The sequence below is a fragment of the Bartonella sp. CL70QHWL genome (assembly GCF_042194855.1).
In the GTDB taxonomy this organism is placed as follows: Bacteria; Pseudomonadota; Alphaproteobacteria; order Rhizobiales; family Rhizobiaceae; genus Bartonella.
This window is the reverse complement of record NZ_JBHINJ010000013.1, coordinates 1-57,671: the sequence shown is the minus strand read 5'-3', so window position 1 is coordinate 57,671 and position 57,671 is coordinate 1. Positions and strand designations below refer to the sequence as shown.

The 57,671-nt window shown below is 36.4% G+C and carries 47 protein-coding genes, 1 tRNA gene and 4 pseudogenes (1 of these 52 running past the window's edge); 23 read left to right on the top strand and 29 right to left on the bottom strand.

All coding sequences use genetic code 11. From position 1 onward, the window contains the following. The 4 genes from ACFIJZ_RS07000 to ACFIJZ_RS06985 form a co-directional block, all read left to right on the top strand. Window positions 1-346, top strand: partial view of a hypothetical protein gene (locus ACFIJZ_RS07000; RefSeq protein WP_375631399.1) — the 3' portion only. 197 nt of this gene lie to the left of the window's left edge; 346 of the gene's 543 nt are visible here — the last part of the coding sequence; its start codon lies beyond the left edge, outside the window; it ends in the stop codon at window positions 344-346. Next, the gene (locus ACFIJZ_RS06995; protein WP_375631398.1) at window positions 343-798 is read left to right on the top strand and encodes a hypothetical protein; all 456 of its coding nucleotides are present in this window, start codon (window positions 343-345) and stop codon (window positions 796-798) included. Before ACFIJZ_RS07000 ends, ACFIJZ_RS06995 begins: the two co-directional genes overlap by 4 nt. A 75-nt stretch (window positions 799-873) precedes the next feature. After that, window positions 874-1,122, top strand: a complete 249-nt coding sequence (locus ACFIJZ_RS06990; RefSeq protein WP_375631397.1) for a hypothetical protein — start codon at window positions 874-876, stop codon at window positions 1,120-1,122. Between the two features lie 2 nt (window positions 1,123-1,124). Next, complete coding sequence (locus ACFIJZ_RS06985; RefSeq protein ID WP_375631396.1) at window positions 1,125-2,165, top strand: tyrosine-type recombinase/integrase; 1,041 nt, start codon at window positions 1,125-1,127, stop codon at window positions 2,163-2,165. 82 nt (window positions 2,166-2,247) lie between these two features. Here ACFIJZ_RS06985 and ACFIJZ_RS06980 read toward each other — a convergent pair. Next, a tRNA-Gln gene (locus ACFIJZ_RS06980) sits at window positions 2,248-2,322 on the bottom strand. 872 nt (window positions 2,323-3,194) lie between these two features. Between ACFIJZ_RS06980 and ACFIJZ_RS06975 the strand changes: the two genes are divergently transcribed. Then, on the top strand, window positions 3,195-3,797 hold the full coding sequence (locus tag ACFIJZ_RS06975; RefSeq protein WP_375631395.1) for a superoxide dismutase: 603 nt from the start codon (window positions 3,195-3,197) through the stop codon (window positions 3,795-3,797). A gap of 82 nt (window positions 3,798-3,879) precedes the next feature. On the opposite strand, the gene ACFIJZ_RS06970 is transcribed toward ACFIJZ_RS06975, so the two are convergent. Beyond that, entirely contained in the window at window positions 3,880-5,973 is a 2,094-nt protein-coding gene (locus tag ACFIJZ_RS06970; protein WP_375631394.1) for a S9 family peptidase, read from the bottom strand. Between the two features lie 854 nt (window positions 5,974-6,827). Here ACFIJZ_RS06970 and ACFIJZ_RS06965 point away from each other — a divergent pair. Then, window positions 6,828-7,265 carry a MucR family transcriptional regulator gene (locus ACFIJZ_RS06965; protein WP_012754848.1) on the top strand — a complete coding sequence of 146 codons (438 nt, stop codon included), beginning with the start codon at window positions 6,828-6,830 and terminating at the stop codon, window positions 7,263-7,265. 98 nt (window positions 7,266-7,363) lie between these two features. Here the strand turns inward: ACFIJZ_RS06965 and ACFIJZ_RS06960 are convergent, their stop codons facing one another. Both ACFIJZ_RS06960 and ACFIJZ_RS06955 read right to left on the bottom strand, forming a co-directional pair. Continuing rightward, window positions 7,364-7,774, bottom strand: coding sequence for a SufE family protein (locus ACFIJZ_RS06960; protein WP_273791566.1), 411 nt, complete (start codon window positions 7,772-7,774; stop codon window positions 7,364-7,366). Between the two features lie 108 nt (window positions 7,775-7,882). Continuing rightward, a pseudogene (locus ACFIJZ_RS06955) lies at window positions 7,883-8,258 on the bottom strand (DUF5330 domain-containing protein). Window positions 8,259-9,296: 1,038 nt separating this feature from the next. On the opposite strand from ACFIJZ_RS06955, the gene ACFIJZ_RS06950 reads away from it, so the two are divergent. Beyond that, on the top strand, window positions 9,297-10,130 hold the full coding sequence (locus ACFIJZ_RS06950) for a peptidoglycan-binding domain-containing protein (protein ID WP_375631393.1): 834 nt from the start codon (window positions 9,297-9,299) through the stop codon (window positions 10,128-10,130). 1,740 nt (window positions 10,131-11,870) lie between these two features. Here ACFIJZ_RS06950 and ppdK read toward each other — a convergent pair. The 3 genes from ppdK to ACFIJZ_RS06935 form a co-directional block, all read right to left on the bottom strand. Continuing rightward, the gene (gene ppdK, locus ACFIJZ_RS06945) at window positions 11,871-14,537 is read right to left on the bottom strand and encodes a pyruvate, phosphate dikinase (RefSeq protein ID WP_375631392.1); all 2,667 of its coding nucleotides are present in this window, start codon (window positions 14,535-14,537) and stop codon (window positions 11,871-11,873) included. A gap of 177 nt (window positions 14,538-14,714) precedes the next feature. Continuing rightward, window positions 14,715-15,374 carry a DsbA family protein gene (locus tag ACFIJZ_RS06940; RefSeq protein WP_273791562.1) on the bottom strand — a complete coding sequence of 220 codons (660 nt, stop codon included), beginning with the start codon at window positions 15,372-15,374 and terminating at the stop codon, window positions 14,715-14,717. 82 nt (window positions 15,375-15,456) lie between these two features. Next, window positions 15,457-15,957: a DUF721 domain-containing protein gene (locus tag ACFIJZ_RS06935; RefSeq protein ID WP_273791561.1), complete on the bottom strand. Its 501-nt coding sequence runs from the start codon at window positions 15,955-15,957 to the stop codon at window positions 15,457-15,459. A 203-nt stretch (window positions 15,958-16,160) separates the two neighbouring features. Between ACFIJZ_RS06935 and mutY the strand changes: the two genes are divergently transcribed. Then, entirely contained in the window at window positions 16,161-17,219 is a 1,059-nt protein-coding gene (mutY, locus tag ACFIJZ_RS06930) for an A/G-specific adenine glycosylase (protein ID WP_273791560.1), read from the top strand. Between the two features lie 756 nt (window positions 17,220-17,975). On the opposite strand, the gene ACFIJZ_RS06925 is transcribed toward mutY, so the two are convergent. Beyond that, a complete protein-coding gene (locus ACFIJZ_RS06925; RefSeq protein ID WP_375613050.1) occupies window positions 17,976-19,064 on the bottom strand; it encodes a site-specific DNA-methyltransferase in 1,089 nt (362 codons plus the stop codon). A gap of 372 nt (window positions 19,065-19,436) precedes the next feature. On the opposite strand from ACFIJZ_RS06925, the gene ACFIJZ_RS06920 reads away from it, so the two are divergent. The 8 genes from ACFIJZ_RS06920 (at window position 19,437) to ACFIJZ_RS06885 (ending at window position 30,288) form a co-directional block, all read left to right on the top strand. Further along, window positions 19,437-20,132, top strand: coding sequence for an HAD family hydrolase (locus tag ACFIJZ_RS06920; protein WP_375631391.1), 696 nt, complete (start codon window positions 19,437-19,439; stop codon window positions 20,130-20,132). Window positions 20,133-21,011: 879 nt separating this feature from the next. Next, on the top strand, window positions 21,012-21,245 hold the full coding sequence (locus ACFIJZ_RS06915) for a hypothetical protein (protein WP_273791557.1): 234 nt from the start codon (window positions 21,012-21,014) through the stop codon (window positions 21,243-21,245). Between the two features lie 895 nt (window positions 21,246-22,140). Next, window positions 22,141-22,497: a hypothetical protein gene (locus ACFIJZ_RS06910; RefSeq protein ID WP_273791363.1), complete on the top strand. Its 357-nt coding sequence runs from the start codon at window positions 22,141-22,143 to the stop codon at window positions 22,495-22,497. A 174-nt stretch (window positions 22,498-22,671) separates the two neighbouring features. Then, complete coding sequence (locus ACFIJZ_RS06905) at window positions 22,672-23,034, top strand: hypothetical protein (RefSeq protein WP_375631390.1); 363 nt, start codon at window positions 22,672-22,674, stop codon at window positions 23,032-23,034. Between the two features lie 216 nt (window positions 23,035-23,250). Further along, a complete protein-coding gene (locus ACFIJZ_RS06900; RefSeq protein WP_273791361.1) occupies window positions 23,251-23,613 on the top strand; it encodes a hypothetical protein in 363 nt (120 codons plus the stop codon). A gap of 636 nt (window positions 23,614-24,249) precedes the next feature. Further along, window positions 24,250-25,647 (top strand): threonine synthase, encoded by a 1,398-nt coding sequence (thrC, locus tag ACFIJZ_RS06895; RefSeq protein WP_273791360.1) that lies wholly within the window; start codon window positions 24,250-24,252, stop codon window positions 25,645-25,647. 82 nt (window positions 25,648-25,729) lie between these two features. Further along, window positions 25,730-27,004, top strand: a complete 1,275-nt coding sequence (locus ACFIJZ_RS06890; protein ID WP_375631389.1) for a M16 family metallopeptidase — start codon at window positions 25,730-25,732, stop codon at window positions 27,002-27,004. 398 nt (window positions 27,005-27,402) lie between these two features. Then, window positions 27,403-30,288 (top strand): EAL domain-containing protein, encoded by a 2,886-nt coding sequence (locus tag ACFIJZ_RS06885; RefSeq protein WP_375631388.1) that lies wholly within the window; start codon window positions 27,403-27,405, stop codon window positions 30,286-30,288. A 42-nt stretch (window positions 30,289-30,330) separates the two neighbouring features. Here ACFIJZ_RS06885 and ACFIJZ_RS06880 read toward each other — a convergent pair whose 3' ends face one another. Beyond that, complete coding sequence (locus ACFIJZ_RS06880) at window positions 30,331-30,915, bottom strand: YqgE/AlgH family protein (RefSeq protein WP_375631387.1); 585 nt, start codon at window positions 30,913-30,915, stop codon at window positions 30,331-30,333. Between the two features lie 71 nt (window positions 30,916-30,986). Here ACFIJZ_RS06880 and ACFIJZ_RS06875 point away from each other — a divergent pair, with 71 nt between their 5' ends. Next, window positions 30,987-31,865: a protein-disulfide reductase DsbD domain-containing protein gene (locus tag ACFIJZ_RS06875; RefSeq protein ID WP_375631386.1), complete on the top strand. Its 879-nt coding sequence runs from the start codon at window positions 30,987-30,989 to the stop codon at window positions 31,863-31,865. 26 nt (window positions 31,866-31,891) lie between these two features. Here the strand turns inward: ACFIJZ_RS06875 and rnhA are convergent, their stop codons facing one another. The 4 genes from rnhA to cyoE form a co-directional block, all read right to left on the bottom strand. Continuing rightward, on the bottom strand, window positions 31,892-32,359 hold the full coding sequence (rnhA, locus tag ACFIJZ_RS06870) for a ribonuclease HI (protein WP_273791355.1): 468 nt from the start codon (window positions 32,357-32,359) through the stop codon (window positions 31,892-31,894). Window positions 32,360-32,364: 5 nt separating this feature from the next. After that, window positions 32,365-33,324 (bottom strand): homoserine kinase, encoded by a 960-nt coding sequence (locus ACFIJZ_RS06865; protein ID WP_273791354.1) that lies wholly within the window; start codon window positions 33,322-33,324, stop codon window positions 32,365-32,367. Beyond that, window positions 33,324-34,379: a 4-hydroxy-3-methylbut-2-enyl diphosphate reductase gene (ispH, locus tag ACFIJZ_RS06860; protein ID WP_375631385.1), complete on the bottom strand. Its 1,056-nt coding sequence runs from the start codon at window positions 34,377-34,379 to the stop codon at window positions 33,324-33,326. The genes ACFIJZ_RS06865 and ispH overlap by 1 nt, the downstream gene beginning before the upstream one ends. A 182-nt stretch (window positions 34,380-34,561) precedes the next feature. Continuing rightward, window positions 34,562-35,497 carry a heme o synthase gene (gene cyoE, locus ACFIJZ_RS06855; RefSeq protein ID WP_273791365.1) on the bottom strand — a complete coding sequence of 312 codons (936 nt, stop codon included), beginning with the start codon at window positions 35,495-35,497 and terminating at the stop codon, window positions 34,562-34,564. Window positions 35,498-35,841: 344 nt separating this feature from the next. Here cyoE and ACFIJZ_RS06850 point away from each other — a divergent pair, with 344 nt between their 5' ends. Both ACFIJZ_RS06850 and tldD read left to right on the top strand, forming a co-directional pair. Next, window positions 35,842-36,381 (top strand): invasion associated locus B family protein, encoded by a 540-nt coding sequence (locus ACFIJZ_RS06850; protein ID WP_273791352.1) that lies wholly within the window; start codon window positions 35,842-35,844, stop codon window positions 36,379-36,381. Between the two features lie 110 nt (window positions 36,382-36,491). Continuing rightward, a complete protein-coding gene (gene tldD / locus ACFIJZ_RS06845) occupies window positions 36,492-37,916 on the top strand; it encodes a metalloprotease TldD (protein ID WP_273791351.1) in 1,425 nt (474 codons plus the stop codon). A 518-nt stretch (window positions 37,917-38,434) separates the two neighbouring features. Here tldD and ACFIJZ_RS06840 read toward each other — a convergent pair. From ACFIJZ_RS06840 to ACFIJZ_RS06805, 8 genes are all read right to left on the bottom strand, one after another. Further along, complete coding sequence (locus ACFIJZ_RS06840; protein WP_375631384.1) at window positions 38,435-39,688, bottom strand: class I SAM-dependent RNA methyltransferase; 1,254 nt, start codon at window positions 39,686-39,688, stop codon at window positions 38,435-38,437. After that, a complete protein-coding gene (locus ACFIJZ_RS06835; protein WP_375631383.1) occupies window positions 39,685-40,428 on the bottom strand; it encodes a TlyA family RNA methyltransferase in 744 nt (247 codons plus the stop codon). The genes ACFIJZ_RS06840 and ACFIJZ_RS06835 overlap by 4 nt, the downstream gene beginning before the upstream one ends. A gap of 16 nt (window positions 40,429-40,444) precedes the next feature. Then, on the bottom strand, window positions 40,445-42,352 hold the full coding sequence (gene dxs / locus ACFIJZ_RS06830; RefSeq protein ID WP_273791348.1) for a 1-deoxy-D-xylulose-5-phosphate synthase: 1,908 nt from the start codon (window positions 42,350-42,352) through the stop codon (window positions 40,445-40,447). Between the two features lie 236 nt (window positions 42,353-42,588). Then, on the bottom strand, window positions 42,589-42,843 hold the full coding sequence (locus ACFIJZ_RS06825; RefSeq protein ID WP_273791347.1) for an exodeoxyribonuclease VII small subunit: 255 nt from the start codon (window positions 42,841-42,843) through the stop codon (window positions 42,589-42,591). A 7-nt stretch (window positions 42,844-42,850) separates the two neighbouring features. Beyond that, window positions 42,851-43,954: a 3,4-dihydroxy-2-butanone-4-phosphate synthase gene (gene ribB, locus ACFIJZ_RS06820; protein WP_375631382.1), complete on the bottom strand. Its 1,104-nt coding sequence runs from the start codon at window positions 43,952-43,954 to the stop codon at window positions 42,851-42,853. A 15-nt stretch (window positions 43,955-43,969) separates the two neighbouring features. Continuing rightward, window positions 43,970-45,058: a chorismate synthase gene (gene aroC, locus ACFIJZ_RS06815; protein ID WP_375631381.1), complete on the bottom strand. Its 1,089-nt coding sequence runs from the start codon at window positions 45,056-45,058 to the stop codon at window positions 43,970-43,972. 146 nt (window positions 45,059-45,204) lie between these two features. Then, window positions 45,205-46,023, bottom strand: coding sequence for an enoyl-ACP reductase FabI (fabI, locus tag ACFIJZ_RS06810; protein ID WP_273791344.1), 819 nt, complete (start codon window positions 46,021-46,023; stop codon window positions 45,205-45,207). Between the two features lie 127 nt (window positions 46,024-46,150). Further along, window positions 46,151-47,053 (bottom strand): J domain-containing protein, encoded by a 903-nt coding sequence (locus tag ACFIJZ_RS06805; RefSeq protein WP_273791343.1) that lies wholly within the window; start codon window positions 47,051-47,053, stop codon window positions 46,151-46,153. A 324-nt stretch (window positions 47,054-47,377) separates the two neighbouring features. Between ACFIJZ_RS06805 and pdxH the strand changes: the two genes are divergently transcribed. Next, window positions 47,378-48,001 (top strand): pyridoxamine 5'-phosphate oxidase, encoded by a 624-nt coding sequence (gene pdxH, locus ACFIJZ_RS06800; protein ID WP_375628318.1) that lies wholly within the window; start codon window positions 47,378-47,380, stop codon window positions 47,999-48,001. Window positions 48,002-48,239: 238 nt separating this feature from the next. On the opposite strand, the gene ubiA is transcribed toward pdxH, so the two are convergent. After that, window positions 48,240-49,244, bottom strand: a complete 1,005-nt coding sequence (gene ubiA, locus ACFIJZ_RS06795; RefSeq protein WP_375631380.1) for a 4-hydroxybenzoate octaprenyltransferase — start codon at window positions 49,242-49,244, stop codon at window positions 48,240-48,242. Between the two features lie 90 nt (window positions 49,245-49,334). Between ubiA and purD the strand changes: the two genes are divergently transcribed. After that, the gene (purD, locus tag ACFIJZ_RS06790; protein ID WP_375631379.1) at window positions 49,335-50,618 is read left to right on the top strand and encodes a phosphoribosylamine--glycine ligase; all 1,284 of its coding nucleotides are present in this window, start codon (window positions 49,335-49,337) and stop codon (window positions 50,616-50,618) included. Window positions 50,619-51,693: 1,075 nt separating this feature from the next. Here the strand turns inward: purD and ACFIJZ_RS06785 are convergent. From ACFIJZ_RS06785 to ACFIJZ_RS06775, 3 genes are all read right to left on the bottom strand, one after another. After that, a complete protein-coding gene (locus tag ACFIJZ_RS06785; protein ID WP_012754813.1) occupies window positions 51,694-52,221 on the bottom strand; it encodes a DUF6101 family protein in 528 nt (175 codons plus the stop codon). A gap of 144 nt (window positions 52,222-52,365) precedes the next feature. Then, window positions 52,366-53,775 (bottom strand): FAD-binding oxidoreductase, encoded by a 1,410-nt coding sequence (locus tag ACFIJZ_RS06780; protein WP_375631378.1) that lies wholly within the window; start codon window positions 53,773-53,775, stop codon window positions 52,366-52,368. A 2-nt stretch (window positions 53,776-53,777) separates the two neighbouring features. Continuing rightward, window positions 53,778-54,740, bottom strand: coding sequence for an L-threonylcarbamoyladenylate synthase (locus tag ACFIJZ_RS06775; protein ID WP_375631377.1), 963 nt, complete (start codon window positions 54,738-54,740; stop codon window positions 53,778-53,780). 282 nt (window positions 54,741-55,022) lie between these two features. Between ACFIJZ_RS06775 and ACFIJZ_RS06770 the strand changes: the two genes are divergently transcribed. Beyond that, window positions 55,023-55,307 (top strand): type II toxin-antitoxin system RelB/DinJ family antitoxin, encoded by a 285-nt coding sequence (locus tag ACFIJZ_RS06770; protein WP_375631376.1) that lies wholly within the window; start codon window positions 55,023-55,025, stop codon window positions 55,305-55,307. Window positions 55,308-55,314: 7 nt separating this feature from the next. Continuing rightward, a complete protein-coding gene (locus ACFIJZ_RS06765; protein ID WP_273791336.1) occupies window positions 55,315-55,596 on the top strand; it encodes a type II toxin-antitoxin system YafQ family toxin in 282 nt (93 codons plus the stop codon). A gap of 60 nt (window positions 55,597-55,656) precedes the next feature. Here the strand turns inward: ACFIJZ_RS06765 and ACFIJZ_RS06760 are convergent. The 4 genes and pseudogenes from ACFIJZ_RS06760 to ACFIJZ_RS06745 all read right to left on the bottom strand — a co-directional run. Further along, a pseudogene (locus tag ACFIJZ_RS06760) lies at window positions 55,657-55,874 on the bottom strand (hypothetical protein). A 146-nt stretch (window positions 55,875-56,020) separates the two neighbouring features. Next, a complete protein-coding gene (locus tag ACFIJZ_RS06755; protein WP_375631375.1) occupies window positions 56,021-56,233 on the bottom strand; it encodes a hypothetical protein in 213 nt (70 codons plus the stop codon). Continuing rightward, window positions 56,230-56,589 (bottom strand): annotated as a pseudogene (locus tag ACFIJZ_RS06750) (glycoside hydrolase family protein); the annotation flags it as partial. The pseudogene ACFIJZ_RS06750 and the gene ACFIJZ_RS06755, both read right to left, overlap by 4 nt. After that, window positions 56,584-57,597: pseudogene (locus ACFIJZ_RS06745) on the bottom strand (hypothetical protein); the annotation flags it as partial. The pseudogenes ACFIJZ_RS06750 and ACFIJZ_RS06745, both read right to left, overlap by 6 nt. Window positions 57,598-57,671 lie beyond the last annotated feature (74 nt).

Genomic DNA, 57,671 nt, shown 5'->3' with positions numbered 1-57,671 from the left:
CGAAAATGCACATGTTTACGGTTATGCACATGTTCACGACAATTCTCGTATTTATGGTAAAGCAGAAGTTTTCGATGAACCATGCATTTACGGTCATGCAGAAGTTTACGGTGATGCATATATTTGCGGTGAATCTAGCGTTTTTGATAATGCAGAAGTTTATGGCAATGCACAAGTTTACGAAGAGCCACACATTTACGATAGGGCGCGTGTTTACGGCAATGCGCAAGTTTACGGTGATGCGCATATTTATGGTCATGCAAAAATTTACGGTGAAGCATGTGTATGTTGGGACGACTGGATTGATGACGATAGAAGAATCTCAACTAGAGAAAAAACCAGATGAGAAAATACGAACTTACTGATGAAACAATTGAGTTTGAGGGATACATTACGCTTTACCGCATCCGTGCATTGAAAGACTTTGGAGATGTAAAGGCAGGTGATCTTGGCGGCTTTATAGAGCATGAAGACAATTTAAGTCATGAAAACGATTGTTGGATTTATAATGATGCCAAGGCGTATTTGTTTGCCAATATTTACGATAGCGCTAAGGTTTTTGATAACGCACAAGTTGCTTATAGTGCAGAGATTTTTGGAAATGCAAAAATTTATAATAACGTCAAAATATATAGAGGTCATATTTTTGGAAGCGTAGAAATTTATGGAAATGTGGTTATCGATAGTGATTCAAGAATTTATGGCGATACAAAAATTTATGATAATTCAGAAGCTTGTAAACGAACTATGACCGCCCAGAACGGCGACTCTTCAGCAAAAGACGACATTCCTTTCTAGCAACACAAACAAAATTTTAACACCAGCGTGATTCACGCCACGAGTGAATTACATCTAAAATGAAGGGGAATAAACATGCCACACCGCCCACCTACTATCACGCAACCAGCTATTGCTCGTGCTTTAAGAGAAGCTAAAAAACAAGGATGTGAACTCATAGAAATCAAACCTACAGGGGAATTATTAATTCATATCAATAAAACCATAACACCAACAACGACAGATAATACTTATAGCATTGACGATTTTCCACCACTTGAAAATGAACAAGAAGACTACGAGACCAGCAAAACTTGTCGTTCTGTCGACGGTATAAAGTTTTAGCCATGCCAAAACGCCGTCCGCCGCATCTTGTTCGTGAACGTACACGCCATGGTAAAGTTATATGGTATGTACGTATTGGTCATGGACCACGGTTTCGGATTGAAGGAACCTATGGAACGCAAGAGTTTGTTGACAATTATACGCTGGCTATTAAACAAGCGCAAAATGGCTCCTCCAAGAAAATAAAACAAACCAGACTCACAGAAGGGTCTTTCGATTGGTTGTTGCATCAGTATTTACAAAGCATGCAATGGCATAATCAATCAGAATCTACTAAAAAAGTTAAATATCGAATTCTGAATAATGTTTCTAAACATATCGGTGATCGTGCATATAAAAGCATAAACAAACAACACATTCTTGACGCAGTAGAAAGAAGACGAGAGACTCCCGCAGCGGCAAGACATTTTTTAACGGCTTTAAATGGTCTTTTTAATTGGGCGGTTGATAATGATCTTTTGAATAGAAATCCTGCTTTTAATATAAAGCCGCCAAAATCCTTTAACGCAGAAGGGTTCATACCATGGTTAGAAGAAGATATTGACAAATATTATCACCGTTGGTCACATGGTACACATGAACGCGTCTGGATTGATGTTCTTCTTTATACAGGCTTGCGTCGTGGTGATGCCGTTCGTATCGGCTGGAAAGATATCACAACAGATAATATTATTCATTTAAAAACAGAAAAGAGCCAATTTAAAACAGATGTTTTTCTCCCGATTTTGCCAGAACTCGCAGAAACACTTAAAATTGGACCTATTGGAGATGAAACATTTATTTGCGGTAAAGAAGGTAAAAAACTGACCAAAGAAAGTTTTGGTAATCTGTTTCGTAAAGCTTGTAATGCAGCAGGTATTAAAAAATCAGCGCATGGATTGCGAAAATTAGCAGCAACACGTGCAGCCAATGCTGGTGCGACAGTTTCGCAAATGAAAGCGCTTTTTGGCTGGACAGAAGATAACATGGCATCCCTTTATACCAAAACAGCCGATAGAAAACGACTTGCAATAGAAGCAATCAAAAAACTTCAAAAAAGTTAGGGATAGGTAGAAAATAAGTTAAAAGAATCAACGGAATCAAAATTCCCGAACTTTTATATAACCTATTGATTTAATTAAATATTGGCTGGGGTACCTGGATTCGAACCAGGGAATGCCGGTACCAAAAACCGGTGCCTTACCGCTTGGCTATACCCCAAAAAAAAACGCTTTATAGCGACTCCTGCACCTTATAGCGATTCCTGTGATTGGACGCAATATCTGAAAATAAAAGACTTTACTTTTTTATCATAAAATTTCTGAGTCTTGTATGGCATTGCCATCGATACAAATTCGTAGCAGAAACTGATATACAGTTGTGATTTTAACATAAGAAGGAACCATTTATCCATCAATTATTTTGCTCTTTGTATTGATTTTCTAGGAACAGAAAATGAAAATCTTGCAGTTTACTCATGTATCTAATAAATTTGCATATGATTTACTTTTCTTGATATATTAAAATCCCATCTTGCTCAATTAAAAAAAACTGTCACCACATTGGCAACCGGTAAGTGTATGATAGTGCTGCAGTGCTCTTGCATTAAGCATAAAGATGGTAATGTCCACTAATTTTTACATTATATTATTCATGGGTAGCACCATAAAATAAAATCAAGCACATTGAAAAATATTTCCTAAAAAATAACACTTATTATTCTGTTGAAAACATTATGATACACCCATAAACTGGAAGAGTTTTGCAAAAATTAAAAACATTTTATATGGTATTTGAAAAAATAGAGATACAAAAACAAGGAATAATAGCTATTTCCATTTACTTTTTATTCAAAAGATAATGATATTTATTACCCACTCATAGATGTAAAAAATCTTCAGAAGCAATCTTTATGTAGACCAATACCCTTTTTGATTGATGAATATACATTTCCTAAAAGCTTCTTTTACAAAAAGAGAGACATTAAAACTATTTCATACAAACTAGGTATTCAACATTTGCTTTTAAATGCGGTAAATGGCAAATTAGGCTTATGAAATAAGCTTAACAATTAGAATCGAGGAGATTTTTAAATGGCTTTTGAATTGCCCCCGTTGCCTTATGATTACGATGCCCTTTCGCCTTATATGTCACGCGAAACGCTTGAATATCATCATGATAAGCATCACCTCGCTTATCTTACCAACACCAATAATTTTGTGAAAGAGTTAGGCTTAGAAAATGAAAGCCTTGAAGATATTGTTAAAAAAAGTTTTGGAAAAAATATTGGTTTGTTTAATAATGCAGCGCAGTATTACAATCATAACCACTTTTGGCTTTGGATGAAAAAAAATGGTGGTGGCCAAAAACTTCCTGAAAAGTTAGCAAAAGCTATTGACGCTGATCTAGGTGGTTACGACAAATTCCGCGCTGATTTTATTGCTACTGCTAGTGCCCAATTTGGTTCTGGATGGGCGTGGGTTGCTGTTAAAAATGGCAAGCTTGAAATTATGAAAACGCCTAATGGTGAAAATCCCTTAGTGCACAATGCTCGACCTATTTTGGGTGTCGATGTGTGGGAACATTCCTATTACATTGATTATCGCAATACTCGACCGAAGTACCTCGAAGCCTTTGTAGACCATTTAATTAATTGGGACTATGTTTTGAAACTTTATGAAGAATGTGAATTTTAAACTGTCTCAATAATTTTTTAGTGTATGAAAGTCCCTATAATCCAATAAATTATCGGAGACTTTCATACAGAGGTATTATGGATTAGCAAAAGTCTTTTCCTGCTATCTTTAGAATATATGCATAGATATAGGCAACTTCTTCTAGCTTTGAAAAACGTCCAGCTGCACCAGCGTGCCCTGAATCCATATTAATACGTAATAAAATTGCATTATCGTCTGTTTTTAGGTCTCGTAATTTTGCCACCCATTTTGCAGGCTCCCAGTAAGTTACACGAGGATCTGTTAATCCTGCCATCACAAGTATAGGGGGATAGTTTTGAGCTTTGACATTATCGTAAGGAGAATAGGAAGCAATAAGCTTATAATCTTCTTCTGATTCAAGAGGATTCCCCCATTCGGCCCATTCTGGAGGAGTGAGTGGCAATGAAGCATCTAACATTGTCGCTAAGACATCAACAAAAGGCACATTTGCTACGATCCCAGCAAAATCCTGTGGAGCTATATTGGCAATGGCTCCCATCAACATCCCCCCTGCTGAACCACCATGAGCAATCAGCCGGTCGTGAGAAGTGAATTTATTGTTTACAAGGTAACGCCCACAAGCAATAAAATCTGTAAATGTATTGTACTTAAAGAGATGTTTTCCTTTCTCATACCATTCTACTCCCTTTTCTTTTCCTCCGCGAATATGAGCAATAGCGTAAATAAAACCTCTGTTTACTAGAGAAAGTACATTACTATTGAAACTGGCAGGTATAGAGATCCCATAAGCACCATAACCGTAAAGCAGACAAGGCGCACCACCATCAAGGGGAGTATTTTTGTGATAAAAAAGTGAAATAGGAATCTTCTCACCATCGTCTGCTATTGCTGTAATACGTCGTGTTACATATGCATCTTTATTATGCCCAGAGGGAATTATTTGCGTTTTTAAAAGCATTCGTTTACAATTTTTCATCTCATAATCAAACACTTGATCAGGTGTTGTCATAGACGAATAGGAAAAACGAATAGTTGGACTGTTATATTCTGCAACTCCTTGCAGACCTAAAGAATAAGCCTCTTCAGTAAAAGCAATGGAATTAACTTGTTTAGTGGTACGTTCCATTACTTTTATACGTGGAAGCCCCTCAAAACGTTCGATCCAGACAAGAAAATCTTGATAAGCATCATGGGATAATATTAGGCACCCAAGCTGATGTGGGACAAACTCAGACCAATTTTCTGATTGTGGAGATGTATATGGCGCTACCATAATTTTGAAATCTTTTGCATTATCTAAATTGGTCAGAATATAAAAGACATCACCACCTTCTGTAAGTGAATATTCAATACCTTTTTGTCGTTTCCGTACACATTGGGGAATAGTAAAAGGCGCCTCAGCAGGAATTAACCAGATCTCGGATGTTTCATGATCATGAATATTAATATAAATAACATCATTAAGCTTAGAACCGCTTACATCTAAGAAAAAACCTGGATTGTCTTCACGAAAAATAAGCTTATCTTGTGATTGATCTGTGTTTAATTGGTGATAATAGAGCTCTGAAGGTCGGTGGTTTTTATCAATCTTAGTATAGAAAAAACCTTCAGATCTAGCATCCCATACAATTTGACCAGATGTATCAGTAATTGTGTCCATACAGTCAGACAATGTCTCAAAATTACGAATTTTAGCTGTATAGAATTCTGATCCTTTGTCATCATAGGTCCATACCACATGTGTATGGTCAGGAGATTCTTGAACTGAACCAAATTTGAAATATTCTTTGCCTTCTGCCAAGACATCACCATTAAGGTACACGTTTTTTTCTCCGCCATTCCTTGGTGTCCGAAAATAATGTGGTTGTTGGCCTCCGGTAACATAAGAGAATCCGTAAGCAAAAGGACCATGTTTTATAGGAACAGAACTATCATTCTCTTGGATCCTGTTTTTCATTTCGGTAAAAAGCAAATCTCGTAGTGGTTTTGTATCAGCCATTTGAGCTGATTGATAAGCATTTTCTTTTTCAAGATAATGTCGAATATTGAGATCAAGACAGTTAGGATTTTTAAAAACATCTTGCCAGTTAGACGCACGTAGCCAATGATAGGGATCATCACGAAAAATACCATGATATATTTCCTTATGAGTGATTCTAGATGCTTTGGGAGGAATGGCAAAAGTGCGAGTCATACACAATCCTATATTAAAATATGTTAACAGCTTCATTTATATGTTAGAATCACAATTATTGATGCAAGTGTACAAATCTATAAGTTCTATTCACTTGCAAAAATAGTGCCATGATAATTTTTAAAACTAATACCTTTCTGTTTATTACATATCACAGCTATTGTTTTCTAGGGATATAATACCACTTTTACAATGAAAGTGACTGGTAAAACAATTAAACTATGAGAAAAAGAATTGATTTTTTTTGAAACAGTATAATCGCATAATTTTATAGAAATGAATAAATATATCAGAAATATTATTGTTACTTTATAAAAAATAAAAATATTCTATGTCGTTTTAATGAATAGTTTTATATTATAAACAATGCTATTGTGTCATGTTTGTAATATATATTGTTTTTTATTATTAAATTTAATAAATATAAATAATAAAAATAAATTTGAAATTTATTAAAAATAAACTTACTAAATTATAAGTATTCAAAACAAAAAATAATAATTTATATATTATATTTTTATAATTAGTAATTTTATTTTTACGTTCTCAAAAAAATAAATAAATTTCATCCTATATCTTTTTATATTTGTGATGTATTATATATTATGTATGATATGTTATAGGCTAAAAATATATTTTAGCATGTAATAATTTCGTTTTTCTTATTGTATATTATGACAAAAAATGGGTATTTATTTGATTTTTTTGTGTTTTGGCAATTTTATAGAATAATTGAATTGACAAAAAAGATTTTTGTACAATATGAAACTCATGTGCATGAGATCTTTATATCATGAGTATATGCACTATATCTCGATTTTGAATTACTCAATTTTAAATTAAAGGAAACAAGAATGGAACATCGTGCAGTCTTAGAGACTGAAAGCAATTTAGTTATTACATTGGTTGCTGATATTGTTGCTGCCTACGTGAGTAATAATTCTATTCGACCGACTGAAGTGCCAAGTTTAATTGCTGATGTCCATGCTGCTTTTCGTAAAGCAGGGAATCTAGAGTTAACAGAAGTCGAAGTTGAAAAACAAAGGCCTGCCGTTAATCCAAAACGTTCAGTATTTCCTGATTATCTCATTTGCCTTGAAGATGGAAAGAAGTTTAAATCTCTAAAGCGTCATCTCATGACGCATTATGGAATGTTACCAGAGGAATATCGTGAAAAATGGCAGTTAGATAGTTCTTATCCTATGGTGGCGCCTAATTATGCAAAAACACGATCGGCTTTGGCCAAAGAAATGGGTCTTGGACGCAAAAGCAAACGGAAAAAAACTAAATAATCTTATTTTGCGAAAAAATGGTTTCGTGTATAAAGTTGATTTTAGTATACATGTGTTGTGTGAAGCTTTTGTATATATAGCAATTTCTATCAAGGGGATTACGTATAGCTTTCGTTACGAATCCGTTTAATCATTGATTTCAAACCATTTGATCGTTGTGGTGTAAGATTTTCATTTAAACCAAGTTTTTCAAAGAGCTCTTGAGCATCAGAATTGCGAATTTCAGAAGCTTTTTTGCCTGAATAAAAAGCAAGAAGTATATAAATGAGTCCACGCACAATATGAGCATCGGAATCACCTTGAAACGTCAATATTGGATCTTCTGAGTTATTACGTGAAGATAAAAGCCACACTTGGCTAACACAACCAGGAACTTTGTGAGCATCATTTCGAGCGCTTTCCGGAAAAGGTGGCAATTCATAGCCAAGCTCGATGACATAACGATAACGATCTTCCCAATTATCCAAAAGCGAAAAGTTCTCTATAATAGTACCGATTTTTTCCGCCATTATTTTAGTCCTGTTTCGTTTGAATAATCATTCTTGAATACACTTATAAAAAATAAATATTTATTCTTCCTAACATAAATAACACGAAGAACGTTAAAAATCCTTATTTCAAGATAACATTTCATGGTTTTGTAAGAACTCTTGTATTTCTATTTTGTAAGAAACATTAGGGGAAGTCTCTGATATTATTTTTGTTCCCTAATATGTTCCCTAAATATTCATAAGCAGCTCTTGCACCGTAATATGCGCGTTCGCCAAGTGAACTTAAAAAAGATTTTCCTACTTTACAGGTTTTTATATTACGGTCACAAAATGCGCCTAAATCATTTAAGGCTTCCTTAAAAGCAATAATCACATCGCTCGTTGTTGTCTCATTATTTTTGGGGCTAGAAGAATGATTACTGCTTGGATCTGCTACAAAAAATGAAATAATGACAAAAATAAAAAATAATAATAATAATAATTTGATTAAAAAACGTATCATGGATAATCAATGTAGCGCAGTGGTAAATACAATAAAAGAAGCATTTTATATACTGTTGCTTTATAAACAATTTATAAAATGTGCTTTTTATAAAATTGAGTATTCATGTATTGGGTCTATATCATTGGCTTTTTTATAAATATGGCACAATTCCGCCGTATAAAATAGGATACATTGTCTATTCAGTAAAAAATTAACATCAAAATTATACACTTACAGGCTGATCATGTTAATGAACATACTATGGTAAAAAATGAGAGATATAATTATGTCGTGTACATACTTATTTTAGATAATAGCTCACCATCTTAGCTTAGTTGAAAAAGCTAAAAAGAGTAAAATTCTGTTATTCTGACTCTAGTGTCGATAAAATATTTATATTATCTATAAAATTTTTACTAGCACATCATAAACATGATCAACATGTCGATCAAAATATTAAACAATAGATGCATCTCTTACAACTCCATCTAAAGATCTCAAGACCAGTTTTTCTATAACATTGTAAATCAATTTAATTGATACGAAGTTATTTACACTAAAATATAATTATATTAAGAGATAATTATATTTTACCAAACCGTTTATGGATAAGTAACCATCTATATGTAAATTATAAAGAATAGATAATGATTGTCATCTGTTTAGTGTTATAGGCAAATATTTTCAATTTTATTTTAAATAATAGGCAAACATATGCCCCAAAATGAAGAATAACGTGGCATTATTGTTTAGATAATTATATGTGATAATGCAGTTTGCAAACACCAAAATGATCTTGAATGCTAATCATTTGGTGCTCTCTTTATACACATTAAAGACTTGTCAAAATGAAATGAATAAAAGTTGCCAAGAACTCTTGTTGATTTATCAACTTATAAATTGATATAATGAAGCTGCTCATTTTAGGAGTTTGAAAGGAAAAATCAATAATGTCAATGCACTTCTCTCTGGCTGGAAGTAAGAACTGATTCATATTCGTTTCCTAATTTATATTTGTTTCTTTGTAAAAAATAAACGCAACTGAAAATAAAAGTAATGGCAACAAAACGAAAGACATACCGAAAAAAAACTGTAAAACACCGTAAATACTATAGTAGTATTGTTATAACACTTCTTCTTATAATTTTTCATTTTATTTTTTGGAGTGCAAAAACTCTTTATTTCTATACGCGAAAAAATACTTTATTTTTTGTTGGATCTCTTCTTTTTAGCATTAGTTTTTTATTTATTTCATTTAATGCTTTATTTTCGCAAATGACAACGCATCAAAATATTTTAACTCAAATGAAATTTTCCTCTGTTCAAAGTATAGGTAAGAGCTCTACTTTATCGGAAAAAGAAGAAAAATCACAAGAACTCTCCCGTGTAACTTCTGTACATTCTCAAAATCATAACCACACAAATTTATCTTTATCCTCTCAATCAGCAAGCATGCTGGAAAAGCAAAAAGAACTAGCAAAATTAGGCCTTTATGATGGACCCTTAGATGGATTGGAAGGACCTAAAACACGCCGAGCCATCACTTTATGGAAACAGCAAACTGCTCAGAGAATGCAAAAGAATGTTCTATCTAATCCCGCAACAGATGAAATCGCGATATTAATTAAGCAAAGCGAAATAGAAACAAACAATACAAAAAATATGACACACTTAAAAGAAGCTATTTTAGAGCCTTCTGTTGAAGATATTATACAAGTGCAAAAAGCTTTACATATTTTTGGGAATGAAGAGGTTATTGTCACAGGAATAGAAGATCAAAAGACGATAGAAGCTTTAAAACAGTTTCAAAAAATATTTGATCTTCCTGTAACAGGTAAAATTAATCACACAATTTTAATGAAAATGCGTGAAATTGGTTTATTTAATTGAAGCTAATCATCTACATTATAAAAATAATCTCTTAATTTATAATGATAATTCATCTTTCGTTTGTTTAATGCTCCCCTCAAACATTCCTTCATCTCAAGCCCTCTTATATTCAATCAATCAGAATGGTTTTCTTACACATTACATATTGAGCCGTATAATTTGCTGCAAGAAAACCACAACCGATTGCAGAAAAAAGAAATATTGCAAAATAGAAAACGCGCTTGTTCTAGCATTTTTATTGCTTCTGATGATAAAAGGACACAAAATTTTTGTAGTATCACGTAAACCTTTCATATTATCGAACCACGAATTGTCCATATATTATCGTCAATTTGATCTTTATAAATATGATGCAAAGAATTTATGCAAACACCTGTAAGGATAAGTAGACGTAAAGCTAGTTGTGTTATGGTTGTTGTTTTGCAAAGTATCTGAAAAAAACAGCACTTCTCTCCAATCTATTGCTGGAAAATTATGTGTTTTATGACATTGTTTTCCTAAGATAGCGTGTGTGTTTAATATTGCCTATAAATCAACATCTAAATTTAACGCAGCAGTATATTTGAAACAAATGTTAAGACAGTTTAGTACTTTTCTCAGCTGTTATAGCTTTTGTATGCCAAATGGAGGCAAGAATATTGCGCATCTCTGTTTGTATAATCTCTTAAAACAGGGAGACAGCCTAATTTGGGAAGAATATGAAATTTTAAGGTAAAAACCAGTTTTCATCTTTGCCATTTCCTTTTAATTCAGCTTTACGCCTTTCAAAGACATCTAAAGCAATATCTTTAAAATAATGGAGATTACCTATTGCCTCATGCTTTTATTTATCACATGTCTTTTTGAACTCACTCCCCCCTCACGCAAAACAAAATGTCCCAAACGAAATACACTTGGATTGCCATTCACGGGCTTTCTTAAAAAAACATCTCTTAAAGCACCCAAGACCATTTCACAACAACGCCCGTGAATAATAGCAGCCCCTACTGCGCGCGCGCTATTATTTTTACACTTGTGAAAAAGCAAGCCAGCACCATTACACACTGTACCTACCTTCAATTTGTGACAACTCTTGACACTTGAGACGATTCATAAGAGGCATATCCTTGCTTTATTTTTTTATCCACAGACGCTCATCCCGCCTATAACATGCAAAAAACATGGTTTTGATTGATTCATTATAAAAGAAGTTGAAATGAGAAGATCTTATGATATTTACAGCTTTTGTTCAATATAAGAAATAAAAAAATATCATTATAAATCAACATATTGTATAACTTTGATATTCCTTCATAAAGGTAAAGATGGTAGCGTATAGTGGAGTTTATAAACTTACGGGGAGTTTACATAATCCCCATTCCACGAATGTCAATGTGAAATGGACATCCACTGAGAGATGTCTATCTCAAACAGCATGATGTGCAAAAAAATACATTTGTTTGGAGCATTCTATTTTGCGTGAGGAGCTCATTCCCCCATAAAAAAGCAAACGCGTAAATTGACTGCACAATAACACGTTTCTCTCTATCAAGAGGTTCTTCAATAGAAAGTGTATTAATAATACATCTTTGTCTATCCTGCTTTATATTTTTTCTTATAAACTTCTAAAAAAAGCACTTTCTCGCGTAACATAACTTATCGTGCATTTTAGAAGCATTTTTATTCCCTTTATTAAAGAAAATAAAAGAATATATAAAAATTTATTTCAGTAATAACGATACAACAAAAAATATTAACCCATTACATCCTTTTTGCTATTGCGGCCTGAGCTGCTGCTAAACGAGCAATTGGTACTCGAAAAGGAGAACACGAAACATAATCTAGGTTATTTTCTTCGCATAAAGTAATAGAAGCAGGATCGCCTCCATGTTCACCGCAAATTCCCAATTTTATTTTTGCACGCTTTGAACGTCCACGCTGTGCAGCAATGGTAATAAGTTCCCCTACTCCATCACGGTCAATAGACACGAAAGGATCTTGCTCTAAAAGACCTTTTTGAAAATAGGTTGCTAAAAAAGGAGCAGCATCATCACGGGAAATCCCAAAAGTAGTTTGTGTCAAATCGTTTGTTCCAAATGAAAAAAATTCAGCAGTTTCAGCAATTTCATCTGCTCGAAGCGCCGCCCTTGGAAGTTCAATCATCGTTCCAACCATATATTGAATAGTGCTTCCCTTTTCTTTCATCACTTCTTCAGCAACCTGATCAATACGCGCTTTTACAAAATCGAGTTCAGATTTAAGCGCAACCAGTGGCACCATAATTTCAAGCATAACAGGAGATCCAGATTTTTGGGCAGCTTCTGCTGCTGCTTCAAAAATCGCCCGCGCTTGCATTTCTGCAATTTCAGGATAAGTAATAGCTAAACGGCATCCTCGTAATCCAAGCATAGGATTAAATTCGTGCAACTGCTGAGCGCGTTCAGCAAGAACTTCAGCAGAAACCCCCATAGCTGTTGCAACATCAAGAATTTCTGCTTTCGTTTTAGGCAAAAATTCATGTAATGGTGGATCTAGCAAGCGGATAGTAACAGGTAAACCACACATAATTTCAAATAATTCACTAAAATCTGAACGCTGCATTGGCAAAAGCTTATCTAGTGCTTTACGACGACCACTTTCATCATGACTTAAAATCATTTCACGCATAGCAACGATACGTTCATCAGAAAAAAACATGTGCTCCGTACGGCAAAGACCTATACCTTCAGCCCCAAAAGATCGCCCCATACGGGCATCAGATGGTGTATCAGCATTAGCGCGAACTCTTATACGTCGCATCCCATCAGCCCATTCCATTAATTTTGCAAAGTCTCCGCAAAGCTGAGGCTGCAACATTGCAACTTTCCCTTTGAAAATTTCTCCACTTCCACCATCAATTGTGATAACATCACCTTTTTTTAAGCTTTCTCCTGAGGCAAACAACGTATTTGTGTTATAATCAATCCGCACACTGCCAGCACCAGAAATACATGGTTTTCCCATCCCCCGCGCAACAACAGCAGCGTGACTTGTCATACCGCCACGCGTTGTTAAAATTCCTTCTGCAGCATGCATACCATGAATATCTTCTGGGCTTGTTTCTACACGGACCAAAATAACTTTGCGACCTTCCGCCGACACAGTTTCTGCCTCTTCTGAAGTAAAAACAATTTCACCAGTTGCGGCTCCAGGAGAAGCAGGTAAACCACGTCCTATAACAAAACGTTCTGCTTTAGGATCAAGTGTTGGATGCAAAAGTTGGTCCAGCGACTTTGCATCAATACGCATCACAGCCTCTTCACGGTTTATTAACCCCTCCTCAACCATTTCAATTGCCATCTTGAGAGCCGCACGAGCCGTGCGTTTTCCTGAACGAGTCTGAAGCATCCATAATTTACCTTTTTCAATGGTAAATTCGAGATCTTGCATATCCCGATAATGCTGCTCAAGCTTCTGCGCAATCTGACATAATTTCAAAAAAGCCTCAGGCATAATTTTTTCTAACGACGGTCTATTTGAACCAGCAACAATACGCGCACTTTCTGTAATATTTTGAGGCGTTCGAATGCCCGCCACAACATCTTCCCCTTGCGCATTAACTAAAAATTCACCATAAAGTTCTTTTTTCCCTGTCGATGGATTGCGTGTAAAAGCAACACCTGTTGCCGAATCTTCTCCCATGTTACCAAAAACCATAGCTTGCACATTAACTGCCGTTCCCCAACTTTCAGGAATGCTATGTAAACGGCGATAAGTAACTGCGCGTGCCGTCATCCAACTTGAAAAAACGGCTCCAATTGCCCCCCATAACTGTTGTTCAGGATCTTGTGGAAAAGGGGTTCCTAATTTTTCTTCAACATAGGCTTTATAAGAAATAATAACATTCTTCCAATCATCTGCTGTCATTTCTGTATCAATAGTGTAACCATTGCATGCCTTTGCTTCATCAAGAATCTCTTCAAAATACGAATGGTCTAGCCCCAAAACAACGTTAGAATACATTTGGATAAAACGCCGATAACTATCATAAGCAAAACGTTCATTATTGGCTTGTAAAGCAATGGCTTTTACAGTCTCATCATTCATGCCAAGGTTAAGCACTGTATCCATCATCCCTGGCATAGAAGCCCTAGCCCCTGAACGAACAGACAGCAAAAGTGGCTTTTGCTCACTCCCAAATTCACGTCCTGTTTGTTCACCAACACGTCTTAGTGCTTGCTTAACAGATTCCTGTAGCTCTTCTGGATATGATTTGTCATGGGCGTAATAAAAATTACAAACTTCTGTTGTCAGCGTAAATCCTGGCGGTACGGGCAAACCAAGATTACTCATTTCTGCCAAATTAGCCCCTTTACCTCCGAGAAGGTTACGCTCACTTGCACTTCCTTCTGCCTTTCCATCTCCAAAACTATAAACCCATTTTTTCACTGTACAAATCCTCCCATATCAGCATCAAAACATCATTCAACCGAGGCTCATTTAAAAGCAATGATTTGATTCAAAATTGGCTCAAAAACAATATCGCTTCATAAATGCATAATATTAATCCTTCCAAAGGAGATAATGGCCAAAAGTATCACTATCCATCTTCTGGAAGATTAAGATTCAGTTTTTAAGAAAACTATCAATCACCGAAAAAAATTCTTCTACTTTCATGGCACCTTCATATTTACTACCATTAATAAAGAAAGTAGGTGTTGCTGTGACACCAAGCTCTTTACCGCGTTCAAAAGATGCATTTACTTCATCTAAAATGGACTGATTTTTCAAACAAGCAGTAAAACTTTCATCTGTAAAACCAGCCATTAAGCCAATTTTTTTCAATGGTGTTAGAGCATTTTTTCCGAAAGCCCATTCATTTTGTTTTTGAAATAAAACTTCTATCAAAGGAAAATAGCGATCTTCTGGTGCACACCGTGCCAACATAAAACCTGCTGTTGCCCGAGGATCAAAAGCATATTCTCGGAAAATAAGTTTTACTTTTCCTGTTTTGATATATTTTTTACGAATTTGGGGAAGTATATCATTATAAAAATGCGCACAATGGGTACATGTCAACGAAGCATACTCAACAATGACGACTGGTGCATCCGCCTCTCCCTCAAAGCGATCCTTTACTTTACCCGATTGGAGAAGCTCTGCCATATCAACAGTTGTTGCCACTGGTTTGGGATCACGCGCTAAAGCAACTGTTACACTGTTTTGTACAATCGTTATGAAGAGAAAAATTATCCCGAAAGATAAAAAAGAACGATATTTTACCATAAATAATACTTTTCTGTTGTTATTAACAAATAGGAATCCAATGCTTTCTCATATATTAAAGAAAAATATATAAAATATCTTTCTATTTATTATTTTTTTCCAAGAAAATGCAACAGCCAAGTTTATAAAGTGCTTGGTGCAAGCTTTTATCTTCAATTCCTTCAAGCATTTTTTCCACGCATTTTTTGTCTTGTTCACTCAAAGGCGGTTTTAGAGGCAAGTGATTCATAAAAACCGACATACTCCTTTGCTCAATCTTGATGCGATCAATAGCAATATAGCCAAAAAATCCGTTAATTCTATGAAGTAATTCCTCTGTTTCATGCATCAATTTTAACGCAGCAAATCCTTCACATGCGACAACAAGTGTTGCTGGCTGAAAAACTTCATCTTGATCTGCACGACGTTTCCAAATAATTTTAAGCGGCATTGTATGTTCACTGATATCATAGCCCGCAATCTGTGGCCAATGTTCTATAAGCGCTACATTAAGCCCTGTCCGTTTGCGTAAAACTGGATCAAGTATTTTGTATACCGTCTCAGAAAGAGAATAAAAGATACGTTTTTTAAGTTGTTTTCTCATTTTTAGATCATTGTTCAACCGCTTACTAAATTAAAATCATTTGTTTCATCTAAAAATTGTTGCCTCCTCAATTTATGAAATATCAACAAAATAAAAAGCCTTTTCTCACCAGAGCCTTGACAATAAAAGAGCAAAAAACATGAATTACAAAATAAATAATTTTTTCTTTTGCATTTTATATCTCCCTATGCTTGAAAGCAATCATGTATGAAATTTCTTCGCACCTCCTTGCTTGGTACGATCAAAATCACAGACATCTTCCATGGCGGATTACCCCTGAAAAGCAAAAACAAGGTATCCGTCCTGATCCTTATCAAGTTTGGCTTTCTGAAATCATGCTTCAACAAACAACCGTTGAAACAGTTAAGCCTTATTTTAAAAAATTTCTAAAACTATGGCCTGATCTTTTCTCTTTAGCAAAAGCCTCACAAGATGATATCATGAAAGCATGGGCTGGACTTGGTTATTATTCACGCGCACGTAATCTTAAAAAATGTGCGCGACAGCTTGTTGAAAACTACGCGGGACAATTTCCACAATCTGTAAAAGAATTGCGAACTCTAGCCGGTATTGGAGATTATACTGCCGCAGCCATTGCTGCGATTGCTTTTAACCACCCTGTAGCAGTGGTTGATGGTAATGTCGAACGTGTGGTAGCGCGACTTTTTGCTATCACTTCAATATTGCAAAAAGCAAAAGTTGAAATTAAAGAAAAAACACAAAAAATTACTGCTTTAAATCGTCCTGGTGACTTTGCTCAAGCAATGATGGATTTGGGAGCAACAATTTGTACTCCACGCAAACCATCTTGTTATACCTGCCCTCTTCAATGTTTATGCAAAGCAGAAAAGATGCAACAACCGGAGTCTTTTCCAGTTAAAGCCCCTAAAAAAGAACGCCCTTCAAAAACAGGTATTGCTTTTGTGGTCCTTAATAAAAAGAGACAAATTTATTTGGAAAAACGACAGACGCAAAAGCTCCTTGGTGGAATGACCCAAATTCCTAACAATATTGGCATAAACAACGAAAATGGGCTCCAAAACGCACCCTTTACTGCCAATTGGCAATTCAAGGGACAAATTACGCATGTTTTTACTCACTTTTCTCTAAAACTCGATGTTTACTATACCGAAGATGTTCATGAAATGAATTGTGAAAATGGTTGGTGGTGTAACATTCAACATCTTACCGAAGAAGCATTACCTACTGTTATGAAAAAAGCCATTTCCGTAGCACTTCCCAATTCTTTCAGATTTAAATAACCTTCCCTATTCATAAAAATGTTTTCTAACAGAGACTTTTGTATCTCTAGCAATTATTTATTAATCTGCAAAAGAAAAATTAAAAAAATGAAATAACCAATTTTTTCTACAGATAAGAATTAAGGAGGAATAGAAAAGCTTAGAAATCTTAAATTTAAATTTCAGGTTCTATCCTTTTTTCGCTTATGAAGGAGTAAGTCGGCTCCATCGTTATATTTACCAGCCCCCTCAACATCCCTTGGTACGTGAAACGGTTCATAAGAGGTATTTTTAGTTCTTTCGTTAACAATTTTTATTCACACGCCAACCCCGTTTATGACATGCAAGCAAGTAATTTTCATCGATTCAATATGGAACAAGTTTGAAATGAAAAAACTTGACGATATTCCGAGGGCAATTCAATATGAGTTGCGTTAAATTATCTTTATAAATAAATACATTTTACGCACTTTACAGATGTACGTATTCAAAAAAGCACTTAATTTGGAACTTCTGAATGAACCTTTTAATTCTGATATTTCATTTTTATAAGCTTATATTGAAATTTTACTGTCTTGGAACTAAAACTAGAACATAGAGTGAAAATTTCTCATTTTAATTTCTTCTACAAGAAGCATAAAAATACTCGCTTGCCGCTTACAAGCGAGATTAGTGTGTCAATAAAAAACATCTAAGAAAGGCATAAAACGCCCTCACGTCCATCTTAATCAAGATCAGGTACATTGGTGGTCAATAGAATGAAGCGATCAGCTTAGTTCATAAAACACCCGTTTTTAACATTTGTGAACGTATGATCATTCTTAAATGATCTATGGACTTCAACCGTCCATTTTCCTCATAATACCAAAAGGTCCAACCATTACAACTCTGCGAATCTTGAGCCTTTCTTCCCATTGCGTGAATTGAACCCGCTTCACCACCATGCATAATCGTACCATCAGCTCTTACAATAGCAGATACTTGCTTCTTACGATCATAAAGAACTTCTCCAGGATAGAGTAAACCTGCTTCAAGCAAACTGTTGAATGCTACGCGCGGTTCTGCTTTTTTTCTATCCAAAATCGCTAGTTCTGGTTGCGCTAAAGGTTGAACCGCCGCAATTCTCTCACATGCTGCATCGATGTAATCTTGCTCGCGTTCAATCCCAACAAAATCACGCCCTAAAAGCTTGGCAACAGCACCTGTTGTTCCCGAACCAAAAAACGGATCGAGAATAACATCACCAGGTTTACTAGAAGCCATAATAATACGCGCTAATAACGCTTGCGGTTTTTGTGTTGGATGCAATTTACGCCCTGAATCATCCTTTAAACGTTCAGCTCCAGTGCAGAGAGGGAAAAGCCAATCTGAACGCATTTGTAGATCTTCATTTGCCGCTTTTAAGGCATCATAATTAAATGTGTACTTTTTATCTTTTTGATCTCGCACGGCCCAAATAAGCGTCTCATGAGCATTTTGAAAACGGCGCCCTCGAAAATTAGGCATCGGATTATTCTTGCGCCAAATAATATCATTAAGCATCCAAAAACCTAAATCTTGTAATGCCGTCCCAACCCGAAAAATATTATGGTAAGATCCGATAACCCAAAGTGTTCCGTTGGGTTTTAATACACGACGACAAGCAAGCAACCATGCACGGGTAAAAGCATCATAAGCAGCAAAACTCTCAAACTGATCCCATGCATCATCAACCGCATCAACAAGCGAATGATCTGGACGGTATAAAGCTCCATCCAATTGCAAATTATAGGGTGGATCTGCAAAAATCATATCAACAGAATGTTTTGGAAGTTTTTCTAGAACGGAAACACAATCTCCTTTAAAAATTTTATTGCGCCATGGCATTTGTGAGGGGATACGAAGGAAATCTTTTTGAAGCTGAATAACTGTCATGAAAAACCCAACAAAATTAACTAAATTTGCCCTATAATCAACTAAAATAGTTTATAGGCCCGCATTACCAATCCATATTTACAAAATAGCGTAAACGTATCGTTAAAATTCTACAAAATTGATAATTGTTTTTGTTTTTTTAGTAAAAAAAAACTTTCACATGAATGAAACCTTAATTTTCTTTTTTTCAATGTACTGTTCCCATATCTTTTATTTCGTAAAAGAATTAAGAATCATTTTCAAAACTTATTTTTATGAAATAAGATCCTCTCAATATCGTTTTCATGAAAGTTGTCCATCTCGTAACATGTAAAGGAATATCTTATGCCTCAGATAGATCTTATTATTTTTGATTGTGACGGAGTTCTCGTTGACTCTGAATATCTTGCAGCAAAAATTGGATCACAATTGCTCAAACAAACAGGATATGAAATATCACCCGAAGAATTGAGTGAGCGTTTTGCAGGGCTTATCTTTCGCGATATTCTTAAACACGTTGAACAGGAAACAGAAAAACCAATTTCTGCTCATCTCATAGACCAAATGACTAATATTTTTCGTACACAAATAAAAACTAAATTACGGGCTATTGATGATGTAAGAGAAGCTGTAGAAATTATTCAAACACGCTATCCCTACTGTATCTGCTCTAATGCAAAAAGCGTAGATATAAAAGAGATGCTCACCACGGTTGATCTCTATGACCTTTTTGAAGGTAAAATATTTTCAGCACCTGAAGTTGGAACAAAAAGAACGAAACCGGCCCCTGATGTTTTCCTTTTTGCCGCACAACAATTACAGGCAGAGCCCCAAAACACTATCGTTATAGAAGATTCACTTCATGGTGTACACGCAGCCATAGCAGCAGGCATGCGTGTCATCGGCTTTACGGGAGGATCACATAGCTATCATGGCCACTCTAATGCACTTGCAGAAGCTGGTGCAGAAACAGTTATCGCAAAACATGCTCATTTAGGAGAAGTTTTAGAAGCAATGGCAATATGGCGCGATCTATTATAAAAAAAATCTCTTGAATATATTAGTTTGTAAACTCTTGTAAGAAGAATTTTTACTCAAATGTCCTTCTCTTCTCGTTGCTCCTTTTATAATAACTTCAATAAATGCGTAATTCACGACACGGGTGAATTGCATCTCAATGTGAAGGAAAAATATAGCGCCTCATTGAAATCATAAGTCTGTTAACCATTGCACGTGCTTTTAAAAAAGCAAAAAACAGGGGTGCCAACTCATAAAAATTAAACCCTGCTTATCTATCTCAACTCCGATATCCCACTCCCAACCTCAGCAGCTCATCCTGATAAATTATTATATTTGTCAAAAAAGGAATATTACGATGCCTTGCTCGATAAGATGTGAGAATTGCTAGCCTCTTTCATCTGATCAAAAAAATCACATACTATGGTAAAATTGTAAGGGATGTGCCTATTGATCATGAAAAAAAATATTAAAATTCGCGGAATCTATGGAACACAAGAGTTTATTGAAAATGACAAAAGCGTCCTTGTTGAGTTACACGGGCTTATATTTACTCAATCCAAATCTCGTAAACTTGTTGAAGGCTTATTTACTTTGCTGCTCAAACAGTATTTTAACAGCATCAATTAGTACAACCTCCCTAAGATTACAAAAAACAAAAAGAATACATTTTTATGAAAAATGTGCCTTTTATAAAAAACATTTCATACCAAGTAATTTACAGACAACATGTTGATTTATAATCAATAATTAATCATTATTCAAATTAAGCCAAAAAACCGAATATTGTAAGATCCTCTCATTTAAAATCTGGATATGCTGAATTAAAGAAATAAAAATGCCTTTTAATGAATTATCTCAAAAGGCAAAAATTAGTAGCAACATTAGGAGCGAGCAAAGTGTATGGCACTACCATCTTTCTTCTTTATAAACGTCAAAAATTCTGATGTCCTAAGAATTTTATATTATGGGACTTTATCATCATATATAGCGTTGCAAAATAGGCTTGAGTACCTTGAGAACGGTTTCTTTAAAAAAGCACTTAAATATGAAACATACAATCATGTTAAACAACGTACAGAGATACCAGTAGTTGCTCAAAATTTTCCAAAAGCACTTAATAGACTTTTTAAATAAGCAATGAAATCAGATCTTTTCAAAAGTAATCCAACTTTAGGAAAAACACCCTTTCTAAAAATAAAAGCGGCTTTTCAGTTTGGAAAGAAGAACATGTCGAAAAATATTATCCAATGCTGATCTTTCGGCACTCATAAATATGTCTGAATTGACATTCTTCTATACACTTTACATCATAGTAATACGCCGCTCACATTGGCGAGAAAAAGATAATATCATTTATCTCTATCCAATTCGAGCTCTACTTTCCACTATGAGAGAGCTGTATATTTTTTAGTATCTATAACATATTATTATCTATAAGATAAATGTATATAATTAATAGTTAAGTAAGCAGTAGTATTATGCTATCATGATGCAATTAATAATCATTGAATAATAACTTAATAATATCTATATAACACATATTATTACAATAATGACTATCTATAATAACTCATATAAATAATAATATTTTAGCATGTCCATTAATATTTTAATTTTTAAGAATATTTTTATAAATACATCATAATTTTTATGTTTTTATTATAATATATATAATAAATAAATTTATATATATTTATTATGTAAAAAATTTGATCAACTTTATTATTTATAATTGTATTAAAAAAATAATATTAATATCATTTTATAAAAATCATACGATAACCACGTGTTGTTTTATATATAACACATAATAAGATATTTCATAAATTTTTTTAAAAAATATTTTTGTAATTATTACTGTTACTTTTTTACAATAATGTTTATAAAAAAATACAGTTATATTTTTATATGTATTTTTATTATTGACTAAAAATACATATTGAAATATATAAATTATATATAGTGTGAGATACATAAACATTATGTATATTTCTTACATATATAACTTAAAAATATTTGAGGTAAAGTTATGATAAAAATATTTAAAAATTATATCTTAAGCATTTTTATAGCGAGCACTTTTTTTATTTCACAAACTGTAAATGTTAATGCAAACTATTTGAAAAATGATACTCCAAAAGAGGAACTTTCTGTGTTCCCAATGGAACAAGTAAAATATGCGACATCCGATGTAGTTTCTACGACTGCTTTCTATGTTCCATCTGTAAATTATCAAACAGAAAATGGAACAACTGGTGAAGGAAAATTAGAAAAGGTCGTTGAGCCTATAACTATAGGAATGGGACTATTGTTTACTGGATATGCAATGAGCTTTATAGGATCGATAATAAGTTGGATAAAGGACATAGTATTGATGTTCAAATAATTCAACCTCATCTAGAACTCTAGAATATTAGCTTCATTATGTGTCTATAATTTATTGTAAATAATTACATAATGAAGCTCATCTTTCTACAAAATATAAATGTTGTAGATTATATCCAAATATCCAAAGTATAAATTTACGCATATATATAGTATAAAATATTTGAGGTAAATTATGATTAAATTATTTAAAAATCATATATTAAGTATTTTCATTATGTCTGCCTTTTCTCTTTCTCAGGTTGTAAATGTACATGCAAACTCTTTGCAAAATAGTACTCATCGTGAGAATATTTTTGTTTCTGCAATAAAGCAGAAAAGAAAGGATGCAGTCCATACCGTTTCTCTCTATAGACCCAGTCTAAATCGTGGAGTGAGTAATGAAACTACTATTGAAGGAAAATTTGAAAAGGTCGTTGAACCTCTTACAATCGGGGCTTTTGGTATGGGGATGGCACTTGGATATGCATCAAGTACGATAGGCATGTTTTTAGGATGGATAATAAGTAAAATAATATCGTGTTTTAAATCTCGTTAGAATTGAAATTTCATCAGAATAAAACCTTCTCATATGAAATATAAACTATGGATATATTCTGTGTTGATCGATTGTTGATGACAAAAAACTAATGAATTATCACACTAAGAATGAAAAAAGCTTTAAATGCTTCTGTTTCTCTCAATGTGCACTAATTCTGCCGACAAATCTATTCAATTCAGATTAAAATAAAAGTAAAAGTATTGGTGAAAAATTATGATTAAAGTATTGAAAACTTACGTATTAAATATTTTAATAGCAGTTTCTTTTTTGCTTTCACAAGTTATAAATGTTCATGCCAATCATTTGAACAATGATACTCAATGGGAAACTGTCTCTTTAATAGAACAAGGAAAGAAAAAAGCTATCGATATAGCGGCTCTTTATGTCCCAAGTTTCACTCATAAAGCAAAAAGTGAATCTGCCTTTGAAGGAAAATTTGAGAAAGTGTTTGAACCAATTACGCTAGGAATTTTTTCTACAGTAGGAGCTTTAGGTTTTGGATTCTTGACTGGATTTGTTATGTCCATATTTAGCGGGATAATCGGATGTGCAATAGGAAAAATTAAAGGAAAATAATTCAAAGATACTCAGTATTTTTTCTATTAAAAATGAGAATACTTTACAGCCTGCTTCACATCATTTAGCAGGCTGTTGTATGTTTTCTATGGATAAACTTTAAGTTACCATACTGTATAGCATAAATATAATATCTATTATTATACAAAATGATAAATTATGCTAAAAAAAGATTATGCAAAGTATAGATTTGCGCACGAAATGCCATAAAATTACCTTATAAATCTTCCAGTGTGAATTCTGAGATGTATCATTTTAACATTCGGTTTAGCAGATGTAATTGTTACAAAGTATTAAGAGCATAAAATAACTATGAATGATTGAGTTTTATACAAAAGTTCTTCAGTAACTACCATTCTATCTATTTAATTTTATTATTTTAGAAGGTGCACAAGTGAAGATACGTTGTAAAATTTAAGTGAGTGAATAATAGAGAGGAAATTTTCGTCTGCAACAGATTTTCTGTGAACATTTGACGTTTATATCTTAAAAATAAAAATGCTTAAGACTATTTCCTTTCATTATTGAGTTAAAAAGAAGAAAAGAAGCTCTATCCATTTAATAATTTAAATATTATGAAAAACGTGAAATAAATAACTTCACCAATTTGCCAGAAATAAAAAAAGGATAAGACTTATGGAATATATCAGCACGAGAGGTGAAGCTCCTGCTTTAAGCTTTACGGAAACAATCATGACAGGGTTGGCAAGTGATGGGGGACTTTATTTGCCAGATAAATTTCCTCAGCTATCATTTGATGCGTTACGAGCACTTCGTGGTCAGTCCTATACAACAATTGCTAAAACTATTCTGTGGCCCTTTGTGAATAACGAAATCGAATATACAGCTTTTGAAAATATGATCGCTGAATCTTATGCAACCTTTCACCATCCAGCAATCTGTCCGTTACGACAAACTGGAGCAGATGAATTTATCCTTGAACTCTTTCATGGTCCTACTTTAGCTTTTAAAGATGTAGCAATGCAGTTTCTTTCTCGACTGATGGATTATGTTTTGACTGAAAAAAATAGATGTGCAACGATTATTGCTGCAACATCAGGTGATACAGGTGGAGCTGCGATACAAGCTTTTGCTGGAAAAGAACACTCAGATATTTTTATTTTATTTCCTAAAGGACGTGTATCACCTGTTCAACAACGGCAAATGACAACCAATCAATGTTCAAATGTTCATGCCATTGCCATTGAAGGAAATTTTGATGATTGCCAAGCCCTTGTCAAAGCAATGTTTAATGACCACAATTTTCGTACAAAAAGAGCACTTTCAGGTGTGAATTCTATAAATTGGGCGCGTATCATGGCGCAAATTGTTTACTATTTTTCATCTGCACTTTCTTTAGGAGCTCCTGATAGAGCTGTTTCATTTACTGTTCCTACTGGAAATTTTGGTGATATTTTTGCAGGTTATGTCGCAGCCCGTATGGGATTACCCATTGCTCAACTGGTCATCGCAACGAATGATAACGACATCCTTGTACGTACATTGACCAGTGGTACTTATGAAACACAACCAATAGTCCATACAACATCACCTTCTATGGATATTCAGGTCTCTTCTAATTTCGAACGTTTGCTCTTTGAAAGTGGCAATCGTGATCCAATCTGGATTCGCAATGCAATGGAAAACTTGAAAAAAACGGGGCTCTTTACTCTTGATGAAAAGCAACTCAAAAATATTCGTTCCCTATTTTCCGCCGGGAAAAGCAACATGGCTACAACAGCTCAAACAATTGATAGTGTCTATAAGGAAAGTGGCTATCTTGTTGATCCACATACAGCGGTTGCTCTTCAAGTAGCGCGTGAAAACAAAAAACCGCATATTCCAATGATCGTTCTTGCCACGGCTCATCCAGCTAAATTTCCTGATACGATTAAAAGCGCTTGTGGCCTTCATGCTCCATGGCCATCTCATCTCAATGATGTAATGAAACACGAAGAACATTTTATAAGTCTTGCTAATGATGAAAAAATAGTAAAAGATTATATTTCTTTAAAATCGCGTGCATCTTATTAAAGTTAGCTGCATTAATTTAAATCAAGAATATTCTAATACCTTTACAATGAGGTATTTAGCTTATTAATGGAGTTGTAAATACATGGATGTAGATATATGTCGCCTTAGTAATGGTTTGACTATCGCCACACATACAATGCAACAAATTGATAGTGTTGCCCTCGGGATATGGGTTAAAGTGGGCTCACGCAATGAAACCTCCACACAGCATGGTATTGCTCATCTTCTTGAGCATATGGCTTTTAAAGGAACCGAAAACCGCACTGCTTTTCAAATTGCAACCGATATTGAAGATGTTGGCGGTGAAATAAATGCTACAACCAGTATTGAAACAACAGCTTACTTTGCACGTGTACTTAAAAGCGATATCCCTCTTGCTATAGATATTTTAGCCGATATTTTAATGCATTCAAAATTTGACGACAATGAACTAGAACGAGAAAAACAAGTAATCTTTCAGGAAATTGGTGCTGCCCATGACACTCCTGATGATATTGTTTTTGATCATTTTACAGAAACAGCCTTTCGTCATCAATCCCTTGGGCGCTCTATTTTAGGAACAGCTAAAACTATTCAATCATTTACATCTACTGATCTCCATGATTTCATCAATAAACAATATAGTGCAGATCGTATGATTGTCGTTGCGGCAGGAGCTGTAAAGCACGAAAGTTTCGTGCGAGAAGTTGAAAGTCGTCTTGGTACTTTTCGCTCCCATTCAACCGCACCTCTTACTAATCTTGCAAATTATGTCGGTGGCGACTTTCGTGAATATCGCGATTTAATGGATACACAAGTTGTTCTAGGGTTTGAAGGACGCGCTTATCACGCGCGTGATTTTTATGCAGCCCAAATTCTTTCAATCATTCTTGGTGGTGGTATGTCTTCACGTCTTTTTCAAGAAGTAAGAGAGAAACGTGGATTATGCTATTCTATTTATGCTTTTCATTGGGGATTTTCAGATACTGGACTTTTTGGTGTTCACGCAGCTACCGGACAAGAAGGGCTCAAAGAACTTATTCCTGTGATTCTTGATGAACTTTCCAAGGTCAGCAAAAATATTCACGCCAATGAACTACAACGAGCACAAACGCAATATCGTGCGAACCTGACAATGTCACAGGAAAATCCTTCTAGTCAAGCACATCTCATTGCTCGCCAAATACTCCTTTATGGTCGACCAATTCCAATATCGGAAACAATTGAACGCCTCAATCTCATTACTCCTAAAAGATTAACTGATTTAGCACATCGTCTTTTTACAAACTCCACACCAACACTAACTGCTGTCGGACCTGTAGGACCCCTCATAAATTTTGATGATTTAACGTCAACTCTTTCATACAAGCTAAAGTAAAAACTTCTTTTCAAAGCAGCATCACAATAACATCACATCTTTTATCATAAAATTTACCACAAAAGCTCTTCTCATTAAATAAGTTTTGGAAATATTGGGCAAAGAGGCGTACAAAACTACCCAATTCATACTTCATGTGATAAAGATTCTAATGAGTGAAGGTATATCCGTGAAATCTGGAAATTTATGGTTTAACTTTGCCCTTTTAAAATATAAAACTTCATTCGCTTCAAGTTCTATTGGAGCAAATGGGTATGTGGTTTATTTGTATATAAAATCACACAACTTAAGAAAAAGTGATAACAATTTATTATGTAAATAAATTATAAAAGGTGGACGTTTTTTCTCAAAAATCGAAATGAAAATTAAACATCCTAAAATATTGAGAGTGGGACATTGTGAAGAGTTTGCGTAAAATAATTGACATCATTTTCATTGTAGTCGTTAGTTCTTTTGTCCATCTTACATCAGCACAAGCAATTGAGCCAGTTAAAATTTCTTCTCAAGATGCTGCTCTTGATCTCTCAAAAGCAATTGAAATTCACCATACAAACAACTCTATTTTTCAAACAAGTACAGCGCCAGGACCAGATGGTATTGTATGGCGTATTGAAGTGCAGGCAAAAAATGAAAAATTTTCCGGAAATTGGGCAGTTTTTTCTCTTGCAAATCCAACAGATGAACAAGTTGATCGTCTCATTGTTGCCCCCCATTACCGCATGGCACGTTCTGGATTTTTTTGGCCAGACCTTGGATCAGCAAGGATTCAATCCATAACGCCAAGCGAAGGTTTTTCCCTCGATCGTCAACTTAGTGCAAACTCTGATATCTTTCGTATTACTCTTAACCCTGGTGCTGTTGTTACATTTGTGGCCGAACTTAACTCTGCAAATCTACCGCAAATCTATTTATGGCAACCTGAAGCTTATAAAGATGCAATTAATTCTTATACGCTTTATCATGGTATTCTTCTTGGGATATCAGGTCTCTTAGCGCTTTTGTTAACTGTTCTCTTCGTCGTCCGTGGAACAGGGCTGTTTCCTGCAACAGCTGCTGTTGCTTGGGCAGTGCTTTTTTATATTGGTATTGACTTCAACTTTTTAAATAAATTCTTTGCAGTTACACTCACAACACAACCAATCTGGCGTGCTGGTACAGAAGTAGCTCTTACTGCTACACTCTTCATTTTTCTTTTTACCTATCTCAGCCTTAACCGCTGGCATTATCATTTTAGTTACGGTGCTATCGCTTGGACCATTGCCTTTTGCAGTCTAGGAGCCTTTGCTATTTATGATCCCATCAGAGCAGCTGGAATTGCGCGTTTGTCTTTTGGCCTTACCGCTGTGCTTGGTATAATATTAATCATCTATTTCTCAATCAGAAGCTATGACCGCGCTATTATGCTTATTCCAACATGGTTGCTCATTAGCTTTTGGTGTGTTGGAGCCTATGCTTGCATAGCTGGACATTTAAACAATGATATTATCCAGCCAGCATTAGCGGGGGGATTAGTGCTCATTGTTCTTCTCATAAGCTTTACTGTCCTGCAACAAACTTTTTCTAATGACGCTTTCCATGAAGGAATATTTTCCGACTTGGAACAACAAGTACTCGCAGCAAAGGGAGCTGGAAATATTATTTGGGATTGGAATATCGAGCGTGACCGTATTGTTGTACATCCAAACATGGCAACCCTTTTTGGTACTGAAATTCATAACCTCAATGGACCTATGCGCAACTGGATTTCAGCCTTGCACCATGATGATCGTGAACGCTTTCAAGCTGTATTGGATATCATTCTTAAAAATAAAAAAGGGCGCATTGATCAAATTTTTCGTCTTTCTTCCGGTGGTGGTTATTATCATTGGTTTTCTCTTCGTGCACGTCCGGCTATGCAAAAAGATGGAAAAATCACACGTGTCATTGGAACCATTGTCAATATTACTAACCATAAAAAATCCGAAGAACGCTTATTGCATGATGCAATCCACGACAGCTTAACCGGACTTCCTAACCAACAAATTTTCTTTGATAGACTACAAAATTATACCTCTTTAGCGAAAGCAAATATCAAAATTAGACCGACTGTCTTTATGATTGATTTTGACAATTTTCGCCAAATTAATCGCAAATTAGGCATAGCAGTTGGGGATACTGTACTGCTTATAATCGCACGTCGTTTAAATCGTCTCATTAACTTTCAAGACACCTTATCGCGTCTTTCAGCAGACCGCTTTGCAATTATTTTACTTAGTGAAACCGAACCACAAAAAATTGCAGCATTTGCAGATCATTTGCACAAAACAATTTCAGCACCTATTTCACTTTCAGAAAACAAAATAATCCTTTCAACCTCTATCGGATTGGTTACATGGAGTGAAAGCCGATCGACGGCTAAAGATATTTTTAATGATAGTGAATTAGCGATGATTCGCGCAAAACAAATGGGTGGAAACCATATTGAACCTTTTCGTCCTAATTTTCGCACTTTGGGTCTCGAACATAATACTCTGGAGAAAGATGTTCATTATGCCATAAAACGTAATGAGATGAAAATCCTCTACCATCCTATTCTTAATTTATCAGACGGACATATTATTGGTTTTGAAACAATTGTAGAATGGCATCATCCCACTTATGGAAATTTAAATGTCTCTGATTTCATAAAAATCGTAGAAAATGAACAAATTGTTATGGATTTGTCACAGTTTATCATCGATAATGCCATTATTGATCTTATAAATGTACAAGAAAAGTTTTCCCAACAATCTTTCTTTATTTCAATTAATTTACCAAGCGCAGAAATGATTCATCCTCGTTTTATCAGTCAATTGCGTGCCGCTTTGCTTCGCCATCCGCTCCACAAAGGGCGTCTGATGATTGAAATATCTGAATTTGTCTTAAGAAATAATCCTGAACAATCAGCGCACTTTCTTGAACAAATTAAAACACTGGGAATGAATCTCGCACTCGATAATTTTGGAACAGGTTATTCGTCTCTAACCTATCTCGTACGTTATCCATTTGATATGGTTAAACTTGATCGTTCACTTATCTCAATCGACTCTCTTAAGAAGAAAATTGTTCTAAAGTCTATCATTAATATGGCAACAGATCTTAATTTGCAAATTATCGCAGAAGGTGTTGAAAATGAAAAAGAAGCAATCTTTCTTCGTCAAGAAGGCTGTAAATATGTTCAAAGTACACTTGTGACGAAACCGATTGCCATAGAAGAATTAATTACACTCGTTCAGAGCCATTTCCCTTATAAAATAAAAACATAATGGATAAAATAACGTGTAAAGTTAAAAAGCTTAGAAAAAACTCTACGCGTGTCCCATTTCAGAAGCAAGATAAGTTGGATCGATACCCATGCGTGTTAAACTTTTATCATATTTGCAGCTTAAATCGCTTTCAAAAAGAAAACTAGGTGATGTAGAACTGATTAGCCAACCATTTGTAGAAATTTCTGCCTCAAGTTGCCCCGCTTTCCATCCAGCATAGCCTAATGCGACCAGTGCATGTTGCGGACCTTGTTCGCAACTGATCGCTTTTAATATATCAATTGTCGCAGTAAAACAGATCTTATCTGCAATAAAAACAGTTTCTTCACAAGCATAATCATCTGAATGAAGGACAAAACCACGCAAAGGATCAACAGGACCACCATAGCGAACTGGAAACTGTTTTATTGGTTCAGAAAGACTTTTTTTTTGGCCACTGTCTATGACTCCCAAATGAAGCAAAAGCTCTGGAAAATCAATATGATGCAATTGATTAAGAATGATGCCCATCGCACCGGCATTAGAATGCGCACAAATATAAATAACAGAACGAATAAAGCGTTTGTCATTCATCCCAGGCATTGCTATGAGTAATTGTCCACCTAAAAAGCCATTACACCGCTTCATTAATCTGTTATTCTCCATAATTTACATGATAAAAGTTTGTTCATTTAGCACACTAGGAAAATAAAACTCCAATGAAAAAAAGTCGTATATTTACAAATTTACAAAATATCGCAACTTTCTTTTATAAAAAGCTTTTAGTTACTTTAAGCTTAACATTCATAGTTTTAGAATTACTTAACATTCCTGTAAATGCTCAAACAGAACAAAAACTCCAGCTTTTCGCAACATCTTGGTATGAATCAGATGGTGGTCGTATCCGATTAGCGATCACTGAACCTTCTCTTTCTGGAATAAGAGAAGGCATTATTGAAATTGAGCTTAAACCAGGATGGAAAACTTACTGGCGTAATCCAGGTAATTCTGGCATGGCACCATTTTTTAATTTCAACCAACAGATTTCTTATGAAATCTTTTATCCTACTCCACAGCTTTTTGAAACAGAAAATGATTGGTCATTAGGTTATAAAGATAAAGTAATATTGCCCTTCAATCTTTCTGGTTCAAGCAAAAATTTAAGTGGTGCTTTCACTCTTGGATTATGTAATAAAATCTGTCTTCCATTTACTATTAACTTTGATTTTTCGCCATCTGCTCTTAAAAATAAACATCTTCCTGCTTCCTTCTTAAAAAAGGCGCAAGATTCTTTGCCCCGCATGATGCAGAATGCACTAAAAATAAGTGCCGAAAAAAATAACAGTACCCTTCTTATAAAAATACAAAATAACAACAAAACTACACCTTCCTCTCTCTTTTTAGATGGAGGAGAAATGCAAATTGGAGCAGCAAGAAAAGTCAGTGATAACGCAGAATATACACTCTTCAGTGCTCCACTCTATTTCGCACCAGAAGAAATAAACCAAAAAATTTTTTATACAGTTTCTTTTAAAGATCACGCCTTAAGTGGAACATTCATATTCCATACGCAGCCAACCCCGCTTGCGACTCCGTGATAAAAGAAAAAGCTCCCAAACAGCAATTATGCTGGAAAACGTCCATTTTCACGATATTGAGTAATTGCTTTGCGAGCAAGGGCATCTGCGCGTTCATTTTCTGGATGTCCCGCATGCCCTTTTACCCAGTGCCATCTGACTGTATGACAAGAACTAGCATCCTCAAGAGCTTGCCATAGCTCCATATTTTTAACAGGACTTTTTGATGCGGTGCGCCAATTATTCTTTTTCCAATCTTCAATCCACTTAGATATACCGTTACGCACATAAACTGAGTCTGTATAAAGATCGACCAAACAGGGCTCTTTAAGCGCCTTTAATGCACAAATAGCCGCCATGAGTTCCATTTGATTGTTTGTCGTATGGACCTTACCGCCATAAAGCTCCCGTTCATGACCATTCCAGCGTAAAATTGCCCCCCACCCTCCAATTCCAGGGTTCCCTGAGCAAGCACCATCTGTATAAATTTCAACGACTTTTTGTTGAGTTGCCATAAAATTTAAAAACCTAATTCACTTAGCGAATTTACATTACTGAAAAAACAAAGCTTGTGCCAATACTCCCATGGATCTTTCTTAATAACAAAGCTATTAGGCGGTGTATTAAACCAATCATATAGACGTGTGAGTAAGAAACGTAGAGACGCACCACGAGCTAATAAAACCATCTTGTCCAATTCTAAAGGGATCAATGGTCTTATTTTTTGATAACTTTCCAATAACTTACGTGCTTTGGTAAGATTATAGGAATGATCAGGCTCAAAGCACCAAGCATTTAAACAGATCGCTAAATCATAAGCAAAAAAGTCATTACAAGCAAAATAGAAATCTATCATCCCAGAAAGACGATGATTCACAAAAAAGACGTTATCATTAAATAGATCTGCATGAATAATGCCTATTGGTAAATTGAACGGCCAATTTTTCTGTAAAAAAGCCAATTCCAACTCAATTTTTTGTCCAAATTCTTTTAACAATGCATCTTCTTTGGTTTGACAACGTTGCCACAAGACCTTCCAATCCATAACAGAAAGGGTATTTTTACGACTAAGTGTAAAATCCTGTCCTGCTAAATGTAATTGTGCGAGCCCCATCCCCACTTCGCCACAATGATCTATATTGGGCTGGCGGATCCACTCTCCTTCCAGAAAAGTAATAATAGCGGCAGGACGTCCTGCTAATTCACAGATCATCATTCCATCATTTTGAATAACAGGTTGAGGACAAGGAATTCCACGCTGTCCTAAATGCTGCATCAAGCGACAAAAAAAAGGTAAATCATCTTTTGAAATACGCTTTTCATAAAGTGTTAAAATAAATCGCCCTTGTGTTGTCTCTAACATAAAATTAGAATTTTCAATCCCCTCCTCTATACCTTGATAAGACAAAAGTGATCCTATTGCATAACGTGTTAAAAACACTTTTAAATCATTTGGGTGAATATCTGTATAAACGGCCATTATTCTGCTTTCGTTGTAGATATGTTTGTATTCTGATTTTCATTTTTTGCATTATTTGCTTGACCATTGACGAAAGCCATATCTTGAGACGTTAAAATGACGTCACGTAATTCGCGACTCACTAAAAATTTTTCCGTTTCTACCGCTGTTTCAGCTAATTCTATTGTGACATCATAACGCTCACGAAATGCTGAAATAATTTCATCAATAATAATTTCAGGAGCCGAAGCCCCTGCTGAAAGACTGACAATAGAAAGAGATTTTAGGTTTTCAAAATTAATTTCATCAGCGCGCTGAACTAAAATAGCTTGCCGCGCACCAGACTTTTCGGCAACCTCTACTAAACGTCGTGAATTAGAAGAATTTGGTGCTCCAACAATCAAAAACAAATCGCTCCCCTTTGCCGCTGCTTTAACCGCATCTTGTCGATTCGTTGTAGCATAGCAAATTGACTCAGCCGCTGGGGCTGCTAATGTAGGAAAACGTTGTTGTAATATATCGATAATTCCTGCAGTATCTTCAACAGAAAGCGTTGTTTGTGTCACAAATCCTAATTTATCTGGATCATTGGGTTGATAATGCAAAGCATCTTCTATCGTTTCAATAAGCGTCACAGCCCCTTCTTCAAGCTGTCCCATTGTCCCTATCACCTCAGGATGACCAGCATGACCAATCAATATAACATGACGACCATGACGTTGATGTCGTATCGCTTGTTTATGCACTTTCGAGACCAACGGACATGTTGCATCGAGATAAAACAAATTATAGCATCGCGCTTCTTCTGAAACAGATTTTGGTACACCATGAGCAGAAAAAACAACCGGTTGATTGCGATGTTCTTCTGGAATCTCATCAAGTTCTTCGACAAAAACAGCTCCCCGTTGCTGTAATCCCTCAACCACGTAGCGGTTGTGTACAATTTCATGACGAACATATACTGGAGCACTATATTTTTTTAATGCAAGCAGAACAATCTGGATAGCACGATCAACCCCTGCACAAAATCCACGTGGACCACAAAGACGTATCGTTAAAGGGGGAAGTCCAGACATAAATCATCCTTAATCTCTATAGTTTTAGCTATATATTCAAACAACCTATTATTATACATGAATAAGCAATGTAAAAAAACGCGCAATATCATCTTTTGCATAAGAACAGACTCTATCGTGTTTTCTTACAGAATTTTCTTGAAGAAAAGCTCTTTTTAAATTTGCTTTTTCATTTTATTTGCCTAAAGAGCGATAAAATACCAGACAAGAGATTCAATCAAAAGAACTCCAAAGATAGCTGCCAAATAGAGTAACGAAAAGAAAAACGTTTTTTTAGCCATCAAAATAGTTTCATTATGTGTATCAGCTTTCCATAAACGATAGGCAAAATAAATAAAGATAATGCTTAAAATTGTTGAAAAAATAGCATAAAAAATTCCGCCAAGACCAATAAAGCAAGGAGCAGCAGCACATAATGCCATCAAAATAGTATAAAATAAAATCTGTTTTTTTGTTGAATGTTCACCTCGTACATTAGGCATCATAGGGATGCCTGCAGCCTCATAATCAAGAGATGAAAATAAAGAAAGAGACCAAAAATGGGGGGGGGTCCACATAAAAATGATCAAAAATAATAAAAAGCTATCAATACTCACTGTCCCTGTTGCCGCGGCCCATCCAATCATTGGTGGAAAAGCCCCAGAAGCACCACCAATAACAATATTTTGTGGTGTGATACGCTTTAACCAAATTGTATAGATAACGACATAAAAGAAAATCGTAAAAGCAAGAAAAAATGCCGCAAACCAATTAATGAAGCTCCCCATAACCAATACCGAGAGCATAGAAAGAACCATGCCAAAAATAAATGCCTTTTGAGAGCTGATTTTACCCATGGGAATGGGACGCTTTTTAGTCCGTTCCATCACAGCATCAATGTCAGCATCATACCACATGTTCAGTGCTCCCGCACCACCGCCACCAGCAGCAATACATAAAATTGCTAAAAAACCATACCACGGATTGATAGGAACAGGAGACACCATCAAACCAACTAAAGCCGTAAAGATCACAAGAGACATAACACGTGGCTTTAATAATGTGATATAATCACTAATAGTGGATTTTGGTGGCGTTGATTTACCATTCACAACCGATAACTTTTCTGAAACTGACATTCCACTCAAAGCCCTTTTCCATTTCTGTCATTCACAAACCCAATATTATCTGACAAATATTATCTAGCGTATGGAAATGACCAATTAAGACCAATCGTATTTTTGAGAAAATATGAAATATCTCTTTCGCACGTATACCCTAAAAGTAGATGAAAATACTGGCAATAAAAACACATTTTTTCAATCAACGTTCTTTCCCATATTACAAGTGTATCATAAAAATATATCCTATGAATTAATATATTTGGGTAAATACTGATTTTGTGTTATAGTTTTTTATAGGGAATTCATTTTTTATGTAAATCTATGCATGGTTGTGAGTGTTAAGTCGGATAGGATTTTCTGTGATACTTTATAAATTACTCAAAAAAACTTTTTTTATTGGCACTGTTTTTTACACACTTTATAGTAGTTTTATCAGTCATGCATTTGCACAAACACCCTATGCGCAAAGTGTCCCTGCTCCACAAACCTATGGTGCATGGACAAAAGTTTGTTCTCTACCACCAGGTACACCTAACATGCAGTGTGAAGTTGTACAAAACGTTCACACACAAGGGCGTCAAGATATTACCTTGCGCGTTACATTTTATAAACTTCCTCAAAAGCAAGGTGCCTTGATGCGTGTTTTTGTTCCGATTCGCGTTGAATTACGTCCTGGCGTTGGAATTAAAATTGACGATAAAAATATGGGCAGAATGGAATATCGTCGTTGTCTTGGTGATAATTGTGTTGCTGAAGCCTTTCTTAAAGAAGACATATTGCAGCTCTTTTTAAAAGGAAAAATGGCAACCTATTTTATCTTTACAACTCCGGAACAAGGGATTGGAGGTTTTGTTGACCTTCATGGTCTTGGCGACGCCTATGCAACCTTACCAACATGAGTGAAATCAATACACTTTAAACGATTGAAATTTCATCGTATATTTTGAAAGATTCTTAAAATTAGATTGATAAAAATCTTCTAAGCCCCCATAAAAATAGGATAATTCTTATGAAATCGCTGATTGATCATTTTGATATTGCTTCCTCTAAAGTGCAATCACTTGTACAGGAAACACTTCATCATGCTGATGATGGTGAGCTTTACCTTGAGTACACAGAAAGCGAAGCTCTTTTATTTGATAATGGGCAGCTTAAAAACGGCTCATTTCATCAAGATATGGGATTTGGACTACGCGTTGTTGCTGGAGAGGCTACTGGATATGCTCACTCTAGTGAGTTATCAGCTGCTGCACTCAAACGTGCCAGTGAAGCTGCTAAAGCTGTTACCTATAATAATCATGCAGGGCCTTATAGTATAGCACCTCAACAAACAAACAAAAGACTTTATCAACCGCATAATCCCCTTGATGCTCCATCATTTGAAGAAAAAAGTGCTCTTTTGCAAAAAATTGATGCCTATTTACGTGCTAAAAATGATAAATTGCATCAAGTGACTGTTTCTCTTTCCGGCTCGCTACAACATGTTGAAATTTTACGTGCAGATGGTTATTTGGTTCGTGATATTCGTCCCCTTGTGCGACTTTCTATATCTGTGGTCGTAGCTGAAGGCAATCGACGTGAAAATGGTTTTTATGGGTGTGGAGGGAGACAAGCATTTAACCAATTTATTCATGAAGACAATTGGAAGAAAGCTGCAGATGAAGCCTTACGTATGGCTTTAACAAATTTAGAAGCAGAAGCAGCACCTGCTGGATCTTTTGATGTTGTCTTAGCCAACGGATGGCCTGGTGTTATGCTCCATGAAGCCGTAGGTCATGGTTTAGAAGGTGACTTTAACCGTAAAAAAACATCCGCTTTTGCTGGACTTTTAGGACAACAAGTTGCAGCAAAAGGTGTTACAGTTGTTGATGACGGAACAATTCCACAATGCCGTGGCTCTCTCACTGTTGATGATGAGGGGACCCCTTCAGGATATAACGTTCTCATTGAAGATGGAAAGCTCGTTGGTTTTATGCAAGACAGGCTTAATGCACGGCTTATGGGAGGTAAATCAACTGGAAATGGACGGCGTGAATCTTATGCTTATGCACCAATGCCACGAATGACCAATACAATCATGCTAGGAGGAGATAAAACACCTGAAGAAATCCTTTCTTCACTTAAAAGTGGTATCTATGCTGTTTCATTTGGTGGAGGACAAGTTGATATTACTTCTGGAAAATTCGTCTTTGAATGTACTGAAGCATACCGAGTAGAAAATGGTAAAATTTGTGCACCAATCAAAGGGGCAACTCTTATTGGAAATGGACCGGATGCTATGAAACGTATCACAATGATTGGTAATGATAGTAAACTAGATAATGGTATTGGTATGTGTGGAAAAGCTGGCCAAAATGTCCCTGTTGGTGTTGGCCAACCTCACCTTCGAATCAATAATATGACAATCGGTGGAACTGCGCTTATAGAGGAATAAGCTTGCTCATTCCTTCCCCGTATTGCCTCCTTCTCGTCTATTACGACCATTTTGTGAGGGGGTACAATGCATTGATTTATAAAGATAATCTAGCGTTATTCATATTGTATTAGAACCTTGAATACCGTAAGATTCTCTCATTTTAAATCTGTGTCTGTTGAACCAATCAAAATCATTCGTTTATACATTACAGGCAGGGAGAGTTATATGGATAAAAACTGTACAAGAAAGAACTAAAGATTCTTCTTATGGACCGTCTCAAGTACCAAGAATTTTAGAAACATTGGGAGATGGCAAATATAACGATGGAACAGGCTTATTCAGATACATATTCTTCGTAATCCATTCGTCTTTTTTGTGGTTTTTTTGTGTGGGGTAACTTGTCTTTTATATTTCATAATAAAAAAGCACTTTCTACATTCAGTGCTCTTAGATCAACGAGAAAAAGGTTATTATTATAGATAAATTTTGGAGAGATTTTATAATAATACTCAGGTAAACTTTTAAAAAAAATTAGGCTAAAGTTTCCAACCTTTCTTTTTTTTCTTTTTGCTCAAAACAGCAACAATTTCGACATGTGGTGACCATAAAAATTGATCGATCGGTATGATTTTTTCTACTGTATACCCCCCTGCAACAAGAAGAGATAAATCACGAGCAAATGTAGTAGGATTACAAGAAATCGCCACAACACGTGATACTGTTGTCTTCGCTAGTTCACGTACTTGTTGCTCTGCACCAGCACGGGGAGGATCCAAAACAACACTCTCAAAACATTCAAGTTCCTTTACAGAAAGGGGATGTCGGAAAAGATCACGTTTTTCACAAGTGACCGTTTTTAAACCAGTCGCAAAACGTGCTGCTGTATTTAGATTTCTTAATGCATCTTCATTATTTTCTACTGCATGAACACTCATCTTTTTTGCCATACGCAAGGTAAATGTTCCTACCCCTGAAAACAAATCAACAGCATTCTTTGCTTTTTTTAAATGAGTCAAAATAATATTGCCCATTATATTTTCCGCTTCACAAGTTGCTTGCAGAAAACCACCAGAAGGAAATTCAACACGGACATCTCCAAAGTAAATCTCTGGTTTTTCTCGTTCAACCAAAACTTCACCGTCAACAGATAAACGTATAATCCCATATGAAAGAGCAGCACTGATCATTTTCTGACGAAGTGATTCATGGTGTATAATGCAACCGCTTAAAGCAACATCTAAACCATTTTCAACACATGTTATCGTAACATGAAACCGTTTGGCAGAGTTCTTTAGAAAAGCACAGAGCTCTTTGATATTATGCAACTGAGAAATAAGCTCTGGACGGCTTACTGGGCATTCCTCAAGAGCTACAATCTCATGAGAGAGATAACGGTTAAAACCAACTTTTTGCCCCTGTGGGGTCATGGATGCTGTTAGAGTAATCCGCCGTCGGCTATAAGGTTTACATTCTATTAAAGGCGCAACAACATTATTAAGTCCATACTTTTTAAGCGCCTCAACAACCAATTGTTGTTTCCATACGCGATAAGCATCCATATGCCAATGCTGAAGAGTACACCCTCCACATTCTCCAAAATGCTGACAAAGAGTATCAATGCGTTCTAATGATTTTTCTTTTAATGCTATATATGTTGCATATTTTCCATGAACAGTAATTTCAGCACACTCTCCTGGTAAAGTAAAAGGAACAGAAACGAAGCCGTGAGACATCTTAGCAATACCATAACCATTTACTCCGATATGATCGATTATGACATTGTCATTCACTCTTGTTTTTCTCCGAATAGTAAATATTCCACGTTGCCATCACCGCCTGTAATAGGGGAAGAAATTAAACCTTTTGCACTCCACCCTGTTTGTGTATTTAACCAAACAAAAAGCGCCTCAGCAGTTTCTTTAGCACTTGATGGACTTAATATTCCTCCCTTACTAAAATGTTTACGACCAACCTCAAACTGAGGCTTTACCAGTAAAACAGCTTGGGCACCCTTCTTGGCTAAAGACAACACGGGAGGCAATGCAAGTTTGAGCGAAATAAAGCTAACATCTGAAACGATAAGATCAATTTCTCGCCCACCTAAATGTTCCTGTTTAAAATCTCTGACATTCAAGCCTTCTAATAACGTTATAGCACTGTTGCCCAATAAACGTTTATCAAATTGATGATGCCCAACATCAACGGCAATAACATGATCTGCTCCACGCTCTAAGAGAACTTGCGTAAAACCACCTGTTGATGCACCAACATCAATGGCTGTCACTTTATCTGTTATAATTGGAAATGCATCAAGTGCAGCAATCAATTTTAACGCTGCCCGAGAAACATAATTCTGCGCTGGATCACAAACGGTAATCTCTGCATCATCAAAAACGATTTGCCCAGCTTTTAAAACGATTTCTCCATTAACTTTAACAGTTTGGCGCATAATTGCATCACGTGCGCGTGAACGTGTCTTAAAAAAGTTTTTTTCAACTAAAAGAATATCGAGTCTTTTTCTGGCAGCCATCTCATACTCGAATTTTCTATCCTGTTCGAATCTCGCGGTCCAAAGCTGTAAAAACCGTGTTGACAATGCCCATAGCATCAAGCCCAATACGTGAAAGAACTTTTTCTGGTGAGCCGTGATTCAAATATTCATCTGGAAGTTGTAGTGTACGAACTTTCAAACCATGCTCTAAGAGCCCTTCTTGCGCTAAAAATTGTAATATGTGCGCTCCAAATCCACCGATTGCCCCCTCTTCAATTGTCACCAATACCTCATGCTCACGTGCCAAACGACGCATCAAATCCTTATCTAAAGGTTTTGCAAACCGTGCATCTGCAACCGTTGTAGATAACCCTTCAACCTCCAACGCATCAGCAGCTTGCAACACTTCTGACATCCGCGTTCCAAAACAAACCAAAGCGATCTTATTCCCTTCACGCAGAACGCGCCCTTTTCCAATTTCTAATAACTCACCACGTTGCGGTAAATCTATACCAATCCCCTCACCACGCGGATAACGAAAAGAAATGGGTCCCTGATCATAAGCTGCAGCTGTACGCACCATATGCATCAATTCAAGCTCATCAGAAGGTGCCATAACAACAAACTCAGGAAGAGTGGACAAAAAAACAATATCAAAACTTCCAGCATGTGTTGCGCCATCTGCCCCCACAAAACCTGCTCGGTCAATAGCAAAACGTACCGGTAATTTTTGAATTGATACATCATGAATAATTTGATCATAAGCACGCTGTAAAAAAGTAGAATAAATTGCAACAAAAGGCTTATACCCTTCACAAGCAAGTCCTGCCGCAAAAGTTACGGCATGTTGCTCAGCGATACCAACATCAAACATTTTTTCAGGAAATTTTTTCGCAAAAGAATCAAGACCTGTCCCTGTTGGCATCGCTGCTGTTATGCCAACAATCTTATCATCATGGTGAGCTTCTTCTATTAAAGCTTTAGAAAATACCTTGGTATAGGGTAGAATATTACTTGATGCTTTAACCTGTTTTCCTGTCGTGACATCAAAACGATTAACACCATGATATTTATCAGACGAGGCCTCTGCAGGTGGATATCCCTTTCCCTTATGGGTTACAACATGCACCAAAACAGGACCATTAGGATATTCACGAACATTTTTAAAAACAGGCAATAAATGCCCCAAATTGTGCCCATCTATGGGTCCAACATAATAAAAGCCAAGCTCATCAAATAAAGTTCCCCCAACCAAAAGGCCACGCGCAAATTCCTCTGAACGACGGGCCTTATCCAAAAAAAACTTTGGCAATTTTTCGCTCAACATCTTTACGCGTTCACGCAAATGACGATAAGAAGGACGAGACACTAATCGTGCAAGATGTGCACTCATAGCACCTGTAGGTGGTGCTATAGACATATCGTTATCATTAAGAACAACAATCAAGCGCGCATTCAAAACACCAGCGTTGTTCATTGCTTCATATGCCATACCCGCAGACATTGCACCATCACCAATGACAGTTATGATATTGCGTCTTGTCTCTGCTTTCAAAGCACTTGCCACCGCCATGCCAAGCCCCGCTGAAATAGAAGTAGATGAATGCCCCGCTCCAAATGGATCATACACACTTTCTGAACGTTTTGTAAAACCAGATAATCCGCCCTCTTGACGTAATGTGCGAATTTTTTCTCTACGCCCCGTTAAAATCTTGTGTGGATAGGTTTGATGACCAACATCCCAAATAATCCTATCCTCTGGTGTATTAAAAATATAATGTAATGCAACAGTGAGCTCAACAACACCAAGTCCCGCCCCAAGATGACCACCTGTTACAGAAACCGCATCAATTGTTGCTGTCCGCAACTCATCAACCAACTGTACCAAATCAGACTCATGCAATGCCCGCAAATCTTGCGGAAAACAAACACGGTCAAGCAATGGTGTTAGGACCTGAGACAAAAAAAATCCTTTCTATTATCTTAACTCAAGAAAACGCAACGAAATACATCTTCTCTACTCTTATTTACAGTTTTGCATCTTTTTTTACTGAAAAATGCTCTTTTCTATTGAGATGAACTATAATTTCCTCATTTTTAAATTATTATATAAAAAAGAAATCAATAAATTTTTCTGTTTATAAACTAAGGTTATTGCATCTCTTAAGTCCCACAATAAATATCCAAAAAGATTTAATATTATTTAGCATCAAGTGGTTCTACTCCTTCTGGAGAACCTTCTTCTGAAAACTGGATTTTTTCAACTTTAGCTTCAGCAACTCTTAAGAGTTTTTCACAATGCTTTTTAAGCGCTTCACCGCGTTCATAAATATCAATGGATTGTTCCAAAGGCACATCGCCACGTTCCAAATTTTCGACAATAACTTCAAGTTGCTTAAGCGCTTGCTCGAAACTTAAGGTCGTAATATCTCCCTCTTGTATCTCTTTTTTCATATGAACCTCAAAAAATATCTGTTCTGGATATACGAATTCCAAAACCTTCCAAACCTACATAATGGCGCTCTTTAGAAGCATAAACAATAACAGAGCCTATTCCTAAATATTTTAAAATTTGTGATCCTAAACCAATTTTGCGCCATTCTTCTTCGCGTTCAATTGCCTGCACATGGTTTTCTGAACTGTCTCTTGCCATGTTTTGAATATCAATAGTTGATTGTATAACAGATCCTTCACGCAAATAAATAAATACGCCACGTTTTTCTTTTTCCATCATACGCCGCATCATCACCATAATATCTGAAGTTTGACAAAAAACGTCATTTATAATGTTTTCATGATGTAAATACACAGGAATATCCTCCCCCTCACGGACATCACCAAAAACAATTGCAATATGCTGAACGGCTTCCCAAGGGAGTTGATAACTTTGAATAATAGCGGGACCTACAAATGTTTCAATAGGCATTTCTCCAACATTTTTGATCAATATTTCCTTACGTTGGCGGTAAGCAATTAAATCTGCAACCGTTATAATATGCAACCGATGTTCTTGCGCAAATTTCATAATCTGATCGCCATGTTTAACGCTTCCATCATCATTAACTAACTCACCGATAACACCAACCGGCGGCAAATTAGCTAATTTACATAAATCAACAGCCGCCTCTGTGTGACCTGAACGCATGAGCACCCCCCCTTCATGCGCAATCAAAGGAAAAACATGCCCTGGACGAACAAAATCATCCGCACTTGCATTTGAATTCGCAAGATTACGTACAGCTAATGTACGGTCATGTGCTGAGATCCCTGTTGTTATGCCGTGTTTAAAATCAACAGTAACCGTAAATTGTGTCCCATGTGCAGAGTTATTATCTGGTACCATAGGAGAAAGATTAAACCGTTTTGCTTCTGTTTTTGGCATAGGTGTGCACACAATACCTGTTGTGTGACGAAGAATAAACGCCATCTTTTCTTCTGTACAATGCGCTGCAGCAACAGTTAAATCACCCTCATTTTCACGGTCATCATCATCTGTTACCACAACAATTTCACCGTGTTCAAAAGCTTTAAGTGCAGAAACAATTTTTTTTTCATCATACGCCATTGTTCACCTTCTCAATCACCCAACTTGACCGCGATGTCTTAGATAATGGTCAGCAATAGCACAAGCAACCATCGCTTCACCAACAGGAACGGCACGGATCCCAACACATGGATCATGACGCCCCTTTGTTATAACGTTTATATCATGACCATCAACATCAATAGAGCGACGAGGTGTTAAAATTGATGAAGTAGGCTTTACAGCAAAACGTGCAACAATTGGCTGTCCACTCGATATTCCCCCTAAAATACCTCCCGCATGATTTGATAAAAAAAGCGGTTTTCCATCATTTCCCATTCGCATTTCATCGGCATTTTCTTCTCCACTCAAGCGGGCTGCCGCAAAACCATCACCAATTTCCACACCTTTTACCGCATTAATCGACATAAGTAACGAGGCAATATCTTGATCAAGCTTTGCGTAAATAGGGGCTCCTAAACCTGCCGGAACATTTTCTGCAACGATCTCAACAACCGCTCCAACAGATGTCCCCTCTTTACGGAGTTTACTGATATAATCACTAAAAATGTGAACCATCTCTGCATCAGCTGTAAAAAAAGGATTATTATCAACCTCTGACCAATCCCAACGATCACGATTAATATTATGAGGACCAATTGCTATCACTGCTCCTCGTACAATCAAACCAGGAACGATTTTACGAGCAAATGCACCAGCTGCAACACGTGCTGCCGTCTCCCGTGCCGAAGCACGTCCCCCGCCTCGAAAATCACGAATGCCATATTTAATATCATAAGTATAATCCGCATGTCCTGGACGATACTGATGGGCAATCGAGCTATAATCCTTCGAACGCTGATCTGTGTTTCGAATCAACAGAGAAATTGGTGTACCTGTTGTCACCAATGTCGTCCCATCGTCTTGAACAACAACTCCTGAAAGGACCTCTACTTTATCTGGTTCTCGGCGCTGCGTTGTATATTTTGATTGTCCTGGTTTGCGTTTATCAAGATAAGCTTGAACTTCTGCAAGAGTAAAAATAATTCCAGGTGGACAACCATCAATGACACAACCAAGAGCAGCACCATGACTTTCACCCCATGTTGTTACACGAAACAAATGACCAAATGTATTATGCGACATGAAAAAGATCCGTTTCTCTGTCAAATATTACAACGACAACGCATGTTGTATGCTATACACAAGGTAGCTCTTTGCGCTCAAATACTCTTAGCCACTTTAAATTTGGTCAAATTACTGCTGTCCAATAAAATCCTATAAACCAAACTTTATTCTTTAACGACAGAAATGTCTGGTGCATCAACGGCTTTCATACCTATGATATTATAACCCGAATCGACATGATGGACTTCACCAGTAACAGAACGAGACAAATCTGAAAGAAAATAAAGCGCAGAATCACCAACCTCTTCAATTGTTACCGTACGACGTAATGGAGCATTATATTCATTCCATTTTAAAATATAACGAAAATCACCAATACCAGAAGCTGCTAACGTTTTAATGGGTCCAGCAGATATAGCATTAACACGAATATTTTGAGGACCTAAATCTACCGCTAAATATTTCACGCTCGCTTCAAGAGCCGCTTTAGCAACCCCCATTACATTATAATTTGGAACAACCTTTTCTGCTCCATAATAGGTCAGTGTCAAGATTGAACCACCATCTGGCATCAATTTTTCTGCACGCTTCGTTAGAGCCGTTAGGGAATAAACGGAAATATTCATGGTCATCATAAAATTTGATTCGCTGATATCAATATAACGACCACTTAATTCATCTTTATCAGAAAAACCAATAGCATGAACTAAAAAATCGAGTTTTCCCCATTTCTTCTCTATTTCTTTAAAGACCGTATCAATAGAGACACTGTCAGAAACATCACAATGTCCACAAACAAACCCCTTTAATTCTTCAGCCAAAGGCTCAACACGCTTTTTCATTGCTTCACCCTGATAGGTAAAAGCAAGCTCTGCCCCTGCGCTACTTGCCGCTTTAGCGATTCCCCAAGCGATGGAGCGATTATTGGCCAACCCCAAAATTAAACCACGCTTACCGTACAATAAACCATTACCCTTAGCCATCAGCACTGCCCCATTGTTACTTAAAATTAATATTATTCATCTGCCTATGACACAGGTCAACTTTTTCTTCAAGCAATTGGTTTAAAATCAAACAAAAACTACGCTTTTATATATAAAAATTTTAAAATTAATCTTGTTGCATTTGCAAAAACTGTTCTAGCGCGGCATTTTCACCTTCCGGCAACATAATGCGAACATGCACATAAAGATCATCTCTTGTACCATTTTTTAAACGAAGCCCTTTCCCTTTCAACCGTAAAACGCGATCAGAACTTGACCACGCAGGAATCGTTAAAACCACACGTCCCTCCAACGTCTCAACTTCTTCTTTTGCTCCCAAAACAGCATGTTTAAGAGAAACTGGTAAATCAAGATGAAGTGCTCTTCCTTCAACCCGAAAACGAGGATGTTTTTGAATCTGAATGGTTATCAACGCATCTCCTGCTTGCCCAAGAGCTACCTCTTCTCCCTGACCTTTTAAACGAATAACCTGTCCGTCTTCAATATAATATGGAAGTTTAATTTTTAACTTTTTTCCATTTGGAAAAACAGCTTCCACCTTTTCTGCGCCAACCATCTGCTCTAGTGTTATGGCAAGATTAGCACGAACATGTGCTCCTTGTTGGGGACGGTTATAGTGTGTGGAATTCGAAAAGCTACCTCCTCCTCCAAACAGATCCCGAAAAATATCACTCGCATCAAAACCTGCACCACCTGAAGAGGAAAAATCAAATCCCTTTGCTCTTCCTGAAAAGGGATTTTGTTTATTGCTAAAATTTTCACCAGTACCATAGGCTTGATAAAGCGGTTTTCCTTCCATATCAATTTCACCGCGGTCAAATTGTGCCTTTTTATCTTTATCACCTATAATTTCATAAGCTTGATTAATTTCAGCAAATTTTTCTTTAGCCTTTGCATCATCTCTATTATGATCTGGATGATACTTCTTTGCTAATCTTCTAAATGCCGATTTAATCTCTTGCGATTTTGCGGTACGTGCCACACCTAGAATCGTGTAGGGATCACGCATATTGCCCTCTTTTCAATTTCTTCGTTTTCAAAATATCAACTGATACGTTGTTAATACCCTTTATAGCTTCATCAATCTATTCTAGAGAATAATTTCTTCTTTTCTCTTTATATGTCTATCAATAAACTAAAATACCAGATAAAATGAGATATTTATTTAATATAGCTCCTTGTAGTCTATGCTAAAGTAAAAATAATTAAACTACCATAGAAATACACGATAGCATTGGCTTTTTGAAAATAAGGAAAAATGGTACTGTGACTTCTTGATGATAAAGTAAATGAGAAAATGCCTCACCCATGCTCACTGATATTTGGAGAAACTATGAGCAAAAAAATACCAACAGATGATCATTTTATGCAAATGCAAAAACCTTTTGAACTTTTCGCAAAGTGGCTTGAAGAGGCAACGATAAGTGAAATAAATGATCCGAATGCTATGGCATTAGCAACAGTTGACGAAACAGGACTCCCTAATGTTCGTATGGTTCTCCTCAAAGACTACAGTCCCCAAGGCTTTGTCTTCTATACCAATTATGAAAGCTGTAAAGGACAAGAAATTTTAAAATCAATGAAAGCATCCTTAGGTTTTCATTGGAAATCGCTCCGTCGTCAGGTAAGAATTAGAGGAATTGTTGAAAAAGTAAGTCAACAGGAAGCCGATGCCTATTTCCAATCACGACCACGTGGTAGTCGAATTGGTGCATGGGCATCTAAACAATCTCAACCTTTAGACAATCGTTTTGTGCTCGAAAAAGCAATTGCTCAATATACTGCACGTTATGCTCTAGGTAATATTCCACGACCACCTTATTGGTCTGGGTTTCGTGTTAAACCCCTTTCTATAGAGTTCTGGTGTGATCGCCCATTTCGTTTACATGATCGTCTGCTTTTTACACGAGATTGTGTTGAACACAGCGATTGGAAAAGACAAAAACTTTATCCCTAATCCTTCAAACTTCATCGTTATGAAGATTTTTTCTTCCCAACAGTTAAGCAAATATTTTTTTATTTGAAAAATTCTAAAAGAAGATGATTTATTTTATTTAAATAGAAGAATTTCATTTCCACTGTAACAGTTGATTAGTAATATTTTCTACTGTATCGCTTAAAAATAGATTAGCAACAAGCTTATTTAAAAAAACATACTGTATTCAGTAGAAACTATGATTTTAGCTAACTTATTTTTAGACCGCAGGATAAAATATCGTCCATATACCCCCACATACTAAACCAGCAAAAATCACAAAACCAATAAGCGAATTAGATTTGAAAAGCCTGAGGCATTGTGAACTGTCATCTATATCAATGACTTTAATTTGAATAAACATATGGATGCTTGCCACAAAAATCCCCAAAAAACTAAGAACAGGGACTCCAGCTAAATAAAATGCTAGACTAATGAACATCACAAAACCACCATACAAAAATACTAAAGCACGCTTGGTTGCTTTACCAAAGAGAAGAGCCGTAGAACGGACACCAACAGTAACGTCATCTTCTTTATCTTGATGTGCGTAGATTGTATCATATCCTATGGTCCACAAAATTGATCCCACATAAAGCAAGATTGGTGCCCAGCTTAAACTTCCAAAGACAACAGCCCACCCCATTAATGCCCCCCAATTAAACGCAACGCCTAAAAAAAACTGCGGCCAATATGTTACGCGTTTCATAAAAGGATAAAATGCAACAGCTATCAATGACGAAATACCTAGAAAAAAACTAAACCTATTAAATTGTGATAAAACAACTAAACCAACCAAACATTGCACAAGTATAAAAACTCTTGCTTGAAACCGACTCACATGACCTGTCGGCAATGGGCGAGAACGTGTCCTTTCTACCTGAGCATCAATTTTATGGTCAATAAGATCATTCCAAGTACATCCTGCCCCTCGCATAGCAATAGATCCCAGAAAAAAAAGAAAAAGATACCAAACCCAATGAAGAAACATTGATAAAAGAGTATCGTAATGCATTTTATAAGAGAAAAAAGCCATTGTTGTTGACCAAAAACAAGGCCACATCAACAATTGCCATCCAATAGGCCGATCCCAACGCGCCAATTGCGCATAAAACCATAAAGAACAGGGAAGGAAATTGTAGACCCATTGTTTGGAAGATGCATCCATAACCCGTCCTTGGCTATCATAGGACTGAACATGCGCGATATTTTTATTTTTTTTCATCAAATGATTTACCTTTGGTCTTGCGATAGAGACATTTCATTCTTATGAGAAGGGGATGAGATTAATCATCTTTTATGAGAGGAGCAAGCAATGAATATTCTTCTTATTGGCTCAGGTGGACGAGAACACGCTTTAGCATGGAAAATAGCAGCATCACCACTGCTAACAAAGTTATACTGTGCTCCTGGAAATCCTGCAACAACAGAATTTGGTGAAAATATTAATTTAAACATTGATGACCATTCCCTTGTTATTGATTTTTGTAAAGCACGTTCTATTGATCTTGTAATTGTAGGACCAGAAGCACCATTGGTTGCGGGTATAACAGACTCTCTTAATAGCGCTAACATCTGTGTATTTGGTCCTACTCAAAAAGCTGCTCAACTAGAAGGTTCAAAAGCTTTTACAAAAGATTTATGTCGTAAGAATAACATTCCTACAGGAAGTTACCAATGCTTTAATGATGCCTCTAAAGCTAAAGCTTACATTCAGCAACAAGATGTTCCCATTGTTATTAAAGCTGATGGCTTAGCAGCTGGCAAAGGTGTTGTGGTTGCAACAACTATGGAAGAAGCATTTAACGCAGTTGATGCCTGCTTCAAAAGTACATTTGGAGATGCAGGAAACAAAATTGTTGTAGAATCTTTTCTTGAAGGTGAAGAAGCAAGCTTCTTCTGCCTTTGTGATGGTAAAGTTGCTCTTCCTTTTGGATCTGCTCAAGATCATAAACGTGTAGGTGATGGGGATATTGGAGCAAACACCGGTGGTATGGGTGCTTATTCACCAGCGCCCATCATGACCAAAGAAATAGTGAATCGTACTCTCAAAGAAATTGTTGAACCAGCTTTAAAAAGCATGAAAGAAATGGGCGCTCCCTTTAAAGGTATTCTCTTCGTCGGATTAATGATAACGCAAAAAGGACCCGAATTAATTGAATTTAACGTACGATTCGGTGATCCTGAATGTCAAGTTTTAATGATGCGCCTCAAAGATGACATTTTGCCAATTTTTCTTGCTGCTGCTCAAGGAAAACTTGAAAATAAGCCTCTTCGGTGGTCTGAAAAAGCTGCTCTCACCGTTGTTATGGCTGCTAATGGTTATCCAGACTCTCCCCAAAAAGGTACTGTTATCCGTAACGTTGATCAAGTAAACTCTCTTCCCGATGTGAAAGTTTTTCAAGCTGGTACAGTGTTGCGTGATGGAGAACTCATTGCAAATGGTGGACGTGTTCTCAATATAACTGCAACAGGAAAAACGATTACGCATGCACAAAAACGTGCCTATGAAGCTGTTGATTGTATTGATTGGCCAGAAGGTTTTGTTCGTCGTGATATCGGATGGAGAGCCGTTGCGCGAGAAAATAAAATCCTTTGAATATTCTTTTTTACGATTTTATTATTTTATATAAGAGCATGACACACAAATTTTCTCACTGTTTTACGTTGACCATAATTTTGAAAAAATGAGTGTGCTTTCCTTTGAACAATCAAATATTATAAATAGAATATCTACTCATGATAAAATAGGAAAATTTTTTGAATCCGAAAATGTAATATAAAATGATCATTTTACTGTTACTTTAAACGTATTTTCTCATCATTTTTATAAACACTTTCTTTCTTATAAAGTCCTGAAGAAAAACATATATACTATCATTTCTTTTATCTATCGCGTTTTTAATGAAATTCCGCTTTTACAAAAAATAAAATGCCCAAAAAAGATAGTTATATTATTCACATACAAATTCTTAAACAATACCTCTCATGCTCATCACTCCCATTTTACAACACTACCTGCAAATAGTATAAATCCACTCTTCCATCTTTCTGGAATAAAAATAAAAACCGATACCATCTTTGTATTTTCCAACTCTCAATATTACGATAACCCTTTCTATCTAAATGATTTTGATTATAAGAGAGAGAGAGATGAAATAAGAATATTCTGCAATATTCAAAGCTCTCATTCAACATGGAGAAATTATTTATAAAAAAATTCAAAAACACTTCCAGCAATCTGCTGGTGTTTTTATGATGTGGCAAAAACCCAAAATTATACCGCCAAAAAAAACAGTTTCTATTGTTATGAAAACCGTTTTTACCTCTCCGAAAAAAGCGTTTTACATAATCGATTCCTGCTGCCAATGTATGGTGTCAAAAAACTCTCATTTACAATCATTGACTTCCTCTTTTTGTTTTCAAGAACCAAAAGTCACACCAAATCCCGTCTGTAAAGGTCTGGATTCTCATTGAGCGGGTTCCTCTTGCTTCCCACTCCTATGCTGCACTTACACAAATACCTACAAGCAAACTTAAGAATATTTGCCATATCTCCTAAAACACTTCATGTGTGAAGTTTACATGCCTTATATTACCGCTCCAAACAACGATGTTTTACAGCACAACAAGATAAATGCTGACGGTAGTACAAAAATAAATGCATGTTAATATTACTGGAGTGCAATTCGATTCGCAATCACCAAACGCAAGCCTAACGGATTGCTATAACGAAGTAAAAAACGCTTTTGTTTAGAATGTGCTGTTGTACCAAAAAATCGATGTAAATCAGAACGATCTTTTACAACCAGAATGCGATTATCTTCATTGATCATAAGCATGGGAAGGCCATAAGTATCCGCCCATAACCGCCAATCCAGAAGAACATTATTCAAATCTCTGGAAACCAAAAGCGGTATACAAGCTTCCTCATCGGCATGAAGTAATTCTAATGCAACAGCTCTTTCTCCTGAACGCGTTTTTACGGTACGTGCTGCAATTCCTTGGAAATGATAAGGGGGTATTAAATGCGATAAACTTGAAGGCATATCCGTTTTAAAAGAAACACCACGCTCATTTAACGAACAAATAACCTGATTACCCGTTTTGGATGAAAAATATGTCGTCGTTTGTGGCAAATGGCACGGATCTAACCGAAATTCAAGCACCGCTTTTGCCTGATTAAAGCATTGATTAGCCATATACATTATCCCAATTTATCTTAAATAACATACACCCTTTAGCAGCTTTTTCTCATTGGATTATTAAAAGTTTGAATAAAAAACAACTGGTTTCTTTTTTGGTTATTAAAATCTAAACAAAAATACATGATCACCATTCTTGAATTATAATACTTTTCCAGGATTCATTATCCCTAAAGGATCGAGCGTTTTTTTAATCCCTTGCATAATATCCAATGCGACAGGCGATTTAAAAGAACGAAGTTCTTCGCGCTTAAGCTGACCAATTCCATGCTCAGCAGAAAATGCACCTCTATAGTCCACCACTAAACTATGAATGCGATGATTCATTGTTGACCATAACTGCAAGAACACTGTCGTATCAGCTCCTACAGGTTGTGTAATATTATAATGTAAATTTCCATCGCCCATGTGTCCAAAACAAATCACCCGTGCTCCTGGAGCAATATCTTCTACAATAAGCGCTGCCTCAGCAATAAAATCAGGAATAGAAGCAAGTGGGATTGCAATATCATGCTTAATGGACCCTCCTGCTAACTTTTGTGCTGATGATATACTTTCTCGTAATTGCCAAAAAAAATCTTGCTGTTTTAAAGATTGCGCAACAACTGCATCTTCTATCACCGCATTCTTTAAAGCTTCTTCTAAAATAGTACTCAATACCGATAATGCCTCATCATTGCATTGCAACGATGAAATGTTCATTAATACATACCATTCATGTTTCCGCTGAAGAGGAGGCTTCTCACACATCTTATAATCTAAAGCCATTTGCAAACTGAGATTTCCCATGAGCTCAAAACCTGTCAACATCCCTCCTCCATATTCTTGAGCCAGAGATAAAAACTCTAAAGCCTTCGCCGGACTATATAATCCCACCAAAGCAACAGCTTTTCCTTTTATTTTTGGAAACATCTTCAAAACGGCTGCGGTTATAACTCCCAATGTGCCTTCTGCACCAATAAAAAGATCTTTTAAATCGTAACCGCTATTGTCTTTTTTAACAAAACGCAAATCATCTAAAATACGCCCATCCGGTAAAACAACTTCTAAACCAAGACAAAGATCACGCATATTGCCATAAGCTAAAACAGCTGTCCCTCCAGCATTCGACGAAAGATTGCCTCCTACTTGGCAAGAACCTTCAGATGCCAAAGAAAGAGGGAAAAAACGACCTGATTCATCCACTTTTTTCTGTAAATCCTGTAAAATAACACCAGCCTCTACAACAACAAAATTTCCCTCAAGATTTATAGCTCTAATCTTATTTAATCGCTCCATGGATAAAAGAACGCTCCCTCCTCTTTCATCTGGTTGTTGTCCCCCCACAAGCCCTGTATTTCCACCCTGTGGCACAATCGGTGTGCGCGTTTTGCTCGCTAACTGCATAATCGATGAGATCTCTGCGCAAGAAGATGGACGTAAAAGTAAAGGTGTTTTTCCATGAAAAAGCCCACGCTCTTCAAGCAAATACGGTGCAATCAACGCGTGATCTGTTATAGCATGCTTAGCACCAACAATTTCCCTAAACCCCTCAATTAATTCCTGCTCCATGTTCATTTCTCCTTTGGAGCTGCAGCCCGTATAAGACGATCATTGATAGCCTCCCCTAATCCGTATAATGGAATAGGTTCTACTGCGATACATCTCACTTTAAATGAATCTAATTCCTTCATATATTGAAATAAATGAGAGGCTGCCTCTTCCAACTTTCCATCTTCGCTAAGGTTTAAAATAGAAACGGCATTTTCAGCCCCCATAACACGCTTTGAACCAAATGCTAAAAGCGCTTCACCATTTTCTACCTTTTCTACATTCAAACGAACCGTGGCATTAGGGGCATAATGCGATTTTAACATCCCAGGAGCTTCAATCGCCGCCCTTTGATCTATCCGTTTTAAAGACTTCCCCACAACTTCTTCAATTTTATCAGCCGAAAGCCCCCCTGGACGCAAAAGATAAATATTTTCACCACAAATTTTAATAATCGTTGATTCTAGCCCTATTTTAGCAGGTCCTCCGTCCAATATTAAAGGAACAGATTCCCCCAAAGATGCAAAAACAGCCTCAGCTGAAGTAGGGCTAAGACGCCCCGATTGATTCGCACTAGGAGCAGCAAGTGGACGGCCAAAATGTTGTACCACTTCCGCAAAACGACTGTCTGGAAAACGAACAGCCAAGGTATTCAAACCAGAGGTTGTTAAAGGATGGATATTATGCTGTTCCTTTAAAGGCAAAACCAATGTCAAAGGCCCTGGCCAAAATTCCTCCATTAATTGGCGTGAAAGAAAGTCAATTTCAACATAACGTTGTGCCATTTCGATGCCGCTGACATGCGCAATAAGAGGATTAATTTGCGGACGACCCTTTGTAGAATAAATAGAAGAAATTGCCCTCCCATTGGTTGCATCGCCCGCTAATCCATAAACAGTTTCCGTTGGTAACGCTACTAACTTCCCTTTTTCAAGAAGCGCTATTGCTTCTCTTATCGAAGCACTATCGAGTGGTAGAATCGTCATGATACATCATTTCTATAACACTCTTTTAGTGATATTATGCTCTTTTTTATTCATATATCACATTGATTTTATATAGTTTTTTTTAAAAGTGCGAGGTTCATAAATAAAGGTTAGGGAATAGGATTTTCCAATATTCTTCTACAAAACATATCTTATTCTGCCAACTTTCTCTAATCATTTTTTGAATTTTGCTAAGTTCTCTTGTGAAAAGCTATTGTTGAAACTCTTGACATAAACTTAACGTGTAGTACATTGTACTACAATTGAATAGGAGGTTTAGCAATGGGAAAAATTCAAGCCCGCATACCTGATGAAGTTCAAGAAATTGCAAGTGCAGTTATTAAGTCTACGGGTTTAACTGTATCGGATGCAGTACGCATGTTTATGACCCGCATTGCTAGAGATCGAGCATTACCGCTTGATCTATTCCAACCAAATCCGGAAACATTACGAGCTATCGAGGATGCTGAAATGAGACGCATCGAAGAACATACATCATTAGACGGCTTAAGGACCATGATACGGGAAGATAGAACCGAAATGCGTAAATCTGAAAAGCAAACCTAAGCTTGCTATGCGGGAAATTGTCTATACGCGTTCATTCCGGTGTGATCTTAAACATGAAAGCAAAGGTAGGTATGCTAATGCACTAGAGGAGAATTTACTGCTTGTGGTCAAAGCGTTAGCGGAGAATGAACCGCTAACGGCGCATTGGAGAGATCATGCACTAACATGTCAATGGCGCAATTGTCGTGATTGTCATATCAAGCCAGATTTAGTTGTGATCTATCGAAAGCCAGATACCAAAACACTAGAGCTCTTACGACTTGGTTTGCATTCTGAACTACGCTTATGATTGGATCTCCAATTCATAGTAAAAAGGATTTTTCGAAGTTTTGCTTGTATGACAGTTTTTCTAATTCTTTAAGAACCATTGTTTTAAATGTGCGAAGATGTTGTCTATTGCATCCATGAGGCGTGCAAAATCAAGGATAAGCAAAAAAAGAAAAAATGCTATCCACTTCATCAAGCGAGACATCATTTTCACGCTTTGATAGGTGATGATCATTTCTTGAAGCATTTCTTTTCTACTTCTGTAAGCTCTATGTGTTTTTTGGATTTTTTTCTAACCATGTTTCCACCCACACAAGCGTTCACCTAGATTATTGTGCTTTAAGATCTGTCTTACTAAATTGGAACTGATGGTGTTCAGATCTTGCCGGCTTAAATAAACAGGTAACCAACCAACACAAGAAGAAGCATATTTATTTGTCGCGCAATCAATCAAAGAGAGCAGCACGCACATCAGCAGCACTTTTTTGATTAACTTCACTTTCCACCTCCAGCCGTGTTGTGGCTGCTTTTAAAGCTTTTTCTGTTTGCTTTTGTTGCTCTGCTTTTTTACCAAGAGTAAAAGCTCTTGCTAAGGCAATAAAAAAAGCGGCTAAAGCCGCACCTGTTACCATCAAGTTTCTTTTCATCCATAAGATCATAGGCGGTGCTCCTGAAAGCGTTTAGCAACAAAGAAAATGCCAGTACATGCGGCTAAAACCATAATGGCGGCTAAAGCCCATTGAATGGGTCCATTGCCCACTAAAAATCCACCCAGACCTGAGAAAGAACCAATAATCGGTGCCAATGCTTCTGCTTTGAAAACCCCCGTTGGTGCTTGCGTTTCTACTGTTTGGTAGTTAGAGGAAACATAAGCACCTTTCGTCCATAGCCCTTGCCTCTGATACACGCCGGAGTACAAGACCTTGTAAACGTTTGCCTCTTGGCTTTGGTCCATTTTCTGCAATTCGGTTGGTACAGCTTCATAATCACCCCGATTAAGCCTTTTAAGCAATGTTCTATAGCCTTTTTGAGGGCTTAACGTGCTGCCTATGATTTTCATGGCAAGGTCTGGATATTGTGTGAGTGCTTGCGCATCTTCATCGCTATACCCTTTAGAGCGTAAAAATTGCAAAGTTTGTTTATATTGTGCGCGTTCCTTGTTGCCCTGCCGCATAAGGATAGATGCATTTGAAAAACTTTCTTGTGGTGTCTTTCATAACGCAAGCCCTGCAAAAAAATCCATTAAATGCTCGGAAAATTCTGATTTTCTAAAACGCTCCCATAAGCTACTTAGATTTGCTCCTGTCTGAACAAAATTATCAAGTGACTTGATATAATCTGTTTTTTGTTCAAGATCACCACTTGCTTTTAAATGCTCCTCCTCTGGTAAGTGTGCATTCAAATGTTTTTCTTCTTCTATAGGTGCATCAAAAAGCTTTTCCTCATCATTTCCAGAATCATTTTTCAAAGAGTTTTCCGCTATAGATTTCTCATTAAGTTGAGCAATATAATCCATCACATTTTTTTGCTGTCGCCCAGCTTCATCCCCACTAGACTGATCAATGTTCCCAACAAGTGGAGATTGAGAGATCATTGATGCAACGCCTCCCTGCTCTGAGAAGTCATGCTTTTGTTGCTCTGGCGCCTCTTGTATCTTAACAGTATCCTTTGAAACATCCGGCAATGGAGGCATTTAGCGCTTTAAATCATCCGTAGACATAATCAATTCTGTGGGCGTTTTTTTCCCAGCTTCTCCTCCTCCTGTTTGAGAACCGCGAATAAGCTCTGTAGGACTCAATTTTTGTGGAGTATCAGCCCCATTGCTCGCATCAAAAGGGTTTGTGCTAAAAGCAACACGTTCTAAAAAACTTTGCGTGTATTGCCCTTACAACGGCGTGCTTAGAGGGGTAGAGAGTTGTTGAAATAAATATCTAGGTAACTGCGGTATAACCTGATACATAAAAGGACGCAAAAATTTTGGATCAAACAACTTTGATAGAGAATTCGTGTTTTCTTGTTCCATCACTGCACCCTTTCCATCTCAAAGCCAAGCTTGCCATAATCCACATGCAAAAAGCCTGTCGCCTTATGCAAGAA

Bases quoted from the DNA above. Each gene is read 5' to 3' on its own strand.
- ACFIJZ_RS06995 (WP_375631398.1), top strand. From the start codon at position 343: ATGAGAAAATACGAACTTACTGATGAAACAATTGAGTTTGAGGGATAC.
- ACFIJZ_RS06990 (WP_375631397.1), top strand. From the start codon at position 874: ATGCCACACCGCCCACCTACTATCACGCAACCAGCTATTGCTCGTGCT.
- ACFIJZ_RS06985 (WP_375631396.1), top strand. From the start codon at position 1,125: ATGCCAAAACGCCGTCCGCCGCATCTTGTTCGTGAACGTACACGCCAT.
- ACFIJZ_RS06975 (WP_375631395.1), top strand. From the start codon at position 3,195: ATGGCTTTTGAATTGCCCCCGTTGCCTTATGATTACGATGCCCTTTCG.
- ACFIJZ_RS06970 (WP_375631394.1), bottom strand. From the start codon at position 5,973: ATGACTCGCACTTTTGCCATTCCTCCCAAAGCATCTAGAATCACTCAT.
- ACFIJZ_RS06965 (WP_012754848.1), top strand. From the start codon at position 6,828: ATGGAACATCGTGCAGTCTTAGAGACTGAAAGCAATTTAGTTATTACA.
- ACFIJZ_RS06960 (WP_273791566.1), bottom strand. From the start codon at position 7,774: ATGGCGGAAAAAATCGGTACTATTATAGAGAACTTTTCGCTTTTGGAT.
- ACFIJZ_RS06950 (WP_375631393.1), top strand. From the start codon at position 9,297: ATGGCAACAAAACGAAAGACATACCGAAAAAAAACTGTAAAACACCGT.
- ACFIJZ_RS06940 (WP_273791562.1), bottom strand. From the start codon at position 15,374: ATGGTAAAATATCGTTCTTTTTTATCTTTCGGGATAATTTTTCTCTTC.
- ACFIJZ_RS06935 (WP_273791561.1), bottom strand. From the start codon at position 15,957: ATGAGAAAACAACTTAAAAAACGTATCTTTTATTCTCTTTCTGAGACG.
- mutY (WP_273791560.1), top strand. From the start codon at position 16,161: ATGTATGAAATTTCTTCGCACCTCCTTGCTTGGTACGATCAAAATCAC.
- ACFIJZ_RS06925 (WP_375613050.1), bottom strand. From the start codon at position 19,064: ATGCCATGGCGCAATAAAATTTTTAAAGGAGATTGTGTTTCCGTTCTA.
- ACFIJZ_RS06920 (WP_375631391.1), top strand. From the start codon at position 19,437: ATGCCTCAGATAGATCTTATTATTTTTGATTGTGACGGAGTTCTCGTT.
- ACFIJZ_RS06915 (WP_273791557.1), top strand. From the start codon at position 21,012: ATGGCACTACCATCTTTCTTCTTTATAAACGTCAAAAATTCTGATGTC.
- ACFIJZ_RS06910 (WP_273791363.1), top strand. From the start codon at position 22,141: ATGATAAAAATATTTAAAAATTATATCTTAAGCATTTTTATAGCGAGC.
- ACFIJZ_RS06905 (WP_375631390.1), top strand. From the start codon at position 22,672: ATGATTAAATTATTTAAAAATCATATATTAAGTATTTTCATTATGTCT.
- ACFIJZ_RS06900 (WP_273791361.1), top strand. From the start codon at position 23,251: ATGATTAAAGTATTGAAAACTTACGTATTAAATATTTTAATAGCAGTT.
- thrC (WP_273791360.1), top strand. From the start codon at position 24,250: ATGGAATATATCAGCACGAGAGGTGAAGCTCCTGCTTTAAGCTTTACG.
- ACFIJZ_RS06890 (WP_375631389.1), top strand. From the start codon at position 25,730: ATGGATGTAGATATATGTCGCCTTAGTAATGGTTTGACTATCGCCACA.
- ACFIJZ_RS06880 (WP_375631387.1), bottom strand. From the start codon at position 30,915: ATGAAGCGGTGTAATGGCTTTTTAGGTGGACAATTACTCATAGCAATG.
- ACFIJZ_RS06875 (WP_375631386.1), top strand. From the start codon at position 30,987: ATGAAAAAAAGTCGTATATTTACAAATTTACAAAATATCGCAACTTTC.
- rnhA (WP_273791355.1), bottom strand. From the start codon at position 32,359: ATGGCAACTCAACAAAAAGTCGTTGAAATTTATACAGATGGTGCTTGC.
- ACFIJZ_RS06865 (WP_273791354.1), bottom strand. From the start codon at position 33,324: ATGGCCGTTTATACAGATATTCACCCAAATGATTTAAAAGTGTTTTTA.
- ispH (WP_375631385.1), bottom strand. From the start codon at position 34,379: ATGTCTGGACTTCCCCCTTTAACGATACGTCTTTGTGGTCCACGTGGA.
- cyoE (WP_273791365.1), bottom strand. From the start codon at position 35,497: ATGTCAGTTTCAGAAAAGTTATCGGTTGTGAATGGTAAATCAACGCCA.
- tldD (WP_273791351.1), top strand. From the start codon at position 36,492: ATGAAATCGCTGATTGATCATTTTGATATTGCTTCCTCTAAAGTGCAA.
- ACFIJZ_RS06835 (WP_375631383.1), bottom strand. From the start codon at position 40,428: ATGGCTGCCAGAAAAAGACTCGATATTCTTTTAGTTGAAAAAAACTTT.
- ACFIJZ_RS06825 (WP_273791347.1), bottom strand. From the start codon at position 42,843: ATGAAAAAAGAGATACAAGAGGGAGATATTACGACCTTAAGTTTCGAG.
- ribB (WP_375631382.1), bottom strand. From the start codon at position 43,954: ATGGCGTATGATGAAAAAAAAATTGTTTCTGCACTTAAAGCTTTTGAA.
- aroC (WP_375631381.1), bottom strand. From the start codon at position 45,058: ATGTCGCATAATACATTTGGTCATTTGTTTCGTGTAACAACATGGGGT.
- fabI (WP_273791344.1), bottom strand. From the start codon at position 46,023: ATGGCTAAGGGTAATGGTTTATTGTACGGTAAGCGTGGTTTAATTTTG.
- ACFIJZ_RS06805 (WP_273791343.1), bottom strand. From the start codon at position 47,053: ATGCGTGATCCCTACACGATTCTAGGTGTGGCACGTACCGCAAAATCG.
- pdxH (WP_375628318.1), top strand. From the start codon at position 47,378: ATGAGCAAAAAAATACCAACAGATGATCATTTTATGCAAATGCAAAAA.
- ubiA (WP_375631380.1), bottom strand. From the start codon at position 49,244: ATGAAAAAAAATAAAAATATCGCGCATGTTCAGTCCTATGATAGCCAA.
- purD (WP_375631379.1), top strand. From the start codon at position 49,335: ATGAATATTCTTCTTATTGGCTCAGGTGGACGAGAACACGCTTTAGCA.
- ACFIJZ_RS06785 (WP_012754813.1), bottom strand. From the start codon at position 52,221: ATGGCTAATCAATGCTTTAATCAGGCAAAAGCGGTGCTTGAATTTCGG.
- ACFIJZ_RS06780 (WP_375631378.1), bottom strand. From the start codon at position 53,775: ATGGAGCAGGAATTAATTGAGGGGTTTAGGGAAATTGTTGGTGCTAAG.
- ACFIJZ_RS06775 (WP_375631377.1), bottom strand. From the start codon at position 54,740: ATGACGATTCTACCACTCGATAGTGCTTCGATAAGAGAAGCAATAGCG.
- ACFIJZ_RS06770 (WP_375631376.1), top strand. From the start codon at position 55,023: ATGGGAAAAATTCAAGCCCGCATACCTGATGAAGTTCAAGAAATTGCA.
- ACFIJZ_RS06765 (WP_273791336.1), top strand. From the start codon at position 55,315: ATGCGGGAAATTGTCTATACGCGTTCATTCCGGTGTGATCTTAAACAT.
- ACFIJZ_RS06755 (WP_375631375.1), bottom strand. From the start codon at position 56,233: ATGATCTTATGGATGAAAAGAAACTTGATGGTAACAGGTGCGGCTTTA.